At 44.3% G+C, this 46,272-nt stretch carries 38 protein-coding genes and 1 riboswitch; of the genes, 26 read left to right on the top strand and 12 right to left on the bottom strand.

From position 1 onward, the window contains the following. Positions 1-117: 117 nt before the first annotated feature. The gene (locus E2491_RS14790) at positions 118-2,283 is read right to left on the bottom strand and encodes an EAL domain-containing protein (protein WP_134376401.1); all 2,166 of its coding nucleotides are present in this window, start codon (positions 2,281-2,283) and stop codon (positions 118-120) included. 399 nt (positions 2,284-2,682) lie between these two features. On the opposite strand from E2491_RS14790, the gene E2491_RS14795 reads away from it, so the two are divergent. From E2491_RS14795 to E2491_RS14820, 6 genes are all read left to right on the top strand, one after another. Continuing rightward, positions 2,683-2,868, top strand: coding sequence for a hypothetical protein (locus E2491_RS14795; protein WP_134376402.1), 186 nt, complete (start codon positions 2,683-2,685; stop codon positions 2,866-2,868). 27 nt (positions 2,869-2,895) lie between these two features. Beyond that, a complete protein-coding gene (locus tag E2491_RS14800) occupies positions 2,896-3,198 on the top strand; it encodes a DUF4212 domain-containing protein (RefSeq protein ID WP_134376403.1) in 303 nt (100 codons plus the stop codon). Between the two features lie 36 nt (positions 3,199-3,234). Then, the gene (locus E2491_RS14805; RefSeq protein WP_134376404.1) at positions 3,235-4,911 is read left to right on the top strand and encodes a sodium:solute symporter family protein; all 1,677 of its coding nucleotides are present in this window, start codon (positions 3,235-3,237) and stop codon (positions 4,909-4,911) included. Next, a complete protein-coding gene (locus tag E2491_RS14810) occupies positions 4,880-6,757 on the top strand; it encodes a DUF294 nucleotidyltransferase-like domain-containing protein (RefSeq protein WP_134376405.1) in 1,878 nt (625 codons plus the stop codon). Before E2491_RS14805 ends, E2491_RS14810 begins: the two co-directional genes overlap by 32 nt. A 14-nt stretch (positions 6,758-6,771) precedes the next feature. Next, positions 6,772-7,422: a 3'-5' exonuclease gene (locus E2491_RS14815; RefSeq protein ID WP_134376406.1), complete on the top strand. Its 651-nt coding sequence runs from the start codon at positions 6,772-6,774 to the stop codon at positions 7,420-7,422. A gap of 119 nt (positions 7,423-7,541) precedes the next feature. Next, positions 7,542-7,754 (top strand): hypothetical protein, encoded by a 213-nt coding sequence (locus E2491_RS14820; RefSeq protein WP_134376407.1) that lies wholly within the window; start codon positions 7,542-7,544, stop codon positions 7,752-7,754. Between the two features lie 711 nt (positions 7,755-8,465). On the opposite strand, the gene E2491_RS14825 is transcribed toward E2491_RS14820, so the two are convergent. Beyond that, a complete protein-coding gene (locus E2491_RS14825) occupies positions 8,466-9,839 on the bottom strand; it encodes a dipeptidase (protein WP_134376408.1) in 1,374 nt (457 codons plus the stop codon). A 608-nt stretch (positions 9,840-10,447) separates the two neighbouring features. Here E2491_RS14825 and E2491_RS14830 point away from each other — a divergent pair. The 6 genes from E2491_RS14830 to E2491_RS14855 all read left to right on the top strand — a co-directional run bounded on the left by E2491_RS14830 (position 10,448) and on the right by E2491_RS14855 (position 16,462). Then, complete coding sequence (locus tag E2491_RS14830; protein WP_134376409.1) at positions 10,448-11,710, top strand: hemolysin family protein; 1,263 nt, start codon at positions 10,448-10,450, stop codon at positions 11,708-11,710. A gap of 159 nt (positions 11,711-11,869) precedes the next feature. Beyond that, positions 11,870-12,481: a hypothetical protein gene (locus E2491_RS14835; protein WP_134376410.1), complete on the top strand. Its 612-nt coding sequence runs from the start codon at positions 11,870-11,872 to the stop codon at positions 12,479-12,481. A gap of 111 nt (positions 12,482-12,592) precedes the next feature. Then, positions 12,593-12,700: riboswitch (SAM riboswitch) on the top strand. A 90-nt stretch (positions 12,701-12,790) separates the two neighbouring features. Next, the gene (locus E2491_RS14840; RefSeq protein ID WP_134376411.1) at positions 12,791-13,849 is read left to right on the top strand and encodes an LLM class flavin-dependent oxidoreductase; all 1,059 of its coding nucleotides are present in this window, start codon (positions 12,791-12,793) and stop codon (positions 13,847-13,849) included. A gap of 20 nt (positions 13,850-13,869) precedes the next feature. Continuing rightward, positions 13,870-14,823 (top strand): ATP-grasp domain-containing protein, encoded by a 954-nt coding sequence (locus tag E2491_RS14845; protein ID WP_134376412.1) that lies wholly within the window; start codon positions 13,870-13,872, stop codon positions 14,821-14,823. Between the two features lie 387 nt (positions 14,824-15,210). Then, positions 15,211-15,534 (top strand): ArsR/SmtB family transcription factor, encoded by a 324-nt coding sequence (locus E2491_RS14850; RefSeq protein WP_134376413.1) that lies wholly within the window; start codon positions 15,211-15,213, stop codon positions 15,532-15,534. Positions 15,535-15,598: 64 nt separating this feature from the next. Next, complete coding sequence (locus E2491_RS14855) at positions 15,599-16,462, top strand: permease (RefSeq protein ID WP_134376414.1); 864 nt, start codon at positions 15,599-15,601, stop codon at positions 16,460-16,462. A gap of 396 nt (positions 16,463-16,858) precedes the next feature. Here E2491_RS14855 and E2491_RS14860 read toward each other — a convergent pair whose 3' ends face one another. From E2491_RS14860 to E2491_RS14875, 4 genes are all read right to left on the bottom strand, one after another. After that, positions 16,859-17,134, bottom strand: coding sequence for an iron-sulfur cluster assembly accessory protein (locus E2491_RS14860; RefSeq protein ID WP_134376415.1), 276 nt, complete (start codon positions 17,132-17,134; stop codon positions 16,859-16,861). Between the two features lie 109 nt (positions 17,135-17,243). Next, complete coding sequence (gene arsC, locus E2491_RS14865; protein ID WP_134376416.1) at positions 17,244-17,663, bottom strand: arsenate reductase (thioredoxin); 420 nt, start codon at positions 17,661-17,663, stop codon at positions 17,244-17,246. A gap of 27 nt (positions 17,664-17,690) precedes the next feature. Continuing rightward, positions 17,691-18,986: an arsenic transporter gene (locus E2491_RS14870; RefSeq protein WP_134376417.1), complete on the bottom strand. Its 1,296-nt coding sequence runs from the start codon at positions 18,984-18,986 to the stop codon at positions 17,691-17,693. A gap of 21 nt (positions 18,987-19,007) precedes the next feature. Continuing rightward, a complete protein-coding gene (locus tag E2491_RS14875) occupies positions 19,008-19,361 on the bottom strand; it encodes an ArsR/SmtB family transcription factor (protein ID WP_244093977.1) in 354 nt (117 codons plus the stop codon). Between the two features lie 332 nt (positions 19,362-19,693). Between E2491_RS14875 and proC the strand changes: the two genes are divergently transcribed. Further along, positions 19,694-20,506 (top strand): pyrroline-5-carboxylate reductase, encoded by an 813-nt coding sequence (gene proC, locus E2491_RS14880; RefSeq protein ID WP_134376418.1) that lies wholly within the window; start codon positions 19,694-19,696, stop codon positions 20,504-20,506. Between the two features lie 175 nt (positions 20,507-20,681). Continuing rightward, positions 20,682-22,247: a GGDEF domain-containing protein gene (locus E2491_RS14885; protein WP_134376419.1), complete on the top strand. Its 1,566-nt coding sequence runs from the start codon at positions 20,682-20,684 to the stop codon at positions 22,245-22,247. A gap of 103 nt (positions 22,248-22,350) precedes the next feature. On the opposite strand, the gene E2491_RS14890 is transcribed toward E2491_RS14885, so the two are convergent. After that, on the bottom strand, positions 22,351-23,907 hold the full coding sequence (locus tag E2491_RS14890) for an ABC-F family ATP-binding cassette domain-containing protein (RefSeq protein ID WP_134376420.1): 1,557 nt from the start codon (positions 23,905-23,907) through the stop codon (positions 22,351-22,353). A 153-nt stretch (positions 23,908-24,060) separates the two neighbouring features. Here E2491_RS14890 and E2491_RS14895 point away from each other — a divergent pair, with 153 nt between their 5' ends. Together E2491_RS14895 and E2491_RS14900 are read left to right on the top strand one after the other, a co-directional pair. Then, a complete protein-coding gene (locus E2491_RS14895) occupies positions 24,061-24,552 on the top strand; it encodes a MarR family winged helix-turn-helix transcriptional regulator (RefSeq protein ID WP_134376421.1) in 492 nt (163 codons plus the stop codon). Then, on the top strand, positions 24,521-25,903 hold the full coding sequence (locus tag E2491_RS14900; RefSeq protein WP_134376422.1) for an MATE family efflux transporter: 1,383 nt from the start codon (positions 24,521-24,523) through the stop codon (positions 25,901-25,903). The genes E2491_RS14895 and E2491_RS14900 overlap by 32 nt, the downstream gene beginning before the upstream one ends. A gap of 165 nt (positions 25,904-26,068) precedes the next feature. On the opposite strand, the gene E2491_RS14905 is transcribed toward E2491_RS14900, so the two are convergent. Continuing rightward, on the bottom strand, positions 26,069-28,135 hold the full coding sequence (locus E2491_RS14905; protein ID WP_134376423.1) for a cation:proton antiporter: 2,067 nt from the start codon (positions 28,133-28,135) through the stop codon (positions 26,069-26,071). 107 nt (positions 28,136-28,242) lie between these two features. Further along, entirely contained in the window at positions 28,243-28,413 is a 171-nt protein-coding gene (locus tag E2491_RS17570; RefSeq protein ID WP_166805901.1) for an SE1832 family protein, read from the bottom strand. A gap of 197 nt (positions 28,414-28,610) precedes the next feature. Between E2491_RS17570 and E2491_RS14910 the strand changes: the two genes are divergently transcribed. From E2491_RS14910 to E2491_RS14935, 6 genes are all read left to right on the top strand, one after another. After that, positions 28,611-30,077 (top strand): circularly permuted type 2 ATP-grasp protein, encoded by a 1,467-nt coding sequence (locus tag E2491_RS14910; protein ID WP_134376424.1) that lies wholly within the window; start codon positions 28,611-28,613, stop codon positions 30,075-30,077. After that, positions 30,058-31,026 (top strand): alpha-E domain-containing protein, encoded by a 969-nt coding sequence (locus E2491_RS14915; RefSeq protein ID WP_134376425.1) that lies wholly within the window; start codon positions 30,058-30,060, stop codon positions 31,024-31,026. Before E2491_RS14910 ends, E2491_RS14915 begins: the two co-directional genes overlap by 20 nt. A 48-nt stretch (positions 31,027-31,074) precedes the next feature. After that, positions 31,075-31,926, top strand: a complete 852-nt coding sequence (locus E2491_RS14920; protein WP_134376426.1) for a transglutaminase family protein — start codon at positions 31,075-31,077, stop codon at positions 31,924-31,926. A 125-nt stretch (positions 31,927-32,051) separates the two neighbouring features. Then, entirely contained in the window at positions 32,052-32,702 is a 651-nt protein-coding gene (locus tag E2491_RS14925; protein WP_134376427.1) for a Rossmann-fold NAD(P)-binding domain-containing protein, read from the top strand. 72 nt (positions 32,703-32,774) lie between these two features. Continuing rightward, positions 32,775-34,610 carry a cation:proton antiporter gene (locus tag E2491_RS14930; RefSeq protein WP_134376428.1) on the top strand — a complete coding sequence of 612 codons (1,836 nt, stop codon included), beginning with the start codon at positions 32,775-32,777 and terminating at the stop codon, positions 34,608-34,610. A gap of 159 nt (positions 34,611-34,769) precedes the next feature. Continuing rightward, positions 34,770-36,932, top strand: a complete 2,163-nt coding sequence (locus tag E2491_RS14935; protein ID WP_134376429.1) for a DNA topoisomerase III — start codon at positions 34,770-34,772, stop codon at positions 36,930-36,932. A 456-nt stretch (positions 36,933-37,388) separates the two neighbouring features. Here the strand turns inward: E2491_RS14935 and E2491_RS14940 are convergent, their stop codons facing one another. Further along, positions 37,389-38,765 carry an MFS transporter gene (locus E2491_RS14940; protein ID WP_134376430.1) on the bottom strand — a complete coding sequence of 459 codons (1,377 nt, stop codon included), beginning with the start codon at positions 38,763-38,765 and terminating at the stop codon, positions 37,389-37,391. A 126-nt stretch (positions 38,766-38,891) separates the two neighbouring features. On the opposite strand from E2491_RS14940, the gene ybaK reads away from it, so the two are divergent. The 4 genes from ybaK to E2491_RS14960 all read left to right on the top strand — a co-directional run bounded on the left by ybaK (position 38,892) and on the right by E2491_RS14960 (position 41,827). After that, complete coding sequence (ybaK, locus tag E2491_RS14945) at positions 38,892-39,365, top strand: Cys-tRNA(Pro) deacylase (protein WP_134376431.1); 474 nt, start codon at positions 38,892-38,894, stop codon at positions 39,363-39,365. 75 nt (positions 39,366-39,440) lie between these two features. After that, positions 39,441-39,785, top strand: a complete 345-nt coding sequence (locus tag E2491_RS14950; protein ID WP_134376432.1) for a YflT domain-containing protein — start codon at positions 39,441-39,443, stop codon at positions 39,783-39,785. A 173-nt stretch (positions 39,786-39,958) separates the two neighbouring features. Further along, complete coding sequence (locus E2491_RS14955; RefSeq protein WP_134376433.1) at positions 39,959-40,594, top strand: YczE/YyaS/YitT family protein; 636 nt, start codon at positions 39,959-39,961, stop codon at positions 40,592-40,594. Positions 40,595-40,675: 81 nt separating this feature from the next. Continuing rightward, the gene (locus tag E2491_RS14960; RefSeq protein ID WP_134376434.1) at positions 40,676-41,827 is read left to right on the top strand and encodes an acyl-CoA dehydrogenase family protein; all 1,152 of its coding nucleotides are present in this window, start codon (positions 40,676-40,678) and stop codon (positions 41,825-41,827) included. An 86-nt stretch (positions 41,828-41,913) separates the two neighbouring features. On the opposite strand, the gene E2491_RS14965 is transcribed toward E2491_RS14960, so the two are convergent. Next, on the bottom strand, positions 41,914-44,868 hold the full coding sequence (locus E2491_RS14965) for a carbohydrate binding domain-containing protein (protein ID WP_134376435.1): 2,955 nt from the start codon (positions 44,866-44,868) through the stop codon (positions 41,914-41,916). Between the two features lie 112 nt (positions 44,869-44,980). Beyond that, positions 44,981-45,997, bottom strand: coding sequence for a LacI family DNA-binding transcriptional regulator (locus tag E2491_RS14970; RefSeq protein ID WP_134376436.1), 1,017 nt, complete (start codon positions 45,995-45,997; stop codon positions 44,981-44,983). Between the last annotated feature and the right edge of the window lie 275 nt (positions 45,998-46,272).

A 46,272-nucleotide genomic window follows, 5' to 3' on the forward strand; every position in this document is an offset into this window, starting at 1 on the left:
TCGTTACTCGTTTAGACATAAAAATGCCCCCTTCAGAGTAGTAGAGAATTTTTATTATTTCTCTGTCTACTTTGAAGGGAGCATATCAAAGGCGGACCTGCTTTTTTGAGTGGATTTTTATGAACTACCGCTTTTTCTTCTCGTTTCAGCAAGCACATCAGAGTACACCATCAGTGACTCAAGTGTCAGTGGTCTGCTAAAGAAATAGCCTTGTATAATAGAGCAGTTCTGTGAAACCAGAAACTCCATTTCTTCCTGTGTTTCCACTCCTTCGGCGATGATATCAATTTCCATTTCCTGCGCCATTCTGAATAGGTTTTTGGCAATGATCTGATTTTTAGTGGTTTTCTGCACGTCCTGAATGAGACTGCGATCGACTTTTAATGTATTAATATCAAACATTTGAAGGTACGAAAGAGATGAATACCCTGTCCCGAAATCATCAAGTGAAAAACGGATGCCCTCGTTCTGAAGCTCACTCATCACACTTTTTACTTTCACAGGATTCATAATAATGGACGTTTCCGTCAGCTCAAATTCAATCAGTGATGGAGGTAAATCAAATTCTTTGATCTGCCGAAGAGTCTGTTCAACAAAATCGCTTTTCAGCAGACGGTTTGGTGACACATTAATAGACACCGGAAGCAGAGGATGTGATGACTTGCGCCACGTGTCAAGGTCCTTGCACACCTCTCTGAAAACCCACCTGTCAATTGATGAAATCATGCCGTGCTTTTCCGCTAAAGGAATAAAAGTAGATGGTCTGATCAAACCTGCATCGGGATGATTCCACCTGATCAGTGCTTCTGCGCCGGTAATGGTCCTCGTCTGTGCATTCACTTTCGGCTGATACAGGATAAAAAACTGCTCACGTTCAATGGCAAATCGAAGATCGTGTGCAATCTGATCCATTTCTTTTTCTTCCTGCTCTATGGATTCATTGAAGATCATCCAGTCGTTACGTCCGCTCATTTTAACCCGGTGAAGAGCGAGGTCAGCATATTTGATCAATGTATGGGGCTGTTTGGCGTGCAGGTCATATACGCTCGCTCCGATTGAAACGGTTAAATACAGCTCTTCTTCCTCGACCATGACTGGTGACTCCATTTCATCTAAAAGGTCAGCGGCGAAATGGTCAATGTGATCGTCTAATCCGATGTTGGTAACTGCAATCAGGAACTCGTCCCCACTTACACGGGCACAAAATCCTTTATCCCCGACAAAACGGACAAGCCGGCTCGCAAAAGAGGCAAGAACCTGGTCCCCGACAGAATGACTGTATAAGTCATTAATTGATTTGAATTGATCAATGTCAAGGTAAAAAACCCATAAAGAAGGCTGTCCATCAAACATTGAGAAGGATTTAATCACCTTTCCGAGTCGCTTTGTGAATTGTTTGCGATTCATCAGACCTGTTAAATAATCATGATTTTCGAAGTGGTGAATGCTTTCTTCAAGCTTCTTTCGTTCGGTGATATCCATGATAAAACCGTCTACCCGCGTGAGTTCTCCCTTTTGATTCAGATAGGGAATCGCCTGATGTTCGATCCACCGCAGCTGTTTATCCCTGTAAATCAGGCGATATTCAACTTTTACCGCCTCTCCTTTACGAAGAAGCTCCTGATAGTCATCAATAATATGTACATCTTCAGGATGAAGCAGCGACCGCCAAAGCTTCGGGTCCTTATCAAATTCAGCAGCCGTGGCACCGGTAATGTTTTCAATAGATTTAGATAAATATGTAAATTTGTAATTTTTCATATCAAGAGACCAGATCCCAACGTCCAGTCTTTCATGAATGGACTTGGCAATTCGTCCTTCTTCGGCTAATTCTGTGAGCTGAGTGCGTAGTTCTTTGACTACTTCTTCGTCTACCATCATATTTCCAATGATGATCATTCCTTTAACTTCCTCATTTTTGATAATGGGAAGGCATTTAACGAACATCGGAACGGCTGACCCGTTTTGATGAATGACATTTAAGTTGATGTTCAATGGTTGTCCATGCTGGAGAGCGGTTAAAAAAATATCATCTGCCAAACCAGGCAAATGCATAGAGAGATAGTTTGTTGCTTTCGTACCGATCATATCATGCTGCTCATATCCAAGAAGAGTGACCGTGTTTCCTTTTAGATCAACAATATCCCCCGAAATATTGATGGTCGCGATCAGCCCGGGATAATGTGAAAAAGCAGATTCAAGAATCTCAACCGGACGTTTATCGATCAGGAGATCATCATCCGTCAGAGAGCTTGATAATGAAAATGTTCGGCTGTGTCTCATGGGCTAACTCTCCTTAAAGTGGAATCCAACATAAATCTATTATAACGAATTGTTTGAATATTACATACATTTTTCCGGATTTATATTAAAAATAGTGAGTCCGAATGAGACATGAGATGTCAGAATGTTTTAACCGTAATTTGCGTTTAAAAAATATTTTTTTGTTACGTAAAACTAAAAATATGGATTGAAGATAATTATTGGCACAATAGCTTTTTGGAGAGTATTTTGAATCATTAGAACTATTTATCTTGAAAATAAATTAGTTTTAAATACCCACCGTGGGATTGTGAACAATTCTTGACATCAGGTGACAATTGAAGGAATAATGGAAAAAGATCGAATTTTCATTCTTTTTTTGAATGAAAATGATAACGCTTACAAGATGGGAGGGGTGAAATGTCGACCGTTATTTTATTTGGATTGATCACCATTATTTCAGTGGCAGCAGCATTAAAGCTGAAAAAGAAAAGACTTTTGTTAACCCCTATTCTGGCAATCGGTGTGTTCGTCCTTGTTAAGATTATTCAGGTTCCGATGCCATTTTGGGACACCGTTACATTTATTTTTGATCTCAGAGGTTAATCTGCACGAACAAAGGGGATGAAGTGCATGAGGAAAATTGATAAGAAGGTTGCAGACAGCTATTTCAAAACCAGAACCACGCTTATTATGATTTATCTCGCGATCGGTTTTGTTGTGTCATATGGCTGCGTGCTTTTTGCAGAGCCATTATCGAACATCACGTTTAACGGATTTCCGCTCCACTATTATATGGGGGCACAGGGGGCTGTTCTGACATTCATTATTTTACTGTTTGTTAATGCGGTTGTCAGTGACAGGGTAGATCGGAAATACGGTATTGATGAAGCGCGAAATGAATCGATCGGATCGGGGAAAACGGTCGACCACTAATAACGGCAGCGTTCAGTCAAACAAAGGGGGAAGATCATGGATACTCAGTTTCTCGTATCACTGGCATTTATCTTGGGGACGTTTGGGTTATACATAGGAATTGCCATTTATAATCAGGCAAAAGCAACATCTGATTTCTATGTCGCAGGCCGAGGGGTACCACCGATTTACAACGGTATGGCTATCGGAGCGGATTGGATGAGTGCAGCTTCATTCATTGGTATGGCCGGAACCGTCATGATTATGGGATATGACGGACTTGGTTATATTATGGGTTGGACAGGAGGGTATTTACTTTTAACCTTCCTGATGGCTCCGCAGCTTCGTAAATATGGACGCTATACGGTACCTGAATTCATCGGTGACCGTTATGGAAGCAGTACGGCACGACTAATCGCGGCAGGTGCCACGATTATTATCAGTTTTACGTACTCAATTGGACAGATGTCCGGTTCAGGAGTAGTCATCGGGCGTTTGCTTGAAGTGGATTACCGGATCGGTACCATCATTGGTGCCTGTTTGATCGCCTTTTATGCGGCACTTGGCGGGATGAAGGGGATTACCTGGACACAGGTTGCCCAGTATATCGTGCTGATCGTTGCTTATCTCGTTCCGGTTATTTTTATGTCACTTCAGTTAACGAATAACCCGGCTCCATGGCTGTCATACGGTACAGTCATTGAAGAAATGAGGGCGCTCGACCGGGAGTTTGGTATATCTGAATACGTTGTGCCGTTTACTGAAGGAACGAAGTGGCAGTTCCTTGCACTGATGTTTACGCTGATGGCAGGAACAGCAGGTCTTCCGCACGTAATTGTCCGTTTCTACACGGTATCTACAATGAAGGCAGCACGATGGAGTGGGGCTTGGGCGCTGTTGTTTATCGGACTGCTTTACTTATCAGCACCTGCTTATGCGGCATTTTCAAGATTCATTCTAATGTCTCAGGTAGCCGGATCACCTATTGATCAGCTGCCGGCTTGGACAACATCATGGGTGGATACCGGGATGCTTCAGGTGGCAGATACCGATGGTGACGGTATTTTACAATGGCAGGAGCTTCAGATTGCCAATGATATCGTCGTGATGGCAACACCTGAAATTGCCAACCTTGGCGTCTTTGTTATTGGTTTAATGGCTGCCGGTGCGATGGCTGCAGCACTTTCAACAGCCGGCGGACTGATGATCGCCATCTCTGCCGCACTTTCACATGACATTTACTTCCGCTCTATCAATCCAAATGCATCAGACAAAAAACGTCTGGCGGTTGGACGATGGTCGATTGTGATTGCGTCACTCGCAGCCGGCTTAATTGCGTTAAATCCACCTGGTGCGATTACACAGATTGTTGCCTGGGCCTTTGCGCTGGCTTCAGGATCCTTCTTCCCGGCACTTCTTCTTGGTGTCTGGTGGAAGCGATCTAACGCACAGGGCGTCATCGCGGGTATGCTCGTCGGTTTATCCGTGACGCTTGGCTATATCTTTGCAGCTAAATATGGAGGCTTTACAATCCTTGGTATTATTGATACCGGAGCCGGTGTCTTTGGTGCAACAGCCGCTATTTTGGCTAATGTGATAGTGTCACTGGCTACAAAGCCGCCGTCTAAAAAGATTCAGGAGGAGGTTATTGACCTTCGTTATCCTGAGCAGATGACCTACCGTGATGGAGAGGTGTGGATTGATGACGGAAACGACGTACCGCCGTCCAGATAATCGTGAATCGATTCGTTCGTTTATAAGAAAAACTCCGTTATTTCAAAACAGATCTGAAAAAGCTTTCCATGAATTGTATGCCTCTTGTCAGGAGCGGCAATATGATCAGGGTGTTTTAATAGCGGATACAAAGAAAAAGAGAGAAGGAATTCTGCTCATTACGTCAGGGCTTGCTGAAGTATATGCAGCCGGATTCCGCAATGAAAGAGAAGTGCTTGAGCTTGCAGGTCCGGGTGAAATTGTAGGACTTGCAAGTATCAGTTCGATGCTTGCGCCTTCAGATGAAGAGATCAACACTGTTGAAATCATGGCGCTTGAAACAACCATGGGATTATTCATCCCATACTCTGTACTGAAGGTCCTGTGGGGGGAACCGGAAGTACAGGCATATTTTCTGGAAAAAGCTATTTTCCGTTTAAGAGACGTCTATCAGTCATTAACTGAGCAGCTACAGCAGGCTGGCTGGATGGAGCAGCAAAAGCAGGTATTCCAGCGGGTGCAGGACATGATGTCCTCCCCGCTGCTTACCGTTTCAAAGGACAGTACCATCAAGGAAGCTATATCTTTTATGGCGGATCATCATCTGAGTGCTGCGGTCTATCTTGATCAGCAACAGCCGTATCTTGTCTCGATGAGAGAGATAATGGGAGCGATTGCAGAAAACAGACAGCTTTCAGAACCACTCCAATCAATCAGCCGTGAAGCAGTGATCATTCATAGAAATGCTTATTATTATGATGCCCTTGCTGCTTTTCAGCGTGAAGGTGAACTTCGCCATATTGTAGTCGTAAATCAAAACAGTCAGCCTGTTGGTATGCTGACGTTATCAGATGTCTTAAAGCAGAAGCACCGTTCGATTCAGGCTTTGATGAAAGAGATCAATCGACTGGATGAAGCGACTCTTTCTTCAACATCAGCTGATTTGCGAACAATGGCTGCGCAATTGATTGAGGAACGTGAAACGATCAGGATGCTATCAGCAACTGTCACTCCCTTATTCGATCAGCTGACACGTAAAATCATCAGTGAGACACTGCTTGAGCTTGGGGAACCCCCGTGTAAATTTGCCTTTTATCAAATGGGCAGTGCGGGGAGAGGGGAACAGTTTAACATGACAGATCAGGATCATTTTCTCGTCTTTGAAAGAAATGGATTAATAGAGGAAAAGTATTTTAAGGATTTTGGAGAAAAGATCGTTCAACTGCTTGAGGCAGCCGGATTCAAAAGGTGTGATGGGAATATGATGGCCTCGAATGAATTCTGGAGAGGTTCGATTAGCGACTGGGAGCAAAAAATCAGGAGGTGGGCGCTTAGATCAACACCTCAGAATATTCTATATGCCTATAATTTCTTTGCCATGAGATGGCTGGCTGGAGATGCTGAAATTCACCATGCATTTTTGGAAGGACTGCAAAAAGAGATGGACCATTCCGGTGTTCTTTTAAGGCAGATGGCGGAGGAGATAAAACGAATGCCGATTCCTTCACTCGATCATCGTATACGCAGTCTGATTTTGCGGGAAGGAAAGGTCATTGATCTGAAAAAGCAGGTGCTGTTTCCTTTTCATCATGCATTGCAGATCTATTCTGTTAGAGCGGGTGTGCTGGAAGGTTCAACAGCTGACCGGATCGGGAAACTGACTGAAATGGGTAAGATCACAGAAGACGAAGAGCTGAAAGAAAGTCTTGATTTTATTCTATTGTTAAATCTACTGAAAAAACATCACGAAGGCACCTCAGTCATTATTCCGGATCAGATTACTTCACGTGAAAAAGCATTGTTAACAAGATCTTTACATGTTCTGAGACAATTCCAGCAGGCTGCGGTCAGGGAAATGGGTGTGTGAAAGGAGCGGGATCGATGGCGATTTGGGACAAAAAATTTAATGACCGGATTAACCAGGACATTCCCCTTTCTACAAAGCTCAGCGAATTGAATCTGCTTGTAGTAGACACGGAAACGACTGGCTTCGCTGTCGGGAAAGAGGACCGGCTGATTGAAATTGGCGCTGTTCCTATTACCGGATTGAAGGTGCAGGAACATGAGACCTACCAGACTTATGTTGACCCTATGCGGGATATTCCTGAAAATATTACGGCCCTCACCTCCATCAGCCAAAGTGATGTCAAACAGGCTCCGCAGGCACTTGAAGCAATAGAATCTCTTTTTTTACAGGAGAGGACTCAACTTCTTCACGGCTTAGTCGGACATTACCTGTCATTTGATATGCAGGTTTTTAAACACGAGCTGCGAAGATCCGGTTTTAAATTTCAGGAGCCACCATACGTTGACACGCTTGATTTACTCAGCTTCCTCGTACCAACCTGGGAAATGAAGGATCTGGCTTATTACGCTTCCGTTTTTCAAACGAGAATCTATGACCGGCACAGTGCATTGGGGGATGCGCTGACAACAGCATATTTATTCTGTGAATTGTGCGAACGGGTAATGGAGCGTGGAATCACCACGTGGGGTGAGTTACTTCAATTAAAATCATCACGGGTACTATAAGCTGAAAGATGCATTTTTCATTTAGTGTGCTGGAAATGGTTTGGATGTTTTCGCTATTTGGGAATAGTAAGGTGGGCGAAACAATTGCTCATTTCCAAAAAGAGAGAGGTTCATGTACGATGTCACTTAACAGCATCTTAACTGAGTTTAAGCAATTGAAAAGTGAATCCATGCCAGTCGACATGCTTGATGAAAAATACGCCGAGTTAATGATTGAAATGGAACAGACTTATAAAATACCTGACGTCATTACAGACGAATGGGAACAAAAAAATAAACCCGTTAGCACTTTGTATCGATTGATTGCCAGCAGCCGTTTGATGGATACGTAAAACAACCCCTGTCTCAATAGAGAAGGGGTTGTTTTTTTGTGTGTGAAGTGAAGAAGGGATTCGTTCGCAGAATTTCGGTAAAGGTTCGTAAGATTAATCGCTATGTTCACAAAATTAATGATCAGGTTCACAAGATATTGAGTCAAGTTCGTAAAATGTAAGCTGACCTTCATAAAATAGTGACAAATCACCCATTACATTCAACGAGTCCCCAGTGATCAACCAATACTGATTTAACGCGGGAAATACTTTTACTAAAACCTGTTAAATTCCGCGTCAAACTGAGGTCTGATCAGGATAGTGTGTTCTAAAATTTTTTGAGACAGGAAATACAAATAGTGCCGATTCATTCCGTAGACTCTTGTGGTGAGATCTGATATTTGGTGAGTCTGGACTTTATTGTTTTTAAATTCTATAGAAAGAAGAGATTCTAGTCTTATCCTCAGGCCGGAGCGCATCCGCAGACTCCTGTGGCGGAAAGAGTCAGGTGAAACTGTTGCGCGACACACAACAGTCTGATTGCGCGGCTTCATTCCCATTTCTCCTCCGCGAAAATTAAGATGAGAATTTATTACTAAGGGCTGGATCCATCCTTCGCTTTCCGTGACCGGGAGGTGAACCACCACGTGCTACGCACGCTGGTGTTTCACCTGTCCCTTCCTGTCACAGGAGTCGAAGGATGGATCCAGCCCGGTTTATTAAGTAAAAATCTTACTTCAACACATCACCAAGTGTACTGTAATAGTCAGCAATAACCCGAAGTCCCTGATCGAAGTTTTCCAAATGGAAATGCTCATTTGGCGCATGGAAATTCTCGCCCGGCAACCCAAACCCCATCAGAACAATCGGCTTCTGCAAAATCTGATCAAACGTCGCAACGATCGGAATAGACCCGCCTCCGCGAACGTATTGCGTCGGTACACCATAAACACGCTCATAAGACTGACCTGCTGCCTGAATAGCAGGGTGATCGTAAGGCGTCACATAAGGCACACCTTTATCAAACGGTGTTACTTTCACCGTCACACCAGCTGGCGTATGCGCTTCAACGTGTTTAGTGAGCAGCTCCACGATTTCATCCGGATCCTGATGAGGAACGAGACGGCAGGTGATTTTAGCGTGGGCCTCGTTTGGTAGAACGGTTTTAATGCCTTCTCCTTCAAAGCCACCCCACATACCGTTGATTTCAAGTGTTGGACGCGTCCACATACGCTCAAGTGTAGAGTAACCTTCTTCACCAAACAGCTCGTTTACCTCGAGTTCTTTCATTAGTGCTTGATCTGAGAAGTTCAATGCTTCGTATTCTTTCTTTTCCTCGTCAGTCAGCGGCTCTACTTTATCGTAAAAGCGGTCTACCTGGATTACGCCGTTTTCATCACGGAAGGAGTCTAGCAGTTTAACCAGTGCGTGAAGGGCGTTCTGAACTGCGCCTCCGTACAAACCGGAGTGCAGGTCGCCTTTTGCGCCTTTGACATCAATCTGGATGCCCGCAAGCCCGCGAAGACCGTAACAGATCGCCGGCTGTCCTTTTTCCTGCATACCTGTATCAGAAATGACAATCACATCAGAAGAAAGCAACTCCTGATTTTTTTCAACAAAGTCAGGAAGATTCACGCTGCCGATTTCTTCTTCCCCTTCTATTAAAAACTTGATATTAACAGGAAGAGAGCCGTTCTCTTTCAGTAATGCCTCTACTGCCTTTACGTGCATAAAGGATTGACCTTTATCATCTGTTGCCCCGCGTGCATAAATCTTATTATCACGGATGGAAGGCTGGAAAGGCTCTGTTTCCCACAGATGCAGCGGATCTACCGGCTGAACATCGTAATGGCCGTAAACAAGAACCGTTGGTGCATTCTCTGCATGAAGCCAGTCTGCGTAGACGACGGGATGACCGGCTGTTGGAATCAGCTGAACATTTTCAAGGCCGGTTTTTTTCAGGTTGTCAGCGATCCATTCTGCGCCTTTCAGTGTGTCTTGTTTGTGTTCTGATAATGAGCTGACACTTGGAATAGAAAGCCACTCTGTTAATTCAGCTAAGTGACGTTCGCGGTTTTCTTTAAAATACTGATCATATGTAGTCATTAAACATCCTCCTAAAAGTATTGACATGCCCGGTTCCGTTTGTTATGCTTATCGTTGATCGTTTTACGGGACGGTTGTAAGTAGCGGCAACGCCAGCCGCAATAATTAAATATAAGGTCTGGAGTTTCAAGGCCTGAATGAAGCAGCTCAACACGAGTATGCTTAAGCAGTTAGTATCGTTTGACACCGATTTAAGCATTTACCCTCTATTTTCGGGTACGTTGCCCGAAGTCTGCACTTGATCTACGCATCAAATGACTGTTCACTTCTATGGTTCTATCTCACCGAACCCTTTCAGACCAAAAATTCCAGTACACTTTAATGAATGGAGTATCCATTTTAAAGTAGTATCTGATTCACACTGGCGCGGTCTCGGAGCCGCAAGGACGAAAGAGAGGTTAGGGCTTTCGTTGTTTTAGGTATTATGTAATACCGTCCCGTAAGGCAGATCACCAATCCTCTTAACTTTACTCCGATTATCCTCAAATATCAATTTACCCACCTTAAAAAGATTGTTTTTTCAGACGATGATAGTGGAAATCTGAAACGGATTAGTATACGCTAGTTTTAAACATTTTACATACTGTTTATTATCAGGAGGAATATCGTTGGAATTTATAGCCATAGCTGTCTTGCTTTTCGTCTCGTTCTTTTTATCCGGAAGTGAAACGGCACTTACTGCTGTTAACAAAATGAAGGTAAAAACCCGTGCAGAACAAGGAGACCGGGCTGCTGAAAAACTGTTACAACAAGTATCAAAGCCGGATCAGATGATTACAACGATTCTGATCGGGAACAACATTGCGAACATTTTACTCCCGACGCTTGTCACGATCATTGCAATTAATTATGACATTGAAGTGGCACTTGCAACCGGAGTATTAACGGTGACGCTCATTATCTTTGCTGAAGTATTGCCAAAAACAATCGCAGCAACTTTTGCTGACCGGATTGCTTATATTGTAGGGCCGGTTATCCGACTTCTAATGAAGTTACTTCGTCCAGTCACATGGCTCCTTTCACGTTTCACGAATATCGTGATCCGTATTTTATCCAAAGGAGATATAAAAGAAGCGACGATTACGAAGGAAGAGCTCAGAACAATGGTTGATATTGCTTCAACAGAAGGTACATTTTTAGGGGATGAATCTCTCCGGATTAAAGGTGTGCTCGACTTTCAGCATAAAGATGTCGGTGACGCGATGAAGACACCTCGTGTAGATATCATCGGAATGCCGCTTGAAACGACTTATGAGGAAGCGCGTGATTATGTCATTGATAATCCCTATACGCGTTATCCTGTCTATAAAGAAAATATGGATAACATTGTCGGTGTTTTCCACTCCAAGCAGGTCATCGAATGGTCACTTGAACCGGATCGTCCATTTTCAGATTTTATGGATGATGATCCGCTATTCACAGTGGAATCAACATCCATTGAGCGTATCTTTAAACGGATGCTTCAGGCTAAAAAGCATTTTGCGATCGTTCTCGATGAATACGGCGGGACACTCGGAATCATTACCCATGAAGACATCATTGAAGCAATGATCGGCCAGGAAATTGCCGATGAGAATGATGATGAAGAAGAAGTATGGATTGATGAGCTGACGGAGAGAACGATTATTTGTCATGGTAAACTGAACATCCATCGTTTAAATGAAGTGTTTAAGACGAAAATTCCGGAAGAACAGGACGTTCTTGCAGGCTTCGTGCTGAAGGAAGTTGGTCATCTGCCTGAAGAAGGCGATGAATTCGATTACCAGCATTTACGCTTTACTGTCCTTGAAATGGAAAAGAATAAAATTACAAAGGTCCGCATTGAAAAGCGCATGATTGATGGCGTGAAGGATGACGAGGACATTCAGTAAATAAAGCGCGGGGCATGTGGTTTCAGACCATATGCTCCTTTTTTATGTGTTGATGAGATAATGGATATACAAAAAAGTGTCAGAATTTTTAGCGATCTTGAAACCCTTTCGAATTGCTAAACGTATAGAAGGAAAAATAATGTTTGTGGAGGGATGGGGATGAAGAAGCGAAGAAATTTTGATGCTGATTCGATGATGAAGTATTTATTGACTGCAGGGCTTCTTATGATTATCATGGCATTTTTTATACCGGGATTTGTCGTTATCTTGATTCAGGATTTATTGTTTTTTTCTGCTGATCATTGGTCGTTTATCAGACCAATGGATGCGTTTTTAGCATTCGGTGCAGGAATGGTCATAATCGGTCTTACGCTGATATCGTTTTTATTTACAAAGCTTTATGCGGAAAAGAAGCGTAGAGCGTATAAATTAACAGGGGTACATATCTTACTTATTATTTTGACGCTGCCGTTGTTCGTATTTTCAGTTTATCATTATGCCTATTTAAATGAGGACGGGGCACAGGCAAACTCTTTCTGGACGCTCAGTGAAGAAAGCATTGCCTGGGAGGAGGTAGAGGAAGTTACGCGTATTGTGGATGAGGAGTCGCTCAGGGTCTATTCCTATACATTTTCTTCTGATGCCGGGGAAGTAACGATTCCCTATGATCCTACAGACAGAGAAACGGTTCGTGCAATCGGCTTTGTGGTAGATTCTTACGGCTGGGAACTGAATGATGTATTCGGGACAGAAGAAGATGTTCCATTTTAAATAGAATCGTATAGACTATAGGAATTGGAACGCAATTTTCTGAAAATCCAAACTTTATGTGTTGACGAATACCAAGCATTGTTATAGGATTAACGTATTAAAGTGAATAAGCTCTTATCGAGAGTGGTGGAGGGATATGGCCCTGTGAAGCCCGGCAACCGCTGACTATGTCAGAAAGGTGCTACATCCATCAGGCGAAAGCTGCCTGAAAGATAAGACAGAAGTGTTGCGAGTATCTTCTTCTGTCTCAGAAGAAGTTTTTTTGTACCCAAAATCACGTGCGACCGTTTTTAAAGGAGAGTGGAAAAGATGAAATATGGATTTTGGCTTCCGATTTTCGGAGGATGGCTGCGTAATGTTGAAGATGAGAATATGCCGCCAACCTTTGATTATGCAAAAAAGGTCATTCAGTCCGCTGAAAACTGGGGATATGATACGACTCTGATTGCTGAATTATACTTAAATGATATCAAGGGACCTGAGCGCGATTCCATTGAGGCGTGGTCCACTGCAGCTGCTCTTGCAGCCGTAACAGAAAAAATTGAGATCATGACGGCAATCCGTCCCGGCTTTCATAATCCAGCTGTGGCGGCTAAAATGGCCTCTAACATTGATCATATCTCCAACGGCCGTTTTACACTGAATGTTGTGTCTGCCTGGTGGGCGGAGGAAGCGAAGCAGTACGGCGGTGCTTTCACGGAGCATGATGAGCGCTATGAGCGTACCGATGAATTCCTTCAGATCTTAAAAGGACTCTGGACAGAAGACACATTCAGCTTTAAAGGGAAATTCTATGACATTGAAAATACAAAGCTTGAGCCTAAACCGGTTCAGCGTCCTAATCCGATTTTATATGCAGGCGGCGAGAGCCCGCGTGGTAAGCAATCGATTGTTGAGCACTGTGACTCATATGTGATGCACGGTGGTACGCTTGAAGAAATCGAAACGAAGATTGCCGATATGAAGACGCGTCGCGCCGCAGCCGGAAAAGATCCGTTCGGTTCGTTTGGCATGGCGGCGTTTATCATTTGCCGTGATACGGAGGAAGAAGTTCAGGCTGAGCTTGAGCGCATCACAGACGTGAAAGATGTAAGCGGATATGCGGGCTATAATGATTTCGTCAGCAAGTCGCAGCTTGAGCAGCAGGTAAAGCTGATGGATTATTCGGTTTCCAACCGCGGATTGCGTCCGAATTTAATCGGGACACCTGAGCAGATCGCTGACCGTATTGTTGCCTATGAAAATGCAGGTCTTGACCTGTTACTGCTTCAATTCTCTCCGCAGCTTGAAGAGATGGAGCGTTTCTCAAAGAAGGTTATGCCACTGGTTGAAGAAAAGCGTAAACTGCTAAAGCAGGTTAATGCGTAACAACTTGAAGGAGTGACAGCATGAGTAAAGTATATGTATTACATGAAAATGATGAGTGGACGGTTCATTTAACGAAGCGTCTTGAAGAATTAGAGGTTCCCTATGAAGTCTGGCATTTAGACCAGGGGATTGTGGATTTAACAGAAGAGCCGCCTGAAGGTGTATTCTACAGCAGAATGAGTGCCTCATCGCATACGCGCGGACACCGTTTCGCACCTGAATTGACTGAATCGGTTCTTGCCTGGCTTGAGCAGCATGGCCGTCGCGTGTTGAACGGATCACGCGCACTGCGTCTTGAAGTAAGTAAGGTCAATCAATATACAGCTCTACAATCACACGGAATTACAACACCAAAAACGATCGCGGCAGTGGGGAAAGAACAGATTATCCAGGCTGCAGAAAAGCTGGGGAAATCTTCATTTATTACGAAACACAACCGCGCCGGCAAAGGTCTTGGTGTTCAGCTGTTTCATTCTATTGAGGGTTTGAAGGAATATGTGAATGGTGATGAATTTGAGCTTCCGGTAGATGGCATTACGTTGATTCAGGAGTATATTGAAGCGCCTGAGCCTTATATCACACGCTGTGAGTTTGTTGGCGGGAAATTTATCTACGCTGTCAGAGTGGACACGTCAGAAGGCTTTGAGCTTTGTCCGGCTGATGCTTGTCAGATTGGTGATTTATTCTGTCCAGTCGGAGAAGAAGTCGAAGAAAAACCTAAGTTTCAGGTTGTGGAGAATTTTGAGGATCCACTAATCCTGCAGCTTGAAACGTTCCTTGAGAAAAACGACATTGCCGTTGCGGGCATTGAGTTTATCAAGGATAAGAATGGACAAATTTATGTATATGATATCAACACAAATACGAATTACAATGCTGATGCTGAGGCGAAGCATGGTAAGTTCGGTATGCTTGAGCTTGCTAATCATCTGAAACAGGAGCTTACGAAGGTTGCTCCGGTTGTAAATGCATAATGAGCTTGCCCCTGTCCTTTTGGATGGGGGTTTTCTTATGGCGAGTGACTGCGACCGTGATTGTGTAGTCCAAATGTCACTGAACTGACGAATTCCGTGAGAAGCTGACAAACTTGTGGTGTGAGCTCACGAATTGCGGTGGTAAGCTGACGAACTCGATGTGTAACCTCACGAACTCGGCGTCCAACCTCACGAACTTCCAGTACAACCCCCACAATGGTCAAAAGCGCTCTATGCGCAGAAGAGAATATGATGGTAGCCCTTCAGATTATTTCGCGCAAGCAATTTAACATTAAATCAATTTTTTTTGATTTAATAATTGACACTCGATGCGCAAAAGGATATTCTTGATATATCAAATAAATTTGATTAAAGGAGTTGTTCATCATGACAACAACCGAACTGTTACCAACATCGGAGACTTTCAAATTATATGAGAAAAAATTCAAAGCTTTATCTGATCACAAACGCCTCGAAATAATGCATTTAATACAAAAGTATCGATCATTATGTGTATGTGATCTGGCTGAACACATTGAAATGCCGCAATCTAAATTGTCTTATCATTTGAAGCAGCTGCTGGATGCGGGCTTCTTGAATGTTGAGAAGAAGGGAACATGGAACTATTATTCCATCCGCGATGAAGGGGTCAATGAAGTTTTATCGCCGGCATTATGCTGTTTGTTCCGAAATGAAGATTCAGCGTGTTAGCCTCTCTGAACGGGAGGCTCCTCATTTCGTTTATATATCAAAAAAATTTGATTTAAGGGGGTATATGGTTGTGTTTGAAACATTCTTATGGATTGCTCTTGAGTTGACTGTCTTATTTGTTATTCTTTCGTTTTTATTATCCATTTTGCAAAGCTGGATTCCGTATGACAGGGTGGAGAATTATTTAAGAACCCGATCAAAATGGAAGGCGGGGGGATTGGCGCTCATCTTCGCATTTATTACACCATTCTGTTCCTGTTCGACGATCCCGGTTGTCATCAACATGCTGAAAAACCGTGTTCCATTTGGTTTGACGATGGTATTTTTGTTTTCCTCTCCACTGCTTGATCCGACGATTCTTACTGTCATGGGCGTCATTCTTGGATGGAAGGTGACTATCCTGTATACAACAGTCACGGCAGTATTTTCTGTCATCCTTGGTTTTGCACTCGAGAAATTCGGCTTCGAAAAATATGTAAAACCTGTGATTCTTGAGGGGTTCAGTCCGAATGAAAAGGCGGGATGGAACTTCAAGGGTGCACTCGTGGAAACAGGAAAAATGATGAAATCAGTATTTCCATTTTTATTGATCGGTGCTGCCATTGGGGCAGGGATACAGGGTCTGGTTCCAGCTGAATGGATTGCAACTCATTTTGGACATGGAGCATGGTGGCTGATTCCGGCTGCGGCGGTGCTCGGAATCCCGCTTTATATTCGTCTTTCCAGCATGATCCCAATCTCACAGGTTCTCCTGGTAAAGGGAATGGCACTTGGGCCCATTATGGCATTGTTGATCAGTTCTGCCGGTGCAAGTCTGCCGGAGGTTGTCATGCTGAAATCAATTTTCCGCATACAGCTGGTGGCTGTCTTTGTCTTATCTGTATTATCAATGGCTTCTTTTTCAGGGTTTATTTTCTTTCTGATTTGAATAGGCGCACAGCTTGATAAGGAGGTGAACATACATGCTGAAAAAACTGCTTTCGTTATTTAAATCAGAGAAAAAACAAACGTGTTGCGAAGTGAAAATCGTTGAAGTGAAAAAGTAAAAATACAAATGCTTATCTCATTTACAAAATCTCAAACTCCGTAACACATCCGTAAACGATTTTGAGGATTATTTTGCGGATTAGCCGGGTATAAATTGCTAATGAACGGGGTCATGATAGTGATGAGGTGAGACAACATGTTCAAAAAATGGTTGTTAAAAAAGAAAAAAGAACAGACTAAATCATCCAGCAAGTTGAAGGTGCTGGAGATGAGAGAAATAAAGGTCAATTAATATAAAAAAGACGTCCGCAAATGATATGAGGACGTCTTTTTTATATTAATGTGTATTGCTTGTGATCACGATTCCTCTGCCGTCCGGCGTATCCTGGACATCGAGTGTGATATTTTCGGCTACGAAAAGAATCTGGGGATCGATGGCGACTTTGATGCTGTTGATTTCCCAGACAATATCGTTTTCCTCAGGTGGATCAATCCCGAGGCCGAGGTCAGGGGTTCCATCTCCCTGTCCTGCAAAATAAATACGTACATTGTCGTTATCGTATCGGTCGAATAATTCGAGCAGCGCATGTTTGGCTGTATCGGTAATCACCATGTATATTCACTCCTTTTTTTATTCATTTTCATAAGGAGGCGGTTCACACCTTCTTCACCATCATAATCCTGCACGAATGATCCGTAAAGGTCAAATGCTTTGCAGTTTTTTATTTACCTGTTTCGGCAAATGTCTTGATACGTTCACCGATTTCATCGCGTACGCGCTGGAAGAATGCCCATTTTTCCTCTTCAGTTCCTTCTGCTTTAGCAGGATCATCAAAACCCCAGTGTTCACGCTTTACATGAGGTGGTGTAACCGGGCAGTGGTCAGCCGCGTGGCCGCACAACGTAACAACTAAGTCTGCGTTATTCAGAATATCAGGATCAATTGTATCTGAAGTCTGATTTGAAATATCAATATCGGCTTCTTTCATCGCTTTTACAGCGTTAGGGTTTAATCCGTGTGCTTCAAGACCCGCACTTAAAACAGTCCATTCATCACTTAGATATTTTTTCCCCCAGCCTTCAGCCATCTGGCTTCTGCAGGAGTTTCCAGTACAAAGAAAATATAGTGTTTTTTTAGACATATCAATCTCTCCCTATATAAAAGTTTTTTACAGAATAATCATTAACCACAAATATAGACCGAACAACGTGATGAAAAGCGTTGGGATCGTCAGGATAATACCGACTTTAAAGTAGTATCCCCAACTGATCGTAAATCCTTTTTTGCTTAACACGTGCAGCCATAATAGAGTGGCAAGTGAACCGATCGGGGTAATCTTTGGTCCAAGGTCTGACCCGATCACGTTCGCATAAATAAGTGCTTCACGGATGGCTCCGGTTGTAGCAGTTTCCTGAATGGCCAGTGCATCAATCATAACGGTTGGCATGTTATTCATGATGGATGACAGGAAAGCGGCGATAAAGCCCATTCCCATTGTGGCTGCCAGCAGTCCGTGATCCGCAGTTGCATCCAGCACATCAGCAAGCAGGGTAGTCAGGCCGGCATTTCGAAGACCATACACAACGACATACATCCCGATAGAGAAAAATACGATTGCCCATGGTGCATCCTTTACAACGGTTTTTGTATGAACGGCCGGACTTTTCCGGGCAATCAGTAAGAAAATAATGGCGATAATACCCGCAATAATTGAAACAGGAACTTCCGTAAACTCGCTGGCAAAATAGCCGACCAGAAGAACCGCAAGTACAACCCATGAAAGACGGAACATTTTAGGGTCCTTCAATGCTTCATGCGGCTGTCTCAGTTGGCTCAAGTCATAGTTTTCCGGAATGCTTTTACGGAAAAACAGCCAAAGCACGAGTAAACTCGCACCGATACTGAAGAAGTTCGGAATAATCATGCGGCTTGCATATTCAGCAAAACCAATGCCAAACACGTCTGCTGATACGATATTCACCAGGTTACTGACGATCAGTGGCAGAGAAGCCGTATCTGCAATAAAGCCGCTGGCCATAATAAAAGGAAGGATCATAGCCTCTTTAAAATTCAGATTTCGGACCATGGCAAGGACGATTGGTGTTAAAATTAATGCCGCTCCGTCATTCGCGAAAAACGCAGCAACAACAGCTCCCAGCAGCGTAACGTAGACAAACATCTTAATCCCGCTGCCTTTGGCGAAACGGGCCATATGCAGAGCGGACCACTCGAAAAATCCAATCTCATCTAAAATTAGTGAGATGATAATGAGTGCAACAAATGTTAAGGTGGCATTCCATACGATGGATGTTACATCTACAACATCCTGCATGGAAACGACCCCAACAAGCAAGGCAATAATGGCTCCGCCACAGGCAGACCATCCGATGCCGAGTCCCTTAGGCTGCCAGATGACCAGTGTCAGGGTGATCAAAAATATAAGAATTGCCAAAAAAATATCCATGACTGATTGTTCTCCTTTGATTTAGTTACAGGAAACGCGTTTCCCTTTCTGTATCAGCTCTTCTAAATGATGATCCTGATCAGGAAGCTGCTTTAAAATGCTTTGAATCATTGAATATCCGTCAAACTTTTCGTTCAGTGAGTAAACGATCCATTGCCCGCGACGTTGCTCTTTAATCATGCCGATATCCTTCATTTTTCGGACATGTTGACTGACGGATGGCTGACTCATCTGAAAAATTTCAACAAATTCACACACACAGCAGTCATGATCTGCAAGAATACGAAGCATGGTAAGACGCGTCTTGTCACCCATCAGTTTTAAAACAGCGGAAGCTTTTTCAATTGATACCGCATCCTGTGCAAGCATACTCATCACCTCAATCCTTTATTCATTGTTTCCGATGATTAGTATATAGGCATATGCTTATATACGCAACCGTAAAAACTGATCTTTTACAATAAATTAATGATCGCAAGTTTGTAAGGATCAATGATGATTGTGTCATCCGGGCGGACAATCCGTTTCTTTTTTTAATTGAATGTGCGATAGTAATACCAATGATAGACAGGAAAGGGAGATGACAGATGGAAGGTTTTCCGCTTTTTAGTACGTCCCTTGTCGTAAGTGTAATTGCGATTGCCTTGATTGTGACAGGCATCATGTATATAACAACAAAAGCAAAGAAGTAACAGGAGGAACACAAAGTGAATCAGACAATTGGTTTTATCGGGTGCGGAAAAATGGCTCAGGCAATGATTGGTGGAATGATCAGATCCAAGACTGTATCCGCAACGGACATTCTTGCGAGCGCCCGCACGATCGACACGCGAACGAGAGTGTCAGATTTATTTGGCATAGGGGTAACGGCTTCTAATACAGAGGTTGCAGAAAGAGCGGACTTGCTGTTTTTAGGGATTGCACCTAACCTTCATAAAGCCGTTTTGACAGAAGTGAAGGAAAGCCTGAAGGATGATGCGATGATTATTACCATTGCAGCAGGATTAACAACGGAGGATATTGTTTCATTCGCAGGCCGCCCGCTAAAAGTAATCCGTACGATGCCAAACACGCCGTCTCTTGCAGGTGAAGGGATGACGGCGATCAGTGTGAACAGTCTGGTGGAAGAAAGTGATCTGAAGCAGGTACAGGATTTGTTTCATTCTTTTGGTAAAACAGAAGTGATTTCAGAAGAGCTGATGGATTCGATTCCTGCAATCAGCGGTTCATCTCCGGCCTATGTATATATGATGATTGAAGCAATGGCAGATGGAGGAGTACGTCAGGGGTTGAAGCGCGATCAGGCTTACCGATTGGCGGCACAGGCCGTACTTGGTGCTGCTAAAATGGTTCTGGAAACAGGGAAACATCCGGGCGAGCTGAAAGATCAGGTAACATCCCCAGGTGGAGCAACGGTTGCGGCTGTTGAAGCACTTGAAAGAGGCCGATTCAGAGGAGCTGTACTTGAAGCGATGGAAAGCTGTACGGCGAGAGTGATTGAGCTGGGAGAAAATAAGTGAGGTTTTTTATCAGGTATGCTAATAGGCATGCCTTTTTTTCTTTGGTTTATACTCTATTTGGGCAGAAAGTGACCGATAATATAAGTATAAATCAAATAATTGAGAATGTACTGATAACTTTATGCTAAAATACATGAATAAAGAACTGCATTAGTGGTGTCCGGGAGTGAATGAGATGGTCGAATCAGAGTACAGGCTCGCTTTAATATTATCACTGTTTTTCGTTATTGCTCTATTTCTGCTGTCTTATCAGCATTTTAAGGTAAGAGGTGGGCGTGCTTTTGGTATTATGACAATTCTGATTTCCATCTTATCAGTTACTTCAATTGCTGAACTATTGGCAAGCGACCTAACTCATAAGCTCTTCTGGAGAAATATACAGCAAATTCCACTTTACTTTGTTCCGATTACACTATTTTATATTATGTCGGCATTTCTGAAGCGGGACGCTAAAAAAACAATCAGGCTCGTAACGTTATTTTCTATGATTGCTTTGGTTTACGTTCTGCTGATTTTAACGGATCCTGTCCACCAGTTGATGAGACACGATGTGTACCTGGTTGAAACTGGAGAACTGATGAGGGTGGGAGTAGATGCCACTGAGCTGAACAGATTATTCTCATCCGGTTTGACGCTCCTGACCTTCTATTTAGCTTTAACGATGCTTTTCAAATCACTTCAGGCAAGAAGATCGACAAAGGTCCAGCACTGGCTGATATTTACCGCAATCGTTCTGCCTTTGATTCATGGGATTGGCACCATATTTCTGGATGCTTTTGATAATACCCCATATGCAGTCTCTTTTTCAGGTGGTGCCCTTGCTTTATTTTATGGGCTTTTCCGATACAGGCTGATGGAAATATGGCCGGCTGCCAGTCATCTGCTTTATGAGCACTTGAATGATGGCATATTAGTAACGGACGGAAATGGTGAAATTATTCAAGTGAATCAGCGGATGAAAAGATATCTTACTCCTTTTGTATCAGATATGAAGCAGGCTTCTTCAGGTGATGACATTTTAAAATACTTCAGCCGAGATGTTACGCTGAACCGGATGATGGAGGCTGGAGAACGGGCTTCGGAACAAATTGAGTCAGATGATCACCACCATCTGACAGTGGAAAAGCTTCCGATCATTGAGCGGAATGAAAAGCTCGGATACCTTTGGATTGTCAAAGATATTACGGATCAGTTTTTGAAGGAAGAGTTTTTATGGAAAAAAGCAACGGAGGATTCACTGACCGGTCTTTATAACCGTCAGTTCTTTTTTGAGCAGGTGGAAGAAAAAATCGCATCAGCTGAATCAGAACAATATTGCCTTCTGCTGCTGGATATTGATTTTTTCAAAAAGGTAAATGATCAATATGGTCATTTTACGGGTGATCGTGTTCTTGAGGGTTTTGCAAAATTGATGAAGGCGTCATCTGAGACAGCCGGTTTTGTAGGACGGATCGGGGGAGAGGAGTTTGCTGTTTTTATTCCGGATGCTACTGATTCAGCGGCGGGCCGGATTGGGGATCATATTATGAAAGAAATGCGGGAGAATCCGTTTGAGGATGAAAAGGGCCGGATTTTTTATTGTACGGTAAGTATTGGCGGAGTGGTCACGAATTCGATTTCTAATATTGATCAGTTGTACCAGCTGTGTGACCGGAATTTGTATGAGTCGAAGCATAATGGGCGTGACCGGATGACGCTGGAATTTAAGGAAGCGAAGAAGGTAGTGGATAAGAAAGCATAACATTTAGAAAACCGGGGCGGAACCATCCTCCGCTTGAGGTCGCGGGAAATGTTCAAACACATAAAAACATGCCTGGATTCGATATGAATCCAGGCATGTTTTTTTATGCGTTTACTTTTTCGCTCCACTCTTCCACGTTCCATGTGGTGGTTGCCCAGTCTTCGTAGAAGTCGGGCTCGTGGCAGACGAGGACGATGGTTCCTTTATAGGCTTTCATCGCTTTTTTTAATTCTTCTTTTGCTGTGATGTCGAGGTGGTTGGTAGGCTCGTCAAATAGCAGCCAGTTGCTTTCGTGCATCATCAGCTTGCACAGGCGGACTTTCGCCTGCTCACCACCGCTCAGCTGGTTCATCGGGCGGGAGATGTGTTCGTTTTTCAGTCCGCAGCGTGCGAGTGCAGCGCGTACCTGATGCTGATCCATACCCGGGAATTCGGTCCAGACGTCTTCGATCGGCGTAATGTTTTTTGCTTTCATTTCCTGTTCAAAATAAGAAGGGAAAAGGAAGTCACCATGGACAACTTTCCCGCCAAGCGGCTCAAGTTTACCCATGATCGTTTTCAGCAGTGTTGATTTTCCGACACCGTTACATCCGACTACCGCAATTTTCTCTCCGCGCTCAATCGTGACATTCAGCTTTGGCAGAAGAGGCTGGTCGTAGCCGATCTCCAGATTTTCAGCCTCGATTACATAGCGGCTGCTTCCGCGGGATTCTTTAAATTCAAACGTTGGCTTTACGGCTGTTTCAGGGCGATCAATCCGTTCGATGCGATCAAGCTGCTTCTGACGGCTTTTCGCACGTCCTGTTGTGGAATAGCGTGCTTTATTTTTCGCAATAAACTCTTCCTGTTTCTTAATAAAATCCTGCTGTTTTTCATAAGCCTGCAGGTGCTGATTTTTATGCAGTTCCGCAAGTTCTACAAATTTTTCATAAGTGGCAGTGTAGCGGTTCATTTTAGCAAATTCCAGATGCAGAATGATGTCCGTTACATCGTTCATGAAGTTTGTATCGTGCGAAATTAAAATAAACGCGTGTGGATAGTCCTTCAGATACATCGATAACCAGCGGATATGCTCAACATCAAGGTAGTTTGTCGGCTCATCGAGTAAGAGCACCTTCGGCTTTTCAAGTAAAAGCTTAGCCAGAAGCACCTTCGTACGCTGTCCGCCGCTTAGTGCTGATACGTCGCGGTCAAGTCCGATGGCATCGAGACCAAGTCCGCGCGCAACCTCTTCGATTTTAATATCCAGCGTATAAAAATCTCCTGCATCCAGTGCGTCCTGGATTTCCGCCATATCCTCAAGCAGCGTCTCGAGCTCTTCCGGTGTGGCATCAGCCATTTTACCTGTAATTTCATTCAGTTCTTCCTCTTTTTTAAATAAAGGAAGATAGGCATCGCGGAGTGTATCCCTCATCGTACGTCCGGATTCAAGCTTCGTGTGCTGATCCAGATAACCGTAATGTGTACCCGGAAGCCATTCCACTTTACCTTCATCATGAATCAGCTCTCCAGTTAAAATATTCATCAGCGTTGATTTTCCAACGCCGTTTGCACCGACCAGTCCAATATGTTCACCAGCTAAAAGCCGAAACGACACGTCTTTAAAAAGCGTACGGTCACCAAATGAATGACCAAGCTTACTTACTGTTAATAAACTCATGTAGTGTTCAATCCTCCGAAAGTTAATCTCACTCCATCATAAAGGATGGGAGCGATTCTAGCTAGGAGAAAAAATATTCGGAGACAGAAAAGTTGTGTATGCAACTACTTGTCTTTATAATGAAAAGCAGTGCTAAAATGAAAAGAGTGTGTAATGATGGCAGAAAAACTTTACAATACAGCCGGCCGCTGGCTTTCGACGGTGCACCGGTACAGCTATATTTTTTTGAGCAAAACGTTTCATGATTACGGGATTAATCAGGGGCAAATAAAATTTCTGATGATGTTATTTGAGAAAGAGGGGCTGACGCAGGAAGCGATGGCCCGTGAATTTACCATTGATAAAGCAACGGTTGCCCGTGCGATTCAAAAGCTTGAGACTGAAGGATATGTCAGACGCGAACCACATGAATCAGATAGAAGGTCAAATCGCGTATATTTGACAGAAAAGGCGAAGTCCCTTGAATCGACGGTAAAAAAAGAGCTGGATCACTGGACTGAAACCTTATCAAAAGGGTTCAGTGAACAGGAGCAATTACTGGCGATTGATTTACTAAAACGAATGGCTGAAAACGCTATTGAGCGTGTAGAGCGGATGGAAGGAGGAAAAGAACATGAGACAGCAAAGTGCAAGACTCGGAACTGAGAAAATCTCTTCATTGATGGTCAGGTTCTCGATTCCGGCTTTTATCGGAATGTTTGTCATGGCATTTTACAATATTGCTGATACCTTTTTTATTGCAAGAGGTGTTGGGACTCCCGGAGTCGCAGCGCTGTCCATTGCTTTTCCACTTCAGCTGATTATTACCGCTTTTGCTGCAGCAATCGGGATTGGCGGTTCATCCATTATTTCGAGAAGGCTAGGGGAGAACAGGCTGGGTGAGGCGAATAAAATCTTTGGCAATGTGATCTGGCTGGTCGGTTTTCTGAGTGTGCTCATGGTTGTGGCAGCTCTTGTGTTTCTCGAGCCAATTCTAATTGCGTTTGGTGCAACGTCTGAGATTCTTCCTTATGCTTCTGAGTACATGTCGATCATTCTTTACGGGGCAGTTTTTCAGGCATTTATGATGGCGATGAATAATGTAGTCCGTTCAGAAGGTAATGCAAAGATGGCCATGCTGACCATGATTATTTCGGCAGGCCTCAATATTATTCTCGATCCGATTTTTATCTTTGCACTTGATATGGGCATGGCTGGTGCTGCGATTGCAACGGTTATTTCTCAGGCAGTCGGTGCAGTCTGGATTTATCTGTACTTCCGTGCAGGAAAAAGCTCTCTTGATTTTAGGGGTGTCGGTCTGCTTCCGGACTGGAGAATCGTAAAAGAAATTGGTCAGATCGGGTCTGCCACATTTGTCAGGCAGACTGCGGGAAGCCTGATGTTTATCGCGGTGAACTGGATGCTCGTCATATACGGCGGTGAATCAGCGGTTGCAATCTTTGGGATTATTAACCGGATTATGATGTTTGCCATTATGCCGATGTTTGGCATTGTTCAGGGGATGCAGCCGATTATTGGCTTTAACTACGGAGCTAAGCTGTATCACCGCGTCAGTGATACGCTAAAGCTCGGGATTGCTGTATCAACCGTCCTTGCTATTATGGTATGGGTTGTCACGATGCTGTTTCCGGGTGTTCTGATGAGTGTATTCTCAACAGACCCTGAAGTGATCAGAGGCGGGGAGGAAGCAATGCGATTTATCTTCCTGATTGTGCCGATTATCGGCTTCCAGATGGTGACGGGCGGATTGTATCAGGCGCTTGGTAAAGCTAAAATATCATTTATCCTTTCAATGGCGAGACAGCTGATTTTCCTGATCCCGCTTGTGCTGATTCTGCCAACCTTTTTCGGTTTAATGGGCGTATGGATTGCGTTTCCGATTGCGGATCTGCTCGCATTCATGTTGTCCATGTATTTCGTGATGCGCGACCGGAAAGAGTTATTTCAAAAGACGCCGGGTTCAGTAAAAATGAGGGAAGCCGGTGTGAATGGATAATCTTTAAAGATAAGAAAAAGCTGACCACAATGGTCAGCTTTTTCTTATCTTTCTTTGGAAAGTTAGCTTCAATAAAACTGTGCAAGCTACTTACTTTCCATTCTGGCATGGTGTCTGAGAAGGTTCCCGACATTTGTAGTAAAACGACTTTTACCTAACTAACCCTCAATCGTAGTCCCTTCTCAGCAGTACCTCTTTTGGAACATCTGTCCCGCGGGCGCCTCGCACATCGGTTTCTCCGGTTTCAGTAGGATAAAAGATGATAAAGCTTTCCGGGTTGGCGACAGCGAGACGGCTCGGCAGCTGGTCCAGCTGAGGGTGCCAGGCAATGGTTCCTTTGCGTGCACTCATGACGATGACAAGGTCGTTTTTGCGTAATGATTCGACCGGTTGATCATATAACTCCTGCCAGGATTTCAAACGGTGGATATAAGTGTTTACTTCCGGTTTAATGGCATTCAGAATCTTTTCATAAGGTTCAGTCTGATCACGGATGATTAAGACTTCAAGCACTGTGTTCAGAAGAGACGCCATACCTTTTACAATTCGGATCGCATCCGTGAAACCTGGTTTACGGTCTGAGCCATTCGGGATTAACAGAACGATGCGATCAGTCGTATTAAGCGGATGGCCAAGCTTGACGATCATGGCGCGCTCGTTCGTATGGTCAAGAAAATTATCAATGACGCTTCCAAACAGTTTCGTCTTGGTTGATTTCTGTCCGTTCCATCCGGCGATCACGGTTGTGATGCGTTCCTCTGCTACGGCACGCTCAATTCCTCTGCCGGGATTCCGGTCCACTTTAATCAGTGAGCGGGCAGGAATTTCAGCACCGGCTGCATAACCGATAGCTTGAGTAAGCATTTTTTCAGCGCCGGCAACTGCGTTTTCAACCGATTTAACATCACGCTGCACGACACTGAGTGGATAGATCGGCTCTTCGGACGCTTTTGCTTTTCTCACGACGAAGCTCAGATCAAGCAGTGTGTTAGTTGTTTTCGGATTGGCAACAGGGATCAGGATCCGTTCCGGACGCTCATCCTGAACAGCAGCCTCATCCATTTCTTCCGTTTCCGCAAGCTTCCGCCCGAATTTTTCAGTTAAATAAGGGCCGGCAATACACGTTAATAAAATCATTACGATCACGGCGTTCACGGTTGCAACATTTAATAGACCGAGATCGAATCCAACTAGTGTGGCGGCAAGTGTGGCAGCTGCCTGTGGAATGGTCAAGCCTATAATGACGAGATTTTCGTTACGGTTGTAACCGTAGATCTTACTGGTGATCATACTTGCGATGGATTTACCGATTAATACAGAACCCAAAACGACTGCAAGCATTACCCAGGCTTCAGCACTTGAAAACAGCACAGACACATCCATCAGCATTCCGACAGACAACAGGAAGAACGGGATGAACAATGCATTCCCTGTAAAACGGATCCGGTTCATTAAAGTCCCGTGATCATAAATGTAGCGGTTCAGAGCAAGACCAGCGAGGAAAGCCCCAATGATTGGTTCCAGTCCGGCAAGAAGCGCAAGTGCACCAGCGACAAACATGACTGTTAAGACAAAGTTAAATTCCATTTGACCGTCGTTGCTTGAGTTGCGGAAGAACCATTTGGCCATCAGAGGCGCACCGACCATTACGATCAACGCGAAAATGACTGTGGAAATGATCAGCCTCATCCAAAACTCTGCACTCGTATCTCCGCCTGCAAGACCAACAACTCCGGCTAAAATCAGCATGGCGAATGTATCCGTCATCAGCGTTCCGCCAATGGCTGTTGTGACTGCTTTGTTTTTGGCAATACCAAGTCTTGAAGCAATCGGGTAAGCAAGTAGTGTATGGGAACCGACGATGGATCCCAATAGAATGGCCGCACTCAGACTGAATTCAAGGTACAGGGCAAGTGCGGTCCCGAAAACCATCGGAATGAAAAAGGACATAAGGCCGAAGCCGATACTTCTCGTCCGGTATTTTTTAAACCCGTCAATATCGAGCTCAAGCCCGGCAATAAAAATGATAAAAAGTAATCCGACTGAGCCGAGAAGCTGGATCGTCTCTCCCCGTTCAAGAAGTCCGAGTCCGTTCGGGCCAACAATGACTCCGGCAAGAATCGGTCCGATAATTCCCGGGATCCTCAGTTTGCTCATAATAAAAGGTGAAATTAGAAAGATTAAGACAGCCAGTCCAAAGACAAGAACGGGCTCCTGAAATGGAAGAGTCATCGTTTTATCCTGCTTTCTGTTAGGTGTAATAAGGTTTACTATATCACAGCTTGTAAAGACAAGCGCTAATGAAAAAACCCGCCTCTTTTAATTGGCGGGTAAAGAGTTTATTCCTCGAGCTTTCTTAATTCAGAAAGCTCTTCTTCAATGGCTGATAACCTTTTTTCTGCAGATGTTACATCATGACCGACAGATTCTAGTTTTTCGAGATCGTCCTGTGCGCGGATATAATCCATTTTCAGTTCAGCAATCCGGCTGCTTATTTCAGATTTGGTCATATAAGATAACCTCCAATCCTAAAGACTTTTACCGATTATTTTTTCAGTTTACCAAAATAAGAGTTGATGAGGCAAAAGAATAGAGTAGGTCAATCGGATTAAGGGTATAGGATAAAGTGTTTTCAGAAAATTAAGAGGATTTAAGTCATAATTTGTTGAATGTACTACATAAATTCATTGATCAGGGAGGAAAAGCAATGTTCAAACCGTATCAGTCAAATCATTTTTTTGATGAAATGTTAGAACAGGATGGTACAACGCGCAACCACTATCAGGGATTTCACTCCATCATGAATCAATTTACGGAAGAGGAGCTCCGTGAAAAACATGAAACGGCTCAGTTAAGCTTTCTGCGGCAGGGGATCACGTTCACCGTTTATAGTGATAATGTCGGAACGGAGCGGACGATGCCGTTTGATTTTATTCCAATCATTATGCCTCCTGAGACGTGGGATATGATTGAAAAGGGGATGAAGCAGCGGGTTGAGGCCCTGAATATCTTTTTGGAGGATATTTATAACGATGGTGCGATTATCCGGGATGGGGTCATACCGCGTGAATTAATCGAACAAAACCCGAATTATTTTAAAAAGGAAATTGGCGGGGTGAAAATTCCGCTTCATAACCATATTTTTCTTGCGGGAATCGATCTTATACGTGACCAGGAAGGTACATACAGAGTGCTTGAGGACAATCTGCGCAACCCTTCCGGCATGTCTTATGTTTATCAGAACCGTTATGTCATGAGACAGGTGTATCCTGAATTTTTCAATCGTCACAGCATTCATTCTCTTGAGCACCAGCTATCAAACATGCATGAAGCCGTACTTGATCATTGTCCGGTGAATTGCGAACATCCTCCGAGAGCGGTTCTTCTGACACCAGGTATGTATAACTCCGCTTACTATGACCACCTGTTTCTTGCCCAGCAAATGGGGATTGAGCTTGTAGAAGGTCGGGACCTTCATGTGAGGGACGACGTTGTGTATATGAAGACGATCCGGGGCATGCAGCGTGTCGATATCATTTACCGCCGGATTGATGATGATTTCCTTGATCCGAAAGTGTTCAGGAAAGATTCAGCGCTTGGAGTACCGGGATTGCTGGAAGCTTACCGCAAAGGGAATGTTGCGATCCTGAACGGGATTGGAAACGGGGTAGCAGATGATAAAGCCATGTATGCTTTTGTTCCGGAAATGATCCGATATTATTTAAATGAGGAACCGATTATTCCAAATGTGGATACGTATTTTATGAGAAACATTGAGCAGCGTAAATGGGCGCTTGAAAATCTTGATCAGCTTGTTGTGAAAAACGTAGGGGCATCGGGTGGTTACGATATGCTGATCGGACCGCACGCAACGAACGAAGAGATTGCACGTTTTAAGAAAAAAATTGAAGAAGAACCACACCAGTATATCGCGCAGCCAACAATTCAGCTTTCACGCGCCCCGTCTTTCCAGGATGGACGTTTTTACCCATGCCATGTTGACCTTCGGGTGTTTGTCATGAGAGGAAAGCAGACGCATGTGCTTCCGGGTGGATTGTCGCGTGTAGCATTGAAGGAAGGTTCTCTTGTCGTGAATTCATCCCAGGGTGGCGGCGGGAAGGATACGTGGGTGCTTAAGAAGGGGGATGAACAGTATGCTCAGCAGAGTCGCTGATTCGCTTTACTGGATGTCAAGAAATATTGAGCGGGCTGAGAACAATGCACGGGTGCTCGGAGTGCAGCTGATTCAGATGCTCGAAGCCTCATCTGAAGAGACGCTGGCCCGTCACGATTGGGAGACGGTCCTTGAAATCTGCGGATCCAATACCCAGTTCAATGAGCTGTACCCGAATATGAGTACAAATCATCTGATTGAGTATCTGGCTTTTTCAGAGAATAACGCTAATTCCATTTTGAATTGCATCCGTTATGCACGCGAAAATGCACGCACAACACGTGATATCATTCCGAATGATTTGTTTGAAGTTTGGAATAATCTTTACCTCGATACACAGGAAATGAACATCAGGGAAGGGTCGCTGAGGGATGTGAAAACGTTTTTGGAGCGGGTCAAAGTCGCGTCACTGACCTCTCAGGGTATCGTTGATTCAATGATGACCAGAGGTGTTCCATACCGGTTTTTTAATATTGCTAAATGGCTGGAGCGTGCTGAGAAAACGGCACGGATTTTGAATATACTAAATGACCGTTCAGCAGCAGATCTCAATAAAGCGGACGGAACAAATTATTACTATTGGCGATCAGCACTTCAGCTTGTGAACGGATATGAGGAATATCTGAAAAAGTATCCACCACGTATGAATGAAAAGGACGTTTTAACATTTATGATCTCAGATTATGCATTTCCGAGATCGATCCAGTATTGTATGGATCATATAAGAGAATCCATTATTTCGCTTGAAGGCGGAAAGGTGTCCCATTATTCGTGGAGGATCTATGCAGCGCTTGACTCGTTAATCGATGAGTTTGATGAGCACAAAATCCGCTCGTTAAAAGAAAATGGAATCAGCGCGTTTCTTGACGACTTTCAAAACCGCTGTAACGACATCAGCCAGATTTTCTCTGAGACGTATTACCTTGTTGATCCGGCTGGTGTCCCTTGAAAGAATCCTGCATTTAATGAACAGTCATCCAGAAGGAGAGTAGACGGAATGAAATACGAAATTACGCATACGAATACATTTAAATATTCAACAAGGGTAGATCAGAGCATGAACGAGATCCGCCTGAAGCCAAGATCGGACGAATGTCAGCGCCTGCTTCATTACCGGGCGGAACTGACGCCTGCTTCACTCACAAAAGAATACAGTGATATCTGGGGAAATCATGTGGAATCCTTTTTTATCGCGGAGATGCATGAATCCCTTGAGGTAAAAACCATTTCGACCGTGAGCATTCAGAGAAGTCCCTTTATAGAAAGAATCGACTACTCTCCGGAAATGAGATCCATTTTTCATTCCGAGTTGTTCAGAAAACATTATCTGGCCTTTTTAAACCAGACTGCTTATACGTATCTCGAAGCGGATCAGGTCGCTAAAATTGTCAATGAAATCGGGGATACAGAAAATCCTGTCAAGTTCTCTTTAGATTTAATGAAGTATCTCCATGGAAAATTTGAGTATTCACCTGGCGTGACGAACGTGAACACCCAGGCCCGTGAGTCTATCGAGACTTTTAAAGGCGTCTGTCAGGATTATGCGCATGTGATGATCGGCGTGCTGAGAGCTCATGGAGTACCAGCCCGTTATATCAGTGGTTATTTATATGTAGGGGAAAATTCTGCACTTATAGGAGATGCTGCCACACATGCCTGGGTTGAGGTCATGGTTCCGGGAATCGGTTGGGTTGGCCTGGATCCTACCAATAATGTAGAAGCGTTAGAGAATCATATCCGTGTCGGGGTAGGGCGTGATTATGCGGATGTCAGTCCGCTTCAAGGCGTCTATCGCGGCGGGGAACAGTCCCTTGATGTAAAGGTAAGTGTGAAACTGCTTGACCAGTAATTGAAGAGGTTTTTCAGCAATCTAAAGGGTGGAGCAACTCTAACAGGAGTGGCCACCCTTTTTACATGAGGGACTTTGAAACCTTTTAAATAGACCGATATAGATAGAAAAAGGCGGAATGCGTCATGAGAAAGCGAACGGCTGTCGTAATCGGCGCTGAAACTGCTGTGGGTAAAGAACTGGTAAAAGAGCTTTGTTCACGAGAGGAATATGCAGAGGTTATTGCCCTGCTCTATCAAAGAATTGAATTTGAACATAGTAAATTAAGTAAGCGTCTGATCGATTTCAGATTCCTTGAGGCCAGGCATATTGGGTTAGTAGAAGATGTGTTTTTCTGTGTGCAGGCGAATGATTGGAAAAAGGGCGATTACGATCCTGTTAAAACAGCCGCTGCCGCCAAAAAATGCAATATTCAACAGTTCATCGTGATTTCTTCCATGAGTGCGAATCCGCGATCACTGTTTCGATCAGGGCGTATGCACGGAATGATGGAGGAACAGCTGAAGCAGCTTGCGTTACCCTCACTACTTATTGTCAGACCTTCCATTTTGTTAAACGACCCGGAGGAATATAAAGTATCCGAAGCACCCGCTGCCAGATTGTCCAGTTTTGCGGGCTGGGCTATGCAGGGACCTTTGAAATCATACAAAGGTATAAGAGCATCACAAGTGGCACTTGCAATGACGGAGAAGGCCTTAACCAAGGATTACCCCAAATACGCGATTTACAAATCAGGAGAAATTGAAAATATTAAACGCGGAGAGAATAAGACTTAATCCTTCTTTTGTATCAAAATAACTGTTAAAGTGTAGTCAGAAAATGAACGTGTTGAAAGAAGGTGTCGCGGATTGTTTAATTCATTATTATTTACAGCCATGCTGGTCATCTTTTTAGGAATCCTTTCACAATGGCTTTCCTGGAGAATCCGTCTTCCGGCAATCGTCGTTATGTCGGTAGCGGGAATCATTGTCGGACCGATGCTTGGCTTCATTAATCCTGAGCAGGAATTTGGAGATCTATATGGACCGATTATTTCAATGGCCGTTGCAATTATCCTTTTTGAAGGAAGCCTGCAGCTGGATTTTCGTGAAATAAAGGATCTTGGAAAACCGGTTTTCAGAATCGTCACGTTTGGTGCACTGATCGCGTGGATTCTCGGATCGCTGACAGCGCATTACATAGCGGGCTTGTCTTTGCCGGTCGCTTTTGTTATTGGCGGACTTTTCATTGTTACAGGGCCTACTGTCATTCTTCCTTTATTAAGACAGGCCAAGCTGAAGCCACGGCCTGCAAAAATATTGAAGTGGGAAGGGATCATCGTTGATCCTTTTGGTGTTTTAGTCGCTCTTTTTGCCTTTCAGATCATTCAATACTTCGTTGAAGAATCCTTTACACTGATCAACCTGCTTCTCTTCTTCGGAGCCGCAGCCTTTGCGACGCTCCTCGGATGGGGACTCGGTAAAGGGATGGGAACGATGTTTGAAAAAGGGTATATACCCGAGTTTCTCAAATCACCTGTCCTTTTTGCAGTTGTGTTACTCTGTTTCTCAGTAGCAGATGAAGTCATGCACGAAACAGGACTGCTCTCTGTTACGGCAATGGGTATGACAATGGCAAATATGCATATTTCTTCTATTGGAGATATGCGTCATTTTAAAGAAAATATTTCTGTTTTATTAATTTCGACGATCTTCATTATGCTGACAGCCTCATTGCAGGTGGAAACGCTGCTGGAGATTTTTAACCCGGCGATTATCGGGTATGTGCTGTTAATGCTATTCGTTGTGCGGCCACTATCGATCTGGCTCTCTACGATTGGAACAGATTTATCCAAACAGGAGCGGCTCCTAGTTGGCTGGATTGCGCCACGCGGAATTGTTGCCCTGACCGTGTCAGGTTACTTTGCTTCTGTCTTATTGGAAACGGGATTTGAAGACGCAGAGATTTTAACAGCTCTGACATTTGCTCTGGTGTTTGCAACAGTCTGTGCCCACGGCTTTTCAATCGGATTTGTGGCCAGAAAGCTGAAGCTTGCAAATGACGAAGGCCCTGGAATGATTGTGGTAGGAGGGAATGCTTTCACAAGAGGATTAACAGAAACGCTGCATGAAATGAAGGTGCCGGTCATTCTTGTTGATTCCTCATGGCGAAACCTTTCATCTGCCAGACAGAGGGGAGTCCCGACGTTCCACGGTGAAATTTTGTCGGAACAGACAGAATACAGCCTTGATATGACACCATATGAATCCATTATTGCAGCGACACAGCTGGACTCTTACAACGCTCTAGTCTGCTCAACGTTCACACCTTCGATTGGTCGTAAGCACCTGTTTCAGGTGTCAATGGAACAGAACCATGACGCAGATCTCGCAGGACTGAAGCACACAGTTGGGGGGCGAATCCTGTTCAGAGAAGAAGCAACCCTCCAGGAGCTCAACCGCCGTGTTGAAAATGGACATGTATTCAGAAAAACGCAGATTACAGAGCAGTACACGTATGAGACATACAAAGAAGACATTAATGAAGATGATTTGCTGATCGGTGTCTTAAATAAATCAGGTCATTTTGAGCCATTCGTAAAGGATTGGGATGTATCCATCAATGCCGGTGATACACTCATCCGATTAACTTCCGCGTCTAAAGATGTTGAGAAAGTAAAGCAGAAGCTGAATGGTGAAAAATAAGTAACAGCCTCTCCGGATTCTCGTTTTTGAGAATCCGGAGATTTTTTATGATACACATTAAGTTCGTGGCATTGAATATCCCTGAAACTGTTGTTAAATGCCAGTGATCAATCTATGTTATACTCACTAACAGAATGAACGGATAAAGGACTGAAAAACATGAAAAAAACAGTGGTGTTAGCAGAAAAACCTTCCGTTGGCCGTGATATTGCACGCGTGCTGAATTGTCACAAAAAAGGCAACGGCTATCTCGAAGGTGATCAATATATCGTCACATGGGCGCTCGGCCACTTAGTGACGCATGCTGATCCCGAGAATTACGGGGATCAGTATCAATCATGGAAATTAGAAGACCTGCCAATTTTACCGGACCCAATGAAGCTGGTTGTAATAAAAAAGACAGGCAAACAATTTCAGGCGGTGAAAAGCCAGTTAACCCGCGGAGATGTTGGTCAAATTGTCATTGCAACAGATGCCGGACGTGAAGGAGAGCTTGTTGCACGCTGGATTATTGAAAAAGCCAGGGTGAACAAGCCGGTAAAACGTCTCTGGATATCATCTGTAACGGATAAAGCAATCCGTGAAGGCTTTAAAAATCTGAAGGACGGCAAACAATACGAATCATTATATGCTTCAGCCGTTGCCCGCGCAGAAGCGGACTGGATCGTAGGGATTAATGCAACCCGTGCGCTCACAACGAAATTTAATGCACAGCTGTCATCCGGTCGTGTGCAGACCCCGACGATTGCCATGATCGCGATGAGAGAAGAAGAAATTCGCCAGTTTAAGCCGAAGACCTATTACGGGTTACAGGCACGACTTGAAGGCTTCCAGCTGAAATGGGCGGATGACAAGGGACAATCATCCACCTTCAACGAACAAAAAGTGGATGGTCTTTTAGCGAAGCTGAAAGGCAGCGCAGCGCTGATTAAGGACGTCAAGAAAACACCGAAAAAAATGTATGCAAAACCTTTATATGATTTGACAGAGCTGCAGCGTGATGCGCATAAACGTTATGGATTCTCAGCAAAAGAGACGCTGTCAACGCTGCAAAAGCTGTATGAACAGCACAAGCTCGTGACGTATCCGCGCACGGACTCACGCTATTTATCCTCTGATCTGACAGAGACACTTGCTGACCGTTTAAAAGGGATGAAAGTAAATACGTATGCACCACACGTGGTGAAGCTGTTGCGAAATCCGATCAAAGCAAGCAGCCGTTTCATTAATGACGCAAAGGTATCAGATCACCATGCCATCATCCCAACGGAGGAAACATTGCGCCCTGAAAAGCTGAATGATAAAGAATGGAAAATCTATGACCTGATCGCAGAGCGCTTTTTATCCGTCCTGATGCCTGCTTATGAATACGAGCAGACGGTCATCACGGCAGACATCGCAGGCGAAACCTTTACGGCAAAAGGCAATATTCCTATCTCACTAGGCTTCAAAGAGCTCGATCAGCGAGAGGAAGAAGGCGTTGCAGGAGCACTTCCACCAGTTGAAAAGGGTAGTAAATGGACGGTGCAGAATCTATCGGAAACAACGGGCGAAACCCAGCCTCCTGCCCGTTTTAACGAAGCAACCCTGCTTTCAGCAATGGAAAATCCGAAAGCTTTCATGTCCGGTGAAAAAAAGGAACTCGTTCAGACACTGGGTGAAACAGGCGGCCTTGGAACTGTAGCAACCCGCGCAGACATTATTGAAAAGCTCTTCAACAGCTTTTTAATCGAAAAGCGTGGCAACGATATTTTCCTGACGTCAAAAGGCCGTCAGCTGCTGGACCTTGTACCGGATGAGCTCCGTTCACCTGCCTTGACAGCGCAATGGGAGCAGAAGCTTTCAGCTATAGCAGATGGTAAGCTCAAACAGCAGGAATTTATGAAAGAAATGACTCAGTTTTCCAAAGATGTCGTGCGTTCGATCAAAAACAGCAAAGCGCAATATAAGCACGACAACATGACAGGAACCCACTGTCCGGACTGCGGCAAACTCATGCTGGAGGTCAACGGAAAAAAAGGTAAAATGCTCGTTTGTCAGGACCGTGAATGCGGACACCGCAAAAACGTCGCAAAGAAAACCAACGCCCGCTGCCCGAACTGTAAAAAGAAAATGGACCTGCGCGGTGAAGGAGAAGCACAAACCTTCAGCTGTGTCTGCGGCTATCGCGAAAAAATGGACGCCTTCCATAAACGCCGCAAACAAAACACCCAAAACAAAGCCGGAAAACGCGACGTTGCCAACTACATGAAAAAACAAAACAAAGAAGAAGAACCAATCAACTCAGCACTCGCTGATGCATTGAAAAACCTCAAATTGTAAACCTGAAAAAAGACTGCCTGCGGGCAGTCTTTTTTATTGGAGAGTTGTGAGGGGTGGAGGATGGGGGCGCTTCGCAGAATTTCATGTGAGGTTCAAAGAATATGAGGTCAGTTTCGAAGAATATACTGCGTTGTTCACAAAATACCAGCATTGGTTCGCGGGATTTTGTGCAAGTTTCATGGGATTGTGACAAATAGACTATCCACTTTCACTACGCCTCGACCCCGAATGAAATGATAAACCAGGTGAGTGGAGCGGAAGGCAGCGACTCCTGCGGCAGTGAAGGACAGGTGAAACTCCGAAGACGCGTAGCGGCTTGGAGGTTCACCGTCCGGCCGCGGAAAGCGTCCGACTGGAGCGGAGCTCACCGGTCCATCAAATAATATGATTTATATTAGTTACATGCTGCCGGGAAAGGAATGACCCGGCACGGTTTTTAAAAAATTTATCAAACAATCAATTAGCAGCATCAAACTCCGCCGACGCCCTCTTATAATAAATCGCAAAAAACGTCACAGCACCAGCTGCCAAAACAGTCAGCGTAATAAATACATTACTGTAAATCAAATTCGTTCCTTCCCCTGATAATGGATTCAGCTGTAGTCTCACACCCTGAATCTCAAGCACCGCTCCGAAAATCGCACTCGAAAAGGCACCGCCCATAAAGTTCAGCAGATTAAACAACCCAATCCCGACACCATTTTGCTCAGGTGTCAAAACAGATGACAGAATATCCGCCGTCGAGCTTTGTACAAGCGGGAAGCCAAGATAAGCGACCAGCATACAAATAGAAATGATCCACGCTTCATTCCCTGCAAACGTTGAAATCAGGAAGCACCCTGAAGCAATCAGCAGCAGTGCGGTGATGACAACGGGTACGCCACCGCGCTGATCAATAACACGTCCGCCATATTGACCTAAAATTCCTGAAATAATCGCACCCGGGAATAAAACAAGTCCAATGCCAATTGTTGAAATTGCATTTAGATCACGTAACATTATAGGAATGATAAAAATCAGTCCAAACAGGCAGGACGTCCCGAAGAAGCTGGTGAATACCGTGATGGTGTATCGTTTGTTTTTTAAAATAGACGGTTGAATAAATGGATTTTTCGCTTTCATTGTCCACCAGATAAATAAACCGCCGGCTACAACCGTGATCGCAAGCATCCACGTAGTAAGGGACGTAATAAACATCAACAGACTGGCAACGGTCACAGCAATCAAAAATGCACCCGGAATATCCACGCTGCCCGGTCTGCGTTCCTCTTCAGGAAGCCATCTTCTAAAAAGAGGAATGGATAAAGCAGACATCATAGATAAAATAAACAGGAAGCGCCAGTCCAGAACGCCACCGATAAAGCCGCCTAAAATCGGACCGATTCCGGAAGCGAATGCAACGGTGGAGGCAACGTAACCAAACACCTTGCCACGGTTTGATGGCATAAATCTCGCGGGAATAATAAATGAAAGTGCCGGAATACTAGCGCCACCCATCGCCTGGAAAATGCGTGCGATGATCAGTGTCGTGTAGTTAGGGGACAAAAAACCAAGCAGTGAGCCGAATGCAAAAAGTGCAATGCCGACTGTAAAGAGTGTCCGGATGGCAAACAGGTCTGCCAGTTTGCCATACATCAATGAACCAATCGCAAATACGAGGATATATCCTGTCAGTACCCAGCTGACCTGGGACGGGGACAGATTAAAATCTGCCGATATATCAGGAACAGCCACGTTAAACATGGTGCCGTTCATGACCGTAAAGGATAAAATTAAACATATTAAAAAAGTCAGCTTTTTCTTCTGACTATCGGGAACTTCCACTGGAGTCATGTTATCGCCTCAAATCTCTATTTATTTCGATCTCCAAACTAATCATAGTCCCGTAAGGCTGGAATGTAAAACACTTAAACCGTTATCATGTAAAATAAAAATAATCAGAATAGGAGGGCAATTGGGATGGCAAAAGGTAAAACGAATGCAATGCGCCTGCTTGACGCGGCGGACATTCATTATGAGACATTTGAATACGACACAAAAGACGGGTTAACGGATGGCATTTCAGCTGCTGAAAAAATTGGCCGCAGCCGGGAGGAAGTGTATAAAACGCTGGTGACGCAGGGAACATCAAAACAACACTACGTCTTTGTTATTCCCGTTGACCAGGAATTAAATCTCAAAAAAGCGGCTGCGGCAGCCAAAGAAAAGAAGGTTGAAATGATCCCGATGAAAACACTTCAGCCACTGACGGGTTACATAAAAGGCGGCTGTTCTCCAATCGGGATGAAAAAGAAGTTTCCTACTTTTTTGCACGAGTCCGCAAAAACAAGAGAAACCGTGATTGTCAGTGCAGGACAAATCGGTAAACAAATTGAAATAAAACCCGCTGACCTTTGCCAGATCACGGATGGTGAGATAACAGACCTCGTCTAATATGTTTTTCCAAGTTTAGCTTTTTAAGTGAAGGGTAATATTTCCTCTGTAGACCTATTTAGGAGGAGATAACAAATGAGTTTATTTTACAAAGAGTTCACAAATGATGAAGAGGTAGTAAACGCAGTTAGCTCCATTAAAGCAAAAGGTGTAAATGAAGATACGATTTATGTCATCACGCATGATGATGACCGCACGAACCGGATTGCTGATAACGCAGATGCCAACACAGTAGGCGCAGCAGAAACAGGGTTTGGCACAGCAGCAAAGAATGTATTCCGAAAAGATGGGGACAAGCTTCGATCCCAGTTTCAGGAGCTTGGGTTCACAGAAGCGGAAGCAGAAACAATGGAAGAAAAACTCGATGAAGGCAAAGTGTTTGTCGTTGTGAAAGACGCACCAGCCGGATTTGTGATTTAAAGGTAATGTGATAAAAAAGGACCTGTTCACGCCTGCGTGAGCAGGTTCTTTGTCTTTTGGACATGCTGCCTGTCCAAAAGATAAAAGAAGGAAATAACAAACAAACTTTACCTCTATTTTTCTCTAAATATGTTACAGTAAAGCAATAAAGAATGAGAGAAAGAAGGAAGAGAGTGTTGAGAAGTCTTGTTTTTCGCTGGAGTTTCTTTCTGATTGGACTGGTCATATTAGCTTTAGGTGCAACGTTATCAATTAAGGCACAGGTGCTTGGTATTGCACCGTGGGATGTCCTGCATGTCGGGCTGTTTTACCAGCTCGGTCTGACGATTGGAACGTGGGCCATCATTGTAGGTGCACTGATTATCGCAGGGACTGCCATGGTATTAAAGCAGTGGCCGAAAATCGGAGCGATTTTAAATATGCTGCTGGTCGGCGTTTTTATCGATATTTTTAACTGGCTCCTGCCCAATCCTGAAACAATGACTGGCGCAATTTTTCTGTTGTTGCTGGGTGTAGTAGTGATGGGGTACGGTGTTGGTATTTATGTGTCGGCAAACCTTGGTGCGGGACCGCGCGACACGGTGATGATGATTGTCCATGAAAAGACAGGCTGGAAGATTTCCACTGTCAGACGCGGGATTGAACTGATCGTACTGGCTGGCGGATGGTTCCTGGGAGGTCCTGTGGGGATCGGAACAGTGGTCATTGCGCTATTTACCGGAACGATTGTTAACGTATCTCTGCCACAAAGTACGATATTGCTGAATAAGCTGATAGAAAGAAATTCAAAGGCTGTTCATGCGTCATAGCCTCTTTTCCGGGCAAATTGGTTGGTTATAAAGTGCAGATCCTGTAAACTAAAGTCACCAACACAGGACAGGAGTGGTTTTGTGTACGATTTTGCCAAAACAGATGATCAAAAAAAGCTGCTTGCAAAATTGCAGGAGCTGACTGACATATTTAAAGAAAGAGAACCACAACTCGATCAGCCAGGTGCTTACCCTGAGGAAAATATGAAAGACCTGATCAAAATGGGATACTCTGTTCTGACGCTGCCTGAAGAGTTTGGCGGGCAGGGAAAAGGGCTGTATGATTATGTGCTCGGGCAGGAAGCGATTGCAAAGGGCAGTGGTGCCACCGCACTTTCCATGGGCTGGCACACAGGGGCCCTGCTTGAATACAGTGAAAAACGCCATTGGAAAAAGGAAGCGTCAGAATTTATTTTACCGAAAATAAAAGAAGGTGCACTGATCAATACGGCTGCGACTGAAAAAGGAGCCGGCAGTCCGATGAGAGGGGCGCTTCCGAAGACGGCAGCTGTACAGGCTATGGATGGCTGGCGCATTACGGGTGAGAAATCATATACATCTCTTGCACCAATGATCAATTATTTCTTTATTACTGCGGTGATCGAAGGTACGGAAGAAGTAGCGACTTTTATTGTGCCGTCAGATGCTGAAGGTGTTTCAATTCGTGAAACGTGGGACAGCATTGGGATGCACGGGACCGCAAGTCATGACCTTGTGCTGGAGGATGTTTTTGTCTCACCAAATGCCATGCTGAAGGATGGAAAATCAGATAGTCAAAAACCGCTGCCTCCAGGCTGGCTTCTTCATATTCCGGCATGTTACATCGGGATTGCAGGAGCTGCGCTGGAAGAGGCTTCGCGTTTTGTATCAGGTTATGAGCCGGCTTCTTTAGGAAAACCGGTTGGAAGCTTGCCGACCGTTCAGGAAAAGCTTGGAGATCTGCAAATAAAACTCATTAGTGCCAGACAGGTGCTTTATCATACAGCAAGTGCTTATGAAGAAGCTTCAGACAAAGAAGACGTGAGGGCACTGCTTCAGTCTGCAAAAGTCACGGTGACCAATGCAGCGGTAGACATTGTGGAGAAAGCAATGAGAATAGTTGGACCACAGAGTATGTCAGCCTCCAATCCGATGCAGCGTTACTATCGTGACGTTCGAATGGGACTGCACAATCCGCCGATGGAGGATATGGTGAATGCGACTTTTGGGAAACGGCTTGTGGAGAAATCGTGAAATAGAAAAACCTGATCCGACCGGATCAGGTTTTTCTATTTTATAAGCCATGTAGGAGTCTTCAAAATCCCCTGTCACATTTTATTTTACTTCAACACCACATTATCAAACGTCAGCGTATGCCCTTCAAAAGAAGCACCTTCTGTTGCGCCGAGTAAAAACTTCAGGCTGAGCGGTCCTTTTTCAGGAACGGTAAAGGTAAACTCATATGCCTGCTCGCCTTCCGCAATTGACACCACTTCTGACAGATAACGTGTATAAGCTGCGTTTTCTACTGTCACTTCAATGTTTCTGGTTAAAGTAGATGCTGCATCAAAGCTTAATGTGTAGGTTTTACCAGGCTCCAAAGTGAGTCCGTCCTGGAAAAACTGTACGCTCCATGCTTCCTGACCCTGCTGTGTAATGTCGATAACGGCTTTTCCGTCAACCTGGGCAACTGATGCCTGAGCATCAAAGTGAATGTAGGAGTTCCAGCTTTCAAGGCTTGACTCAAATTCCCCGTTTTTAACTGGAACAAGGTCAACCGGATTTCCTGTTTTCTTTAAAAAGACATTGTCTGCTTCAATCAGTCCGCCACCGACAGACAGCACAAGCTGAGCATTTAGATCATCAAGGCCGGACATCGTGAAAGCCGATGTCTGTGTAGACCAGTCGTCAGTAACAGATAGCGTCTCAGAATGATACACTTCTGAACCATCCTCACTTAAAAACTCAACGAGCACTTCATTTGATTCGTCAGATTTCAGATCAAGCGTCAGCTCATAGTCACCTTCGTTCTGAAGCTGGATGCCTTTTTGAATCAGCTGAACGGCATCTGGTTCCTGATCGGACTGTGATGTGAATACACGACGGTCTGCATCAACCTGTACAACAGCATTTTCATCAGTCTTCTCGATATTCCAGAATAGCAGACGGTCAGGGAAGCCCTGATCAAATGTTCCGTTGTAGACAAGATTTCCGTTGCTTAATGGATCTTTTGAAGCATCTTCATTTAATTCCGGTGCTTCTGTTTCCTCTACTTTTACATTGCCAATCCAGACAGGCAGTGTAGAAAGACCAAGATTAAATTCAAGACGTGCAGCAACATCCGTTTCCTCTGTCATCTGGAACGTCATTTCATATGTCTTCAGATCACTTGACAGCGCAAAGGATTCGCTGCTTGAGTAAGTCGCATAATCCCGGTCCGCATCGCCGCTGACCTTCACATTGATATTGCGGGATTGTGTTGATTTTGCATCAAAGCTTACTTTGTAATAGCGGCCTTTACCAATCGTTACATCCTGAATTAATTGCACGGAATAAGGCTGACTTCCGCCATTTTGAATGTCTGTTCTGGCGAATGTCTGACCATTAAGGTCCTCAAGTGAAACAGACGCCTGTCCGCCGAAATCAGGTACCGTCAGGAAGTACCAGTGATCCGTATTAGCAACGCCATCAATACCTGCAACATCAGGTGAATCCTGATTAAACCCGCTGTTGTACACCAGGTTGCCGTCCTCTAAAGGAAGTTTTGCATTCTCAGGAAGTGGCTCTGCCTCTACAACAGGCAGTTCAGGCGTTTTGTAATCGCGCCCTGTCAGATCATAAACACGTACATATTCAACGTCCATCGACTGTGGGAATACCGTATCCTCTGTTGGTTCTCCGTCAAAGTTTCCGCCCACAGCAAGGTTCAACAGCATATGAAACGGCTGATCGAATGGAGCAGGATATGCGTGATTAGCAGATGCATTTCGCTCTTTGCTGTACCAGTTATCCTGTGTCTGATAAAGGACACCATCTACATACCAGCGGATTTCTCCAGGCTCCCACTCCACAGAATAAATGTGCTCATCAGCAATTGTTGAGCCATCAGGGAAGGTATATTCTGCGCCTGTATACTTGTTGTTTGGCCATGTTTCACCGTAATGAATTGTTCCGATCGCTTCGTGCGGACGGCTTCCTTTTGCTTCTAAAATATCAATCTCACCTGATGCAGCCCAGCCGCCGTAGCGATCCTCTTCAGGCAGCATCCAGAAAGCAGGCCACATACCTTTACCTACTGGCAGTGAGGCCTTCATTTCAAATTTACCGTATGTTTTAGAGAAAAGACCCTTCGTTCTTAAACGTGCAGACGTATAATCGAATCCTTCATATTCCTCTTTAAGCGCTGTAATAGAAAGCTTTCCATCCTCTGTTTTTGCATTTTCAGGACGGTCTGTATAGTATTGCTTTTCATTATTGCCCCAGCCTGAAATGAATTCTCCGTTGGCATCTGTAAATCCGTTCCCGATCTCAAAATCCCATTTAGAACGGTCGATTTCAGTGCTGTTGAATTCATCGTGCCAAACGAGAGACCAAGGCGTGATGAAATCATCCGGGTTGTCAGTAGCCGTCCCGTTAAACGAAATCGCCTTTTCAAGGTTAGCTTCCTGAATCAGACCTTCACCGGAAATGTTTGATTTGCCGCCTAAAGACGATACCGTAAGTTCTTTGACGAGGCTATCCAGAGGAAGATCAACATCTGTAAGCGCATTCAAAAATAAGCGATCAACAATACCGTTAATATCTAACTCATTTTCCTTTTTGGAAAGACCTTTGTTTTTGCCTTTCACCGTGACGTCTGTGAACTCTCCGTTTAGTTCAGCGTTTGTCCCGTTTAAAAGGGTGATCGCTTCAAAGCCTTCGTTCGTCAGCTCTGTTTCTGTTAATGAAGCGCCGGACTCAAGCTCTGTCAGGGAGATAAATGTATCTCCGGACACCGTAACTTCTGTATTGTGTGGTGAGTTGTTAAAGGCAAGTTTTTGCAGTGAAGAGTCCGTGATCGTCAGGCTTTCAGGAGCCTTTCCTTTTATGTAGGTGGATCCTTTCACTGTGACGTTTTCAAGTGTGATGTTTTTTCCCGCAGCAGGTGTGATTACGAGATCTCCTTCAATCACCTGATTGCTTAATACAGCCTGCTTCAGTTGAAAGGTTGAGTCTTTTTTAGCATAACCAGTACCGGCTACACTTGGTACTGCGAGCGATAAGGCAAGCAGACAGACGCCTGTCTTTTTTAACATTGCATTCCCTCCTTCAATTTTGTCCTACGTGGGACATTTGTATATAACTATAAAAGCATTCACTATGATTGACAACATTTTTTTACAATAATGAATGCTTTATTTGAAAAAGTTATGGACGGGACGCACACGACTGACGTTCTGTCAGAACAGCCTGAAAGGATTGTGATGGGACAGATGCTGATTCTTCAATCATGTTAATTAATGTGTAAACGAGATAAGTAGCCATTTCAATTCTTGGGATGTGCATTGTCGTCAGTGCCGGACTGGTGTATTCTGTAAGTCTGATATTATCAAATCCAATCAGCGAAACGTCCTGCGGAACCTGAATGTGATGCTCGTGTAACGCTTTTAATGCACCGATCGCAATCAAATCATTAGAGCATACAATCGCTGAGGGAAGTGAATCTGTTTTAACCCATTCACGAATGGCTTCATAACCGGATTGTTCAATGAAATATCCTTGATAAATCTGCTCTGCGGACAGCCCCGATTCCTTCATCGCTCTCTGAAATCCGTTGAGTCGTTCCTGAGAAGCTCTATTTTCAGCTTCTCCCGTAATCATACCAAGGACCTGGTGCCCTGATTCAATCAGATAACGGGTCGCCGAATAGGCAGCTTCCTCATTTAACAATAGAGGAACGGGTACGTCATCTGTCAGCTGTGTAAGGTTATTCTGATCAAAGACGCCGACCAGAAATCCTGCTTTCGTAATGGCGTCCACGATATTCTGAACGTTCGACCAGCTGATAATCATCCCTGCATCAATGCTTTTTTCACGGTAAAGCTTTAACACGGGTGCCGGATCGTGAACATCGGCAGTTGTGACAAGAACGTTATATCCCTTTTCTGCAGAAGCACTGATCATGCTCCCGATCACCACACTGTAAAACTGGTCATCTGCATAAATATTATGCTTAGCCGGATCCTGTATGATAAAAAGCCCAAGCGTATGGGTTTTCTGCTTTGTTAAACGGCGTGCAGAAACGTTTGGGTGGTAATTGTGTTCATTCATAATGGCTAAAATCCGCTCGCGTGTTTCAGCCTTAACCTGCGCGGAGTTATTTAAAACGCGCTGTACCGTTTTCCGGGATACGCCAGCGAGTCTCGCGATATCAAAAGTGTCCATGATGATCCTCCTGTGTTCAAAAGCTTGTTATGTATGATTATAGCGGAAGAATGTGGGATGTGCATGGGAATGGGGGATGTTTAGTGGGAGGGGCGTGTGTGCGTGGAACCGGTTCGTCAGCTTGTTGGGTGAATTCGTGAGTTCCGGCCGAGGGTTCGTGAGGTTAGACGCGAAGTTTGTGAGGTTCCGTGGCAAGTTCGTGAGCTTCCGCGGGAATTTGTGAGTTTAGTGTAATTTGACCTATGCAGAAGAGGCGTTTTTACGAGCCAGTATGT

The organism is Jeotgalibacillus sp. R-1-5s-1, from assembly GCF_004405105.1.
GTDB lineage: Bacteria > Bacillota > Bacilli > Bacillales > Jeotgalibacillaceae > Jeotgalibacillus.

Bases quoted from the DNA above. Each gene is read 5' to 3' on its own strand.
- E2491_RS14810 (WP_134376405.1), top strand. From the start codon at position 4,880: ATGACGGAAACGACGTACCGCCGTCCAGATAATCGTGAATCGATTCGT.
- ybaK (WP_134376431.1), top strand. From the start codon at position 38,892: ATGGCAAAAGGTAAAACGAATGCAATGCGCCTGCTTGACGCGGCGGAC.
- E2491_RS14885 (WP_134376419.1), top strand. From the start codon at position 20,682: ATGGTCGAATCAGAGTACAGGCTCGCTTTAATATTATCACTGTTTTTC.
- E2491_RS14840 (WP_134376411.1), top strand. From the start codon at position 12,791: ATGAAATATGGATTTTGGCTTCCGATTTTCGGAGGATGGCTGCGTAAT.
- E2491_RS14905 (WP_134376423.1), bottom strand. From the start codon at position 28,135: ATGACTCTTCCATTTCAGGAGCCCGTTCTTGTCTTTGGACTGGCTGTC.
- E2491_RS14815 (WP_134376406.1), top strand. From the start codon at position 6,772: ATGGCGATTTGGGACAAAAAATTTAATGACCGGATTAACCAGGACATT.
- E2491_RS14895 (WP_134376421.1), top strand. From the start codon at position 24,061: ATGATGGCAGAAAAACTTTACAATACAGCCGGCCGCTGGCTTTCGACG.
- E2491_RS14825 (WP_134376408.1), bottom strand. From the start codon at position 9,839: ATGACTACATATGATCAGTATTTTAAAGAAAACCGCGAACGTCACTTA.
- E2491_RS14875 (WP_244093977.1), bottom strand. From the start codon at position 19,361: ATGAGTATGCTTGCACAGGATGCGGTATCAATTGAAAAAGCTTCCGCT.
- E2491_RS14910 (WP_134376424.1), top strand. From the start codon at position 28,611: ATGTTCAAACCGTATCAGTCAAATCATTTTTTTGATGAAATGTTAGAA.
- E2491_RS17570 (WP_166805901.1), bottom strand. From the start codon at position 28,413: ATGACCAAATCTGAAATAAGCAGCCGGATTGCTGAACTGAAAATGGAT.
- E2491_RS14860 (WP_134376415.1), bottom strand. From the start codon at position 17,134: ATGGTGATTACCGATACAGCCAAACATGCGCTGCTCGAATTATTCGAC.
- E2491_RS14925 (WP_134376427.1), top strand. From the start codon at position 32,052: ATGAGAAAGCGAACGGCTGTCGTAATCGGCGCTGAAACTGCTGTGGGT.
- E2491_RS14915 (WP_134376425.1), top strand. From the start codon at position 30,058: ATGCTCAGCAGAGTCGCTGATTCGCTTTACTGGATGTCAAGAAATATT.
- E2491_RS14965 (WP_134376435.1), bottom strand. From the start codon at position 44,868: ATGTTAAAAAAGACAGGCGTCTGTCTGCTTGCCTTATCGCTCGCAGTA.
- E2491_RS14845 (WP_134376412.1), top strand. From the start codon at position 13,870: ATGAGTAAAGTATATGTATTACATGAAAATGATGAGTGGACGGTTCAT.
- E2491_RS14970 (WP_134376436.1), bottom strand. From the start codon at position 45,997: ATGGACACTTTTGATATCGCGAGACTCGCTGGCGTATCCCGGAAAACG.
- E2491_RS14855 (WP_134376414.1), top strand. From the start codon at position 15,599: ATGGTTGTGTTTGAAACATTCTTATGGATTGCTCTTGAGTTGACTGTC.
- E2491_RS14950 (WP_134376432.1), top strand. From the start codon at position 39,441: ATGAGTTTATTTTACAAAGAGTTCACAAATGATGAAGAGGTAGTAAAC.
- E2491_RS14870 (WP_134376417.1), bottom strand. From the start codon at position 18,986: ATGGATATTTTTTTGGCAATTCTTATATTTTTGATCACCCTGACACTG.
- E2491_RS14935 (WP_134376429.1), top strand. From the start codon at position 34,770: ATGAAAAAAACAGTGGTGTTAGCAGAAAAACCTTCCGTTGGCCGTGAT.
- E2491_RS14820 (WP_134376407.1), top strand. From the start codon at position 7,542: ATGTCACTTAACAGCATCTTAACTGAGTTTAAGCAATTGAAAAGTGAA.
- E2491_RS14940 (WP_134376430.1), bottom strand. From the start codon at position 38,765: ATGACTCCAGTGGAAGTTCCCGATAGTCAGAAGAAAAAGCTGACTTTT.
- E2491_RS14790 (WP_134376401.1), bottom strand. From the start codon at position 2,283: ATGAGACACAGCCGAACATTTTCATTATCAAGCTCTCTGACGGATGAT.
- E2491_RS14835 (WP_134376410.1), top strand. From the start codon at position 11,870: ATGAAGAAGCGAAGAAATTTTGATGCTGATTCGATGATGAAGTATTTA.
- E2491_RS14805 (WP_134376404.1), top strand. From the start codon at position 3,235: ATGGATACTCAGTTTCTCGTATCACTGGCATTTATCTTGGGGACGTTT.
- arsC (WP_134376416.1), bottom strand. From the start codon at position 17,663: ATGTCTAAAAAAACACTATATTTTCTTTGTACTGGAAACTCCTGCAGA.
- E2491_RS14920 (WP_134376426.1), top strand. From the start codon at position 31,075: ATGAAATACGAAATTACGCATACGAATACATTTAAATATTCAACAAGG.
- E2491_RS14850 (WP_134376413.1), top strand. From the start codon at position 15,211: ATGACAACAACCGAACTGTTACCAACATCGGAGACTTTCAAATTATAT.
- E2491_RS14890 (WP_134376420.1), bottom strand. From the start codon at position 23,907: ATGAGTTTATTAACAGTAAGTAAGCTTGGTCATTCATTTGGTGACCGT.
- E2491_RS14795 (WP_134376402.1), top strand. From the start codon at position 2,683: ATGTCGACCGTTATTTTATTTGGATTGATCACCATTATTTCAGTGGCA.
- E2491_RS14900 (WP_134376422.1), top strand. From the start codon at position 24,521: ATGAGACAGCAAAGTGCAAGACTCGGAACTGAGAAAATCTCTTCATTG.
- E2491_RS14800 (WP_134376403.1), top strand. From the start codon at position 2,896: ATGAGGAAAATTGATAAGAAGGTTGCAGACAGCTATTTCAAAACCAGA.